This is a genomic window from Pseudomonas putida, assembly GCF_028682475.1.
Classification (GTDB): Bacteria; Pseudomonadota; Gammaproteobacteria; order Pseudomonadales; family Pseudomonadaceae; genus Aquipseudomonas; species Aquipseudomonas putida_AG.
In genome coordinates this window covers 1-56,410 of record NZ_JANHLE010000030.1, presented here as the reverse complement: position 1 = coordinate 56,410, position 56,410 = coordinate 1, and the positions used below count along the sequence as shown (strand labels likewise).

General features: G+C 62.9%; 49 protein-coding genes (1 of these 49 cut by a window edge). 20 read left to right on the top strand and 29 right to left on the bottom strand.

Annotated elements, in window-relative coordinates; all coding sequences use genetic code 11:
- A protein-coding gene (locus NPS47_RS21075) for an ABC transporter substrate-binding protein (RefSeq protein WP_274296704.1) crosses the window boundary here: on the bottom strand, positions 1 to 300 show its beginning. It extends 477 nt beyond the left edge of the window; 300 of the gene's 777 nt are visible here — the first part of the coding sequence; its start codon is at positions 298 to 300; its stop codon lies beyond the left edge, outside the window.
- Positions 301 to 460: 160 nt separating this feature from the next.
- Between NPS47_RS21075 and thpR the strand changes: the two genes are divergently transcribed.
- Positions 461 to 1,009: an RNA 2',3'-cyclic phosphodiesterase gene (gene thpR / locus NPS47_RS21070; protein WP_274296703.1), complete on the top strand. Its 549-nt coding sequence runs from the start codon at positions 461 to 463 to the stop codon at positions 1,007 to 1,009.
- A gap of 182 nt (positions 1,010 to 1,191) precedes the next feature.
- Here thpR and NPS47_RS21065 read toward each other — a convergent pair whose 3' ends face one another.
- From NPS47_RS21065 to NPS47_RS21050, 4 genes are all read right to left on the bottom strand, one after another.
- Positions 1,192 to 3,633, bottom strand: a complete 2,442-nt coding sequence (locus tag NPS47_RS21065; RefSeq protein ID WP_274296702.1) for a TonB-dependent siderophore receptor — start codon at positions 3,631 to 3,633, stop codon at positions 1,192 to 1,194.
- Between the two features lie 93 nt (positions 3,634 to 3,726).
- Positions 3,727 to 4,704 (bottom strand): FecR domain-containing protein, encoded by a 978-nt coding sequence (locus NPS47_RS21060; RefSeq protein WP_274296701.1) that lies wholly within the window; start codon positions 4,702 to 4,704, stop codon positions 3,727 to 3,729.
- Positions 4,701 to 5,207 carry a sigma-70 family RNA polymerase sigma factor gene (locus tag NPS47_RS21055; protein WP_274296700.1) on the bottom strand — a complete coding sequence of 169 codons (507 nt, stop codon included), beginning with the start codon at positions 5,205 to 5,207 and terminating at the stop codon, positions 4,701 to 4,703. The genes NPS47_RS21060 and NPS47_RS21055 overlap by 4 nt, the downstream gene beginning before the upstream one ends.
- A 122-nt stretch (positions 5,208 to 5,329) precedes the next feature.
- Complete coding sequence (locus NPS47_RS21050; protein ID WP_274296699.1) at positions 5,330 to 6,532, bottom strand: NAD(P)/FAD-dependent oxidoreductase; 1,203 nt, start codon at positions 6,530 to 6,532, stop codon at positions 5,330 to 5,332.
- A 299-nt stretch (positions 6,533 to 6,831) separates the two neighbouring features.
- On the opposite strand from NPS47_RS21050, the gene NPS47_RS21045 reads away from it, so the two are divergent.
- Complete coding sequence (locus NPS47_RS21045) at positions 6,832 to 7,377, top strand: RrF2 family transcriptional regulator (RefSeq protein ID WP_274296698.1); 546 nt, start codon at positions 6,832 to 6,834, stop codon at positions 7,375 to 7,377.
- A 61-nt stretch (positions 7,378 to 7,438) separates the two neighbouring features.
- Here NPS47_RS21045 and NPS47_RS21040 read toward each other — a convergent pair whose 3' ends face one another.
- The gene (locus tag NPS47_RS21040; RefSeq protein WP_425313537.1) at positions 7,439 to 8,053 is read right to left on the bottom strand and encodes a cell wall hydrolase; all 615 of its coding nucleotides are present in this window, start codon (positions 8,051 to 8,053) and stop codon (positions 7,439 to 7,441) included.
- Positions 8,054 to 8,186: 133 nt separating this feature from the next.
- On the opposite strand from NPS47_RS21040, the gene NPS47_RS21035 reads away from it, so the two are divergent.
- Positions 8,187 to 9,038: a CAP domain-containing protein gene (locus NPS47_RS21035; RefSeq protein ID WP_274296696.1), complete on the top strand. Its 852-nt coding sequence runs from the start codon at positions 8,187 to 8,189 to the stop codon at positions 9,036 to 9,038.
- A gap of 10 nt (positions 9,039 to 9,048) precedes the next feature.
- Here the strand turns inward: NPS47_RS21035 and NPS47_RS21030 are convergent, their stop codons facing one another.
- The gene (locus NPS47_RS21030; RefSeq protein WP_274296695.1) at positions 9,049 to 10,494 is read right to left on the bottom strand and encodes a SulP family inorganic anion transporter; all 1,446 of its coding nucleotides are present in this window, start codon (positions 10,492 to 10,494) and stop codon (positions 9,049 to 9,051) included.
- Positions 10,495 to 10,577: 83 nt separating this feature from the next.
- Here NPS47_RS21030 and NPS47_RS21025 point away from each other — a divergent pair, with 83 nt between their 5' ends.
- On the top strand, positions 10,578 to 10,931 hold the full coding sequence (locus tag NPS47_RS21025) for an SH3 domain-containing protein (RefSeq protein WP_274296694.1): 354 nt from the start codon (positions 10,578 to 10,580) through the stop codon (positions 10,929 to 10,931).
- A 113-nt stretch (positions 10,932 to 11,044) separates the two neighbouring features.
- Here NPS47_RS21025 and argC read toward each other — a convergent pair whose 3' ends face one another.
- Positions 11,045 to 11,977: an N-acetyl-gamma-glutamyl-phosphate reductase gene (gene argC / locus NPS47_RS21020; protein WP_274296693.1), complete on the bottom strand. Its 933-nt coding sequence runs from the start codon at positions 11,975 to 11,977 to the stop codon at positions 11,045 to 11,047.
- A 111-nt stretch (positions 11,978 to 12,088) separates the two neighbouring features.
- Between argC and NPS47_RS21015 the strand changes: the two genes are divergently transcribed.
- Positions 12,089 to 12,982 (top strand): LysR family transcriptional regulator, encoded by an 894-nt coding sequence (locus tag NPS47_RS21015; RefSeq protein ID WP_274296692.1) that lies wholly within the window; start codon positions 12,089 to 12,091, stop codon positions 12,980 to 12,982.
- Here the strand turns inward: NPS47_RS21015 and NPS47_RS21010 are convergent.
- Together NPS47_RS21010 and fusA are read right to left on the bottom strand one after the other, a co-directional pair.
- On the bottom strand, positions 12,979 to 13,701 hold the full coding sequence (locus NPS47_RS21010; RefSeq protein WP_274296691.1) for a GNAT family N-acetyltransferase: 723 nt from the start codon (positions 13,699 to 13,701) through the stop codon (positions 12,979 to 12,981). The genes NPS47_RS21015 and NPS47_RS21010 overlap by 4 nt on opposite strands.
- Positions 13,702 to 13,837: 136 nt before the next feature.
- Entirely contained in the window at positions 13,838 to 15,943 is a 2,106-nt protein-coding gene (gene fusA, locus NPS47_RS21005) for an elongation factor G (protein ID WP_274296690.1), read from the bottom strand.
- Between the two features lie 186 nt (positions 15,944 to 16,129).
- On the opposite strand from fusA, the gene dsdA reads away from it, so the two are divergent.
- Positions 16,130 to 17,482 (top strand): D-serine ammonia-lyase, encoded by a 1,353-nt coding sequence (gene dsdA, locus NPS47_RS21000; protein ID WP_274296689.1) that lies wholly within the window; start codon positions 16,130 to 16,132, stop codon positions 17,480 to 17,482.
- A gap of 2 nt (positions 17,483 to 17,484) precedes the next feature.
- Positions 17,485 to 18,417 (top strand): DNA-binding transcriptional regulator DsdC, encoded by a 933-nt coding sequence (dsdC, locus tag NPS47_RS20995; protein ID WP_274296688.1) that lies wholly within the window; start codon positions 17,485 to 17,487, stop codon positions 18,415 to 18,417.
- Positions 18,418 to 18,560: 143 nt separating this feature from the next.
- Here dsdC and NPS47_RS20990 read toward each other — a convergent pair whose 3' ends face one another.
- The 3 genes from NPS47_RS20990 to NPS47_RS20980 all read right to left on the bottom strand — a co-directional run bounded on the left by NPS47_RS20990 (position 18,561) and on the right by NPS47_RS20980 (position 22,014).
- Positions 18,561 to 19,253: a TIGR04211 family SH3 domain-containing protein gene (locus NPS47_RS20990; protein WP_274296687.1), complete on the bottom strand. Its 693-nt coding sequence runs from the start codon at positions 19,251 to 19,253 to the stop codon at positions 18,561 to 18,563.
- Positions 19,254 to 19,433: 180 nt separating this feature from the next.
- Positions 19,434 to 20,807 (bottom strand): nucleotide 5'-monophosphate nucleosidase PpnN, encoded by a 1,374-nt coding sequence (ppnN, locus tag NPS47_RS20985; protein WP_274296686.1) that lies wholly within the window; start codon positions 20,805 to 20,807, stop codon positions 19,434 to 19,436.
- A gap of 85 nt (positions 20,808 to 20,892) precedes the next feature.
- Positions 20,893 to 22,014, bottom strand: a complete 1,122-nt coding sequence (locus NPS47_RS20980) for a P1 family peptidase (protein ID WP_274296685.1) — start codon at positions 22,012 to 22,014, stop codon at positions 20,893 to 20,895.
- A 178-nt stretch (positions 22,015 to 22,192) separates the two neighbouring features.
- Between NPS47_RS20980 and NPS47_RS20975 the strand changes: the two genes are divergently transcribed.
- Entirely contained in the window at positions 22,193 to 22,987 is a 795-nt protein-coding gene (locus NPS47_RS20975) for a helix-turn-helix transcriptional regulator (RefSeq protein ID WP_274296684.1), read from the top strand.
- A 3-nt stretch (positions 22,988 to 22,990) separates the two neighbouring features.
- Positions 22,991 to 23,614 (top strand): glutathione S-transferase family protein, encoded by a 624-nt coding sequence (locus NPS47_RS20970; protein ID WP_274296683.1) that lies wholly within the window; start codon positions 22,991 to 22,993, stop codon positions 23,612 to 23,614.
- 4 nt (positions 23,615 to 23,618) lie between these two features.
- Here NPS47_RS20970 and ampC read toward each other — a convergent pair whose 3' ends face one another.
- Positions 23,619 to 24,785 carry a class C beta-lactamase gene (gene ampC / locus NPS47_RS20965; protein WP_274296714.1) on the bottom strand — a complete coding sequence of 389 codons (1,167 nt, stop codon included), beginning with the start codon at positions 24,783 to 24,785 and terminating at the stop codon, positions 23,619 to 23,621.
- A gap of 133 nt (positions 24,786 to 24,918) precedes the next feature.
- On the opposite strand from ampC, the gene NPS47_RS20960 reads away from it, so the two are divergent.
- Positions 24,919 to 25,842 carry a LysR family transcriptional regulator gene (locus NPS47_RS20960; protein WP_274296682.1) on the top strand — a complete coding sequence of 308 codons (924 nt, stop codon included), beginning with the start codon at positions 24,919 to 24,921 and terminating at the stop codon, positions 25,840 to 25,842.
- A 25-nt stretch (positions 25,843 to 25,867) separates the two neighbouring features.
- On the opposite strand, the gene NPS47_RS20955 is transcribed toward NPS47_RS20960, so the two are convergent.
- From NPS47_RS20955 to NPS47_RS20945, 3 genes are all read right to left on the bottom strand, one after another.
- Positions 25,868 to 28,480, bottom strand: coding sequence for a DUF4132 domain-containing protein (locus tag NPS47_RS20955; RefSeq protein WP_274296681.1), 2,613 nt, complete (start codon positions 28,478 to 28,480; stop codon positions 25,868 to 25,870).
- 3 nt (positions 28,481 to 28,483) lie between these two features.
- Positions 28,484 to 28,861, bottom strand: a complete 378-nt coding sequence (locus NPS47_RS20950; protein ID WP_274296680.1) for a hypothetical protein — start codon at positions 28,859 to 28,861, stop codon at positions 28,484 to 28,486.
- Positions 28,862 to 28,943: 82 nt separating this feature from the next.
- Positions 28,944 to 29,756, bottom strand: coding sequence for an AraC family transcriptional regulator (locus NPS47_RS20945; RefSeq protein ID WP_274296679.1), 813 nt, complete (start codon positions 29,754 to 29,756; stop codon positions 28,944 to 28,946).
- Between the two features lie 79 nt (positions 29,757 to 29,835).
- On the opposite strand from NPS47_RS20945, the gene NPS47_RS20940 reads away from it, so the two are divergent.
- Complete coding sequence (locus tag NPS47_RS20940; RefSeq protein WP_274296678.1) at positions 29,836 to 30,798, top strand: bile acid:sodium symporter family protein; 963 nt, start codon at positions 29,836 to 29,838, stop codon at positions 30,796 to 30,798.
- Here NPS47_RS20940 and NPS47_RS20935 read toward each other — a convergent pair.
- Both NPS47_RS20935 and NPS47_RS20930 read right to left on the bottom strand, forming a co-directional pair.
- A complete protein-coding gene (locus NPS47_RS20935; RefSeq protein WP_274296677.1) occupies positions 30,795 to 31,712 on the bottom strand; it encodes a bestrophin family protein in 918 nt (305 codons plus the stop codon). The genes NPS47_RS20940 and NPS47_RS20935 overlap by 4 nt on opposite strands.
- A gap of 126 nt (positions 31,713 to 31,838) precedes the next feature.
- Complete coding sequence (locus NPS47_RS20930) at positions 31,839 to 32,567, bottom strand: DUF899 domain-containing protein (RefSeq protein ID WP_274296676.1); 729 nt, start codon at positions 32,565 to 32,567, stop codon at positions 31,839 to 31,841.
- A 230-nt stretch (positions 32,568 to 32,797) separates the two neighbouring features.
- Here NPS47_RS20930 and NPS47_RS20925 point away from each other — a divergent pair, with 230 nt between their 5' ends.
- Positions 32,798 to 33,448, top strand: coding sequence for a c-type cytochrome (locus NPS47_RS20925; protein WP_274296675.1), 651 nt, complete (start codon positions 32,798 to 32,800; stop codon positions 33,446 to 33,448).
- The gene (locus tag NPS47_RS20920; RefSeq protein ID WP_274296674.1) at positions 33,445 to 34,356 is read left to right on the top strand and encodes a c-type cytochrome; all 912 of its coding nucleotides are present in this window, start codon (positions 33,445 to 33,447) and stop codon (positions 34,354 to 34,356) included. The genes NPS47_RS20925 and NPS47_RS20920 overlap by 4 nt, the downstream gene beginning before the upstream one ends.
- A gap of 49 nt (positions 34,357 to 34,405) precedes the next feature.
- Here the strand turns inward: NPS47_RS20920 and NPS47_RS20915 are convergent, their stop codons facing one another.
- Entirely contained in the window at positions 34,406 to 34,843 is a 438-nt protein-coding gene (locus tag NPS47_RS20915) for a hypothetical protein (RefSeq protein ID WP_425313536.1), read from the bottom strand.
- 149 nt (positions 34,844 to 34,992) lie between these two features.
- Between NPS47_RS20915 and NPS47_RS20910 the strand changes: the two genes are divergently transcribed.
- Positions 34,993 to 35,280 (top strand): hypothetical protein, encoded by a 288-nt coding sequence (locus NPS47_RS20910; protein WP_274296673.1) that lies wholly within the window; start codon positions 34,993 to 34,995, stop codon positions 35,278 to 35,280.
- Between the two features lie 60 nt (positions 35,281 to 35,340).
- On the opposite strand, the gene NPS47_RS20905 is transcribed toward NPS47_RS20910, so the two are convergent.
- Complete coding sequence (locus NPS47_RS20905) at positions 35,341 to 36,591, bottom strand: 2-aminoadipate transaminase (protein ID WP_274296672.1); 1,251 nt, start codon at positions 36,589 to 36,591, stop codon at positions 35,341 to 35,343.
- 200 nt (positions 36,592 to 36,791) lie between these two features.
- On the opposite strand from NPS47_RS20905, the gene NPS47_RS20900 reads away from it, so the two are divergent.
- Entirely contained in the window at positions 36,792 to 37,289 is a 498-nt protein-coding gene (locus NPS47_RS20900) for a PaaI family thioesterase (protein ID WP_274296671.1), read from the top strand.
- An 18-nt stretch (positions 37,290 to 37,307) separates the two neighbouring features.
- Here the strand turns inward: NPS47_RS20900 and NPS47_RS20895 are convergent, their stop codons facing one another.
- The 3 genes from NPS47_RS20895 to NPS47_RS20885 all read right to left on the bottom strand — a co-directional run bounded on the left by NPS47_RS20895 (position 37,308) and on the right by NPS47_RS20885 (position 39,796).
- Entirely contained in the window at positions 37,308 to 38,456 is a 1,149-nt protein-coding gene (locus NPS47_RS20895) for a M14 family metallopeptidase (RefSeq protein ID WP_274296670.1), read from the bottom strand.
- Between the two features lie 48 nt (positions 38,457 to 38,504).
- Positions 38,505 to 39,017 carry a DUF4880 domain-containing protein gene (locus NPS47_RS20890; protein WP_274296669.1) on the bottom strand — a complete coding sequence of 171 codons (513 nt, stop codon included), beginning with the start codon at positions 39,015 to 39,017 and terminating at the stop codon, positions 38,505 to 38,507.
- A gap of 446 nt (positions 39,018 to 39,463) precedes the next feature.
- Complete coding sequence (locus NPS47_RS20885) at positions 39,464 to 39,796, bottom strand: hypothetical protein (RefSeq protein WP_274296668.1); 333 nt, start codon at positions 39,794 to 39,796, stop codon at positions 39,464 to 39,466.
- Positions 39,797 to 39,960: 164 nt separating this feature from the next.
- On the opposite strand from NPS47_RS20885, the gene NPS47_RS20880 reads away from it, so the two are divergent.
- Positions 39,961 to 40,587 carry a LexA family protein gene (locus NPS47_RS20880; RefSeq protein ID WP_337993423.1) on the top strand — a complete coding sequence of 209 codons (627 nt, stop codon included), beginning with the start codon at positions 39,961 to 39,963 and terminating at the stop codon, positions 40,585 to 40,587.
- 130 nt (positions 40,588 to 40,717) lie between these two features.
- Here NPS47_RS20880 and NPS47_RS20875 read toward each other — a convergent pair whose 3' ends face one another.
- Genes NPS47_RS20875 through NPS47_RS20860 form a run of 4 tightly spaced genes read right to left on the bottom strand, consistent with a single transcriptional unit; the run spans position 40,718 to position 46,281 of the window.
- Positions 40,718 to 42,673 (bottom strand): acetyl/propionyl/methylcrotonyl-CoA carboxylase subunit alpha, encoded by a 1,956-nt coding sequence (locus tag NPS47_RS20875; RefSeq protein WP_274296666.1) that lies wholly within the window; start codon positions 42,671 to 42,673, stop codon positions 40,718 to 40,720.
- Positions 42,670 to 43,488: a gamma-carboxygeranoyl-CoA hydratase gene (locus NPS47_RS20870; RefSeq protein WP_274296665.1), complete on the bottom strand. Its 819-nt coding sequence runs from the start codon at positions 43,486 to 43,488 to the stop codon at positions 42,670 to 42,672. The genes NPS47_RS20875 and NPS47_RS20870 overlap by 4 nt, the downstream gene beginning before the upstream one ends.
- A 2-nt stretch (positions 43,489 to 43,490) precedes the next feature.
- Positions 43,491 to 45,098 carry a carboxyl transferase domain-containing protein gene (locus NPS47_RS20865; RefSeq protein ID WP_274296664.1) on the bottom strand — a complete coding sequence of 536 codons (1,608 nt, stop codon included), beginning with the start codon at positions 45,096 to 45,098 and terminating at the stop codon, positions 43,491 to 43,493.
- 19 nt (positions 45,099 to 45,117) lie between these two features.
- The gene (locus tag NPS47_RS20860; RefSeq protein WP_274296663.1) at positions 45,118 to 46,281 is read right to left on the bottom strand and encodes an isovaleryl-CoA dehydrogenase; all 1,164 of its coding nucleotides are present in this window, start codon (positions 46,279 to 46,281) and stop codon (positions 45,118 to 45,120) included.
- 206 nt (positions 46,282 to 46,487) lie between these two features.
- On the opposite strand from NPS47_RS20860, the gene NPS47_RS20855 reads away from it, so the two are divergent.
- A complete protein-coding gene (locus NPS47_RS20855) occupies positions 46,488 to 48,161 on the top strand; it encodes an AMP-binding protein (RefSeq protein ID WP_274296662.1) in 1,674 nt (557 codons plus the stop codon).
- Positions 48,162 to 48,278: 117 nt separating this feature from the next.
- Here the strand turns inward: NPS47_RS20855 and NPS47_RS20850 are convergent, their stop codons facing one another.
- Positions 48,279 to 48,440 carry a hypothetical protein gene (locus NPS47_RS20850; protein ID WP_274296661.1) on the bottom strand — a complete coding sequence of 54 codons (162 nt, stop codon included), beginning with the start codon at positions 48,438 to 48,440 and terminating at the stop codon, positions 48,279 to 48,281.
- Between the two features lie 143 nt (positions 48,441 to 48,583).
- Between NPS47_RS20850 and NPS47_RS20845 the strand changes: the two genes are divergently transcribed.
- The 3 genes from NPS47_RS20845 to glgB are packed head-to-tail and all read left to right on the top strand — an operon-like array spanning position 48,584 to position 56,144.
- Positions 48,584 to 50,608 carry an alpha-1,4-glucan--maltose-1-phosphate maltosyltransferase gene (locus tag NPS47_RS20845; protein ID WP_274296660.1) on the top strand — a complete coding sequence of 675 codons (2,025 nt, stop codon included), beginning with the start codon at positions 48,584 to 48,586 and terminating at the stop codon, positions 50,606 to 50,608.
- Positions 50,609 to 50,621: 13 nt separating this feature from the next.
- A complete protein-coding gene (gene treS, locus NPS47_RS20840) occupies positions 50,622 to 53,933 on the top strand; it encodes a maltose alpha-D-glucosyltransferase (protein WP_274296659.1) in 3,312 nt (1,103 codons plus the stop codon).
- A complete protein-coding gene (gene glgB, locus NPS47_RS20835; protein WP_274296658.1) occupies positions 53,934 to 56,144 on the top strand; it encodes a 1,4-alpha-glucan branching protein GlgB in 2,211 nt (736 codons plus the stop codon). It begins immediately after the preceding gene.
- The last annotated feature ends 266 nt before the right edge of the window (positions 56,145 to 56,410 follow it).

Sequence of the window (56,410 nt, the reverse complement as noted above, 5' to 3'; positions counted from 1 at the left end):
CGATTTCAACCGGTCCTCAGTGATCGACATCGACGACAGCACGGCGTCGATCTTGCGCACCTTCAATGACGGAATCATCCCGTCGAACTCCTGGATCACCCACTGACACTTGACCTGCATCTGCGCGCACAAGGCATTGCCGATGTCGTAGTCGAAGCCGGCAAGCTCGCCTTGCGGGGTGCGGTAGGAGAAGGGCGGGTAAGCGGCTTCGATGCCAATGCGCAGGCTGCCTTCGTCGGCCTGGGTCAATGCGCTGCAGGCACAGAGTGCCAGGGCGCCTAGAAGTCCGGTCTTGTTCATATTGTTGACTCCGGTGGGGTGGGGCTCAGGTGCAGATAGAAATGACACGTTTTATTTCACAAATCAAATTCATGAAAATAAAAATATCATCAAGGCGACTGACGGCTACCGGCACGGGGCGTTAGACTGGGTGAGACGACGAGCGAAAAGGGGACAAGGCATGAGCCAAGGCAATCGCGAAACGGGCGAGCCCTTCAAGCGGCTGTTCTTCGCTGTGGACTGCACACCGACGCAGCGCCGGGCCATTGCCCAGTGGCGTAGCGAACTCGGTATGGACATTGGCCGCCCGGTGCCATCGGAAAATTTCCATCTGACTCTGATGTTTCTTGGGACGGCAGGCACGGCACAATTGCCGGCCATTCTCGCGGCGGCAGAGGGGGTGAAAGTTTCTGGCGAGCCACTGACCGTGACGCTTGACCGTCTGCAAGTCTGGCGCCCGGCCAAGGCCCTGGTGCTGGCACCCAGCGACACGCCGATAGCCTTGCGGCAGCTGGTCTATGCCCTGCAACAGGCGCTATTGCCCCTCGGTTTTGCCGAAGCGCCGAGAGAGTACCGACCGCACCTGACCCTGTTTCGCGACTTTCACGGCCCGGTACCGGAAGCATTGGAGGCAGCGCAGTTCAGCATGAAAGTGCGGCATTTCACCTTGTTCGAATCGCGCCGGGGACGTTACTGGCCGTTGGCGCATTGGCCATTGCACAGGGATTAGCGGGTTGCGCAGGTAGGAGCGGGCGCGACCATCCACCTGGTGGGAACAGCTGTCTGTCACTTGCCAAACTGTGGGAGCTGGCGTTGCCAGCGATGCAGACACCGCGTAACACCTGACACCGCGGCGATCTTATCGCTGGCAACGCCAGCTCCCACAGGGATTCAACCACCTTCAGAAACTGTCTAGAACTGCGGTGTGTACTTCACGGTGAACATGAAGTTGCGCGGCTCGCCAAAGTTGTTGTTGCCACTGAGCTGGTTGTAAGCCGCTACGTAGTAGCGTTTGTCGAACAGGTTTTTGCCGTTCACCGCCAGGCTCACCTCAGGCGTCAGCTGATAGGCCAGGCGCGCATCCCACACGGCATAACCCGCCACGTCGTAGGTGGACTCGTAACCCAGGGTGTGGCTTTGCGCGGTAAAACCAAGACCTGCGCTGACCTTGCTCCAGTCACCCGGCAACTGGTAGTCGCTCCACACCCGCAGCATGTGCTTGGGCGTCCAGGTACTGAAGGTCTTGCCTTCGTTCTCCGGGTCGTCCAGGTACGTGGTGGTGTTGTAGGTGTAGCCGGCAAACAGTTGCAGGCCGCTGAGCACCTCGCCGCTTATTTCGGCTTCGATGCCCTGGCTGCGTACCTTGCCGGAGGCGGTGGAGCAGTACCAGTCGTCGCAGGCAAAGCCCGAGGCCAGGTCCTGGGTCGCGCGGTTCTCCTGGTCGAAGCGGAACACGGCCAGGGAGGTATTGACCCGCCCGTCGAACAGCTCACCCTTGATGCCCATTTCGTAGTTGCTGCCGATGATCGGCTTGAGCACCGAGCCACTGACGTCACGCTCGGACTGCGGGACAAAGACGTCGGTGTAGCTGGCATACACGGCCCACTCGCGGCTCAGGTCGTAGACGATGCCAGCGTATGGGGTGACTTCGCCGGATTCGGTCATGGTGCTGGGGGCATTGACCGTGGCCGCGTGGGTGATCGCAGCGTAGTCGGTCGACTCGTAGGTTTGCTCGAACCAGCTCACGCGGGTGCCAAGTATCAGGGTCAATGGCTCGGCAAGCTTGACCCGCCAGCTGCCATACAGACCTTTTTGACGTACGTCGTAGGCACTCCCGGTACCACGGCCGTTGGCTTTGGCCAGCAGGCTGTCGTAGTCGATGTCGGGGCGCTGATGGTCGATATCGAATACGGTGTCGGTGCTTGCATTGAACGTGCGGGCGAAGAGGTCATCGGTGGTCAGCCTGGAGTAGTTGCCGCCGAGGGTGACCTCTTGTTCCAGGCCGAAGCCCTCGAAGCGACCGACCACGTTCATGTCCACACCCACTTTGGTGGAGTCGAAATCCGTCACCCAGTCGGCATAGGTCAGACCGCTGCCATCGGGCTCCAGGCCGTCGCCGGTGGATTGCACGCGCTGGTGGGCAGAGGTGTTGGTTTCGCTCATGCGCACGCCGGCGATGCGCAACTTCCAGTCGTCGTTGAAGCGGTGTTCGAGGTCGGCGTACAGGGTGGTGACGTCGATCTCCGAGTGGTTCCAGCGCGAGCCGGTAAAGGTCGAGCGGGGAACGTTCAGGGGGCGGCCGTCGGTGTAGCGCGGCAAGCCGCGCAGCATCGGCCGCGACTCGGCATCGGAGCGGCTGACCGCCAGGCCCAGGGTGGTGTCTTCGCGCAGGTCGAAGTCGAGGGCGCCGTACAGCGAGTGGGTCTTGCTCCATTTGTAGTCGATGAACGAATCGCTCTGGTCTTCATCGGCGACAAAGCGCCCGCGCACCGTACCGCTGTCGTTCAACGGACCGCCGGCGTCCAGCTGCAGGCCGTAGTGATCCCAACTGCCGGCCTTGCCGGTGACGGTCACGGTCGGCGCGCTCTGGCCGCGTTTACGTACCAGGTTGACCGCGCCACCCGGGCTGCCGGTGCCTTGCAGCAGGCCCGAGGCACCGCGCAGGACTTCCATGCGGTCGAAGAAAATCAGGTCTTGGGTGGCCCAGTTGCCCAGTGAATAGGTGTTGCGCGGGATCGGTACGCCGTCGTACTGCCAGTCATCGATCTGAAAACCGCGCGAATAGATGATCAAGCCTGGGCCCACGCCCTGCAGGCCGACCAGGCCGGTGGTCCTGTTGACGGCGTCCTTGAGATCGACGATGTCCTGATCGTCCATCTGCTTGCGGGTCATGACCGAGACCGATTGCGGGATTTCCTTCAGCGTGTGGCTGCCCTTGCCGATGGTGATTGCCCGTGCGGCGTAGGAGCCCGAACCCTCGGTGGTGGCGTCCAGGTTGCTGTCATTGATGCTGGTGGCGCCCAGCTCCAGGGCATCGCCGGCATCGACGGCCGGGAACACACTGAAATTACCCTGATCAGTCACCAGCAACTGCAGGCCGCTGCCGGCCAAGGCCGTTTGCATCGCCTGCACGGCACTCATGTGACCGGTGACTGCCGGCGCCTGCTTGCCCTGCACCAGCGCTGGGTCCAGGGAGACGATATGCCCGCTCTGGCTGGCGATGGCATTGAGGGTGCTGGCCAGGCTGGCGGCGGGCAGGTTGAACGACAGGGTCTGTTCCTGGGCCGCTGCGCCAGCGGCAAGGCTGGCCATGGCGACGGCCACAGGAAGGGCGTGGGACCAAGGGTTGAGCACGGAATACTCCTGATGAAATAGGGGTGTCAGGAGATAGGTGCGACGAGAAATGAAAACCGGACACAAATACGATTGATTTTCATAAGTATTTTTTCAAGATGGATTTTTCGCCCGGATCAAGGTCAGCCACGGGCTGTAGTGCTCGACCCGTACCGGCAGGGTTTCGGCCAGGGCGGCGAAGGCGCGTTGCGGTTCGTCGAGGGGAAAAACCCCCTGCACCCGTAGCCCGCGGACCTCAGGTTCGACCCGGACAAAGCCGCGGTAGTAGGGGCGCAGCGCTTCGACCACCGCTTCCAGGGAATCATTCAGCACATTCAGGCGGCCGTTGAGCCAGTCGGCGCGGTGGCGCTGGTCATCGTTCAGCGCTTCGATGCGCTGCGGGTGGAGCAGGGCAGCACGGCCTTCCGGGATGTCCAGCTCGGCGCCATTGGCCAGTCGTGCCTGCACGGAATGTTCAAGCACCACCACGCGGGTGGCCTGCGCTTCCTGGCTGACCAGAAAGCGCGTGCCCAAGGCGCGCACGTCGCCCTGGGCACTGCGCACGCGCAACGGGCGCGCCGGATCGGCGGCGACCTGAATCAGCAAGCTGCCCTGACGCAGGATCAGCAAGCGTTGCTGCGCGTCGAATTGCAGGTCGACCGCGCTGCCGGCATCGAGGCTCAGGCGGCTGCCGTCGGCCAGGGTGAAGCTGCGCCGCTCGCCGCGTCCGGTGCGCATATCGGCCAGCAGTGCTTCGCCCATCTGGCTGCGCGCACCCAGCCACAGGCCGCCGCCGAGCACGCTGATGGCGGCAATGCTGCGCAACAGATCGCGGCGCGACGTCGTCGGTTGCAGCAACACCCGCCGCGCTTCCCCGGCCTGGCCCGGGGCCCGGCGATCGAGGCTGCGCACTGTCTGACAGGCACCGCCGAGGCGCTCTTGCAAGCGCTGCCAGGCCTGGGCGTGGCTGGGGTCGCTGGCAAGCCAGAGGTCGAACTGCGCCTGCAGCGCAGCATCGGTATTGCCGGCGCTCAAGCGCACCATCCAGTCGATGGCGCCTTCGGCGGCAGGGTCCAGGCGCGGCTGCTTCATGGCGCCAGCTCGCTCAGGTAGCACTGCTGCAAGGCCTGTTTCATGTAGCGACTGACCGTGCGCTCGGACAGCTCGAGCTTGCGCGCGATGTCCACATAGCTCAGCCCGTCCAGCTGGCTGTAGAGAAAGGTGGCCTTGACGATCAGCGGCAAACCGTCGAGTACCTGGTCGATGGTCACCAGCGCTTCGATCAGCAGCAGCTGTTCTTCCGGGGAGGGCGCCAGCGCTTCGGGCAGTGCCGACAGGCGTTCAAGGTACGCCAGCTCCAGTTGCCGGCGACGGTGGCGGTCGAAGATCAGGCGGCGGGCGATGGTCGAGAGGTAGGCGCGCGGCTGCTGGATGCTTTCCGGGTCGACCCGGGCCGCGAGCATCTGGCAGAAGGTTTCGGCGGCGGTGTCTTCGGCGTCGGCACGGTTGCGCAGGCGCTTGTGGATATGCTGCAGCAGCCAGCGGTGATGGTCGCTGAAAAAGAAGCCCAGTTTGCGGGTCGACGGGTTTTGCACCGGTGGCTGTCCAGACGTTAGTGAAAATCGTTCTCAATGCTACCTGTCTCTTGTCTGACAGCGCAATTGTTCGATTCACACAACGGCAAAGGGGCCGTAGTGGCGGCCCCTCGGGTGGTGCATCAGGCAATCGGGATCAGCGGGTCGGCTGCGGCCAGTGCAGTGGCGCGGTCGGCTGCTGGCGGGTAGATCCAGGTGGTGTTGATCTGAGTCTTGAGGTCTTTGGCTTCTTTGCGCAGCAGTTTGACCTGGCGATCCCAACCCTCGGTGTACACCGCACCCCAGGCACCGAGGTCCAGGCAGGTGACGTATTTGGGCTGGCGGTAAGGCGTAGGCTCGACGCCGAGCAGGTCCGCGGCGACGTTGTTGCCGCTGTGACGGCCGAGGACGATGGCGTGTTGGCAGGACATCACGGCGAAATTACCCAGCTCGTCGGTGGCGGCGTAGGCCACGTCACCGGTGGCATAGACGTGCTCCTGGCCTTTGACCTTGAGGTGGCGGTCGACGTGCAGGCGGCCTTGCCCATCACGTTCGCCTGGCACTTGTGCGGTCAGCGCGCTGGCTCGCACACCGACGGTCCAGATCACGGTTTTCGCCTCGATCCGTTCGCCATCGGCAAGGGTGACACCGTCGGCGTCGACACCTGCTACCGAGGCGTTGACCCGCCACTCCACACCCAAGGCCTCGGACGCTTCGATGATCGCCGGGCTGATGCCTTCACCCAGGGCAGCGCCGATTTTGGCGCCGCGGTCGACGATGATCACCCGCACCTTGGCGTCGGCACCGAGGATGGCGCGCAGACGTCCTGGCATTTCGGTCGCGGTTTCGATCCCGGTGAAGCCGCCACCGGCAACCACCACCGTATTGCGTGCAGCCGATTCCGGCAGCTCGGCCAGCGATTTGAGGTGCTGCTCAAGGCGCGCTGCCGATTCGATCTGGTCGACATCGAAGGCGTGCTCGTTGAGCCCGTCGATGTTGGGGCGCCATACACCGCTGCCGGCAGCCATCACCAGGCGGTCGTAGCTGATATCGCTGCGCTGGCCCTGGGCGTCGGTGTAGCTGACGCGTTTGCCGGCGACGTCGATCTGCTCGGCAGCGCCCTGGATGAAGGTCACGCCGACCGCTTTGAACAGGTCGCCCAAGGGCGCTTTCATCTGATGCACGTCAGGCTCGTAGAAGCGTGGACGAATGCGCAGTTCGGCTTGCGGCGCGAGGACGCTGATGGCGACATCGCTGCGGCCATGCTGGTCGAGCAGGCGGGCTGCGCTCAAGGCGCTCCAGACACCACCAAAACCTGCGCCGACAATCAGAATGTGCTGTTTCATGGGGTGCTCCACAGAAAGAGGTTGTTGTGTGAACGGGGGCGTTGAAGGCTGCCTTGGCTGCGCCGAACAACTACGACTGTATTGATCGTAGTTGTTCGGCGCAAGTGATTTTTCCTGTAGATCCGTGCAGCGATCCGGGTAACCTTGAACATTCACGGCTCTAATTCGGCCTTTCTTCATGGAATGTGGGCTTGTGGCGGATAGCCGAAAACCGACGTGCGGTAGCGGCGGGGGACGGCTGGGGCGTGGAAAGCACGTAAAGACTGTTAATATTGCGACAAAGTTAGTCGGAGATTGTCATGTCACTGTATAGCGCCGGGGTGGAGTACGGCATCCATTGCCTGGCCTTCCTGGTCGATGAGCTGGGCGATAGCCGCGAAGCCAGCGTGAGGGATCTGGCCGAGCTGCAAGGGGTGCCCCAGGAGTACCTGGCCAAGGTCTTTACCAAACTGGCCAAGGCCAAGCTGGTGGTCGCCACCGAAGGCGTGCGCGGCGGTTTCAAGCTGGCCCGGCCGGCGGATGAGATCAGCGTGCTGGACATCGTTACTGCCATCGACGGGCGCAAGATGATTTTCGAGTGCCGGGATGTGCGCGATCGTTGTGCCTTGTTTGAAGGTTCGCCGCCGAGCTGGGCGCAGGAGGGCACCTGTTCCATTCATGCGGTGATGCTCACCGCGCAAAAGCGTATGGAAGAGGCGCTGGCCCAGCAGACCATCCTCGATATTGCCCGGCGTGTGGGCCGCAAGGCACCGCCGGAGTTTTCAGCGCAGGTGGTCGACTGGATGAATGACCGCCGTGCGGGCAAGGCGGCCGGGGATATCCCGCTGATCGACGTCAGCGAATAGCCGTTTTTTGTGGGAGCTGGCTTTGCCGGCGATGGCCGCACAGCGGCCCCGATAGCAGCGCTTACCTCGCCGTGCCGTTACGCGGCTTGTAGAACAGAAAATCCCCGGTCTCGGTGGTCTTCACATAAGTCCGTGCCCAGTCTGGCGACACATGCCGGTCATGGAAGTACAAGGCACCACGCGTACGGTCATCCAGTTGGCGGTTCAGGGCTTTGCGTGCGATTTCCTTGGCGATGGCATAGCGGTTTTCTTCCTGGACCGAGTCCGAGCGCCCGTCACACCACCAGGAAAACTGGCAGTTACCGCTCTCCGAACCTTGCTTGACCACTCCACAGACCGTGTCGGGAAAGCCGTTATGCCCCAGGCGGTTCATCACCACGCTGGCCACTGCTTCCATGTCCGCCGGCTTGCCACCCTTGGACTCCCAATAGATGCTGCGCGCCATGCAGGTGATGGCGTCGTCCAGGGCTGCGGCGCCGGCCGGATCGACTGCCTGGACTTCGCTCTGGCTAATGGCTTTGCTCTTGGGCGCCGGTGGCGCATCGGGTTGCACGACAGCTTTGTGTTCCAGCACCTGGGCTTTTTCTTCGGCCACCTGGGCTTTGGGTTCTGCGGCCAGCGTCAGCGGGGCTGAGAAGGCCAGCAGCAGGCAGGTTACAATCATTGGCAGGCGCATACGGGACCTTTGGCAGGTGAGGGGAGTAAGACTTCCCGTTACAGGGTCGACCGCACGGCGCTCAAAACATTCCAGCTGTTCGACGACGGGCGACTTCGCGCATCATGGGCGCAGTCCGTTCAAGGAGAATTTCATGCGCGTCCTGTCATCCGTTTTGCGTCTGGCCAGCCTGCCGCTGGCCCTGGCGCTCGCCAGCGTAGCCCAGGCCGACGAGCCGGCGCAGCTGATCGATTCGATCAACAGCTACCGCAGTCAGCCGCAGAAATGCGATAAACAGGTGTCGCTGGAGCTGCCGCCACTGGCCAGCGATCCTCGTCTGGTGCTGCCCGCGACCGGTAGCGTGGATTTGCGCTCGGCGCTGGCACAGGCCAATTACCCGATGGTCAGTGTCCAGGCCATTACCCTCAATGGCCCGCAGGACGCTCAGGCCGCGATGAAAGCGGTGCGGGAAAGTTTTTGTCAGGTCGTGCTCGCACCGCAGTTCATTGATATCGGCGTCAGCCAGCAGGGCCGCGATTGGCGCATCGTTCTGGCGCGGCCGCTGCTGGCCGGGAAGCTGGGTGACTGGCAGGCCGAAGGCCAGCAGCTGCTGACGATGATTAACAGTGCCCGCAGCCAGCAGCGCCAGTGCGGCGGCCAGACTTTCGCAGCCACCACGCCGCTGGCCTGGAACGCGGTCCTGGCCGGGGTGGCAGAAAGTCATACACGGGCCATGGCCAACCAGAATTTTCTCGATCACGTCGATCGCGAAGGCCGTACCCCGGGTGACCGGGCGGAGCTGGCGGGCTATGCCGGCCAGGTCAACGGCGAGATCATCGCCGCCGGCCAGGACACCGCGCGCAAGGTGGTCGATGGCTGGCTGGCCAGCCCCGGCCATTGCGCCAACCTGATGAACCCGCAGTTCAGCGAGCTGGGCGCCGCTTATGCGGTCGATCCGAAGAGCGATGCCGGGATCTACTGGACCGCGATGTTCGGCGCGCCCTAAGCGCGAGCGTTCAGCCGTAGTGCAGGTCCGTGCGCTTGAGCAGTTGCTTGCAGCGCTCGGACAGGTGCACCACGCGCAGGTGCTTGCCGTTGTTGCTGTAGCGCTCGCGCAGGGTTTTGAGCGCGGCAATCGCCGAGTAGTCGACGAAGTTCAGGTGCTGGCAATCGAGGGTCACCTGCGCCGGGTCGTTGGCCGGGTCGAACTGGTTGAGAAAGGGCGTGGTCGAGGCGAAGAACAAGGTGCCGTGCACCCGGTAGCGTTTGCTGCCGTCACTCTCCAGGTGGCTGTCGGCGTACAGCTCACGGGCTTGCTGCCAGGCGAAGTTGAGCGCAGCAATGACAATGCCGAACAGCACCGCGGTGGCGAGGTCAGTGAATACCGTGACCAGGGTCACCGCAATGATCGCCAGCATGTCGTTGGCCGGCACCTTGTGCAGCACCCGCAGCGAGGCCCAGGAGAAGGTCTGTTGCGCCACCACGAACATCACCCCGACCAGCGCCGCCAGCGGAATGCGCTCGATCAGTGGCGAGAGGAACAGCACGAACATCAGGATCATCACCCCGGCGACCACCCCGGACAATCGCCCGCGGCCGCCGGAACTGAGGTTGATCGCCGTCTGGCCGATCATCGCGCAACCGCCCATGCCGCCGAACAGACCGGAGGTCATGTTGGCCACGCCCAGGGCTACGCATTCGCGGTTGGGGTAGCCGCGGCTTTCGGTGATTTCGTCGGTGAGGTTGAGGGTCAGCAGGGTTTCCAGCAAACCCACCAGCGCCATCAGGATCGCGTAGGGGGCGATGATCTTCAGCGTCTCGAGGTTCCACGCAATGTCGGGCCAGCTCAGCACCGGCAGACCGCCGGCGATATGGGCCAGATCGCCAAGGGTGCGGGTCGGCAGATCGAGCAGGTAGACCCCGGCGCCGACGCCGAGGATCGCGATCAGTGCCGGTGGCACGCTGCGGGTCAGGCGTGGCAACAGATAAACGATGGTCATGGTCAGCGCCACCAGGCCGGCCATCATGTAGAGAGGCGAACCGCTGAGCCAGGCGCCGTCCTGCTTGAAATGCTCAAGCTGGGCCAGGGCGATGATGATCGCCAGGCCGTTGACGAAACCGAGCATCACCGAATACGGCACCATGCGCACCAACTTGCCTAGGCGCAGCACGCCGAAGGCAATCATGATCAGCCCGCCGAGCAATACCGTCGCCAACAGGTACTGCACACCGTGTTGCACCACCAGGGCGACGATGACCACGGCCATTGAGCCTGCCGCACCGGAAATCATCCCGGGGCGGCCACCGAGCAGGGCGGTGAGGGTGCAGATGATGAAGGCGCCGTAGAGTCCCATCAATGGATTCAGATGCGCCACCAGCGCGAAGGCGATGCACTCGGGCACCAGGGCAAAGGACGTGGTGAGTCCGGCCAGCATGTCGGCGCGGATAGAGGTTGTTCTCATGGTGGGGGAAGCTGCCAGCGAAAAAGGCTAGGATGCTACGGAAGTTCGCGAAAGCGGGCCAGTGTTCAAATGGAGGTGAACCGATGAAATTCGTGGTTGTTGCGCAGCATAGAAGTGAGTACCCGGAGCCCATTACCTTTGCCAAGGGCGCGGCGCTGCTTGTTGGCGAATGCTATGCAGGCGAGGAAGGTTGGGAAAACTGGTACTTGTGCAGTACCCCCGGACAGCAGGATGGCTGGGTGCCGGGTCAGGTGATCGAGCGCCTGGACGGTAACCGGGGCAGGGCGCTGGAGGATTATTGCGCGCGGGAGCTGGATGTTGATCCGGGCGATAAACTGGTGGGCGGCCGGCAGTTGAATGGTTGGGTGTGGTGCAGCAAGGATGCCGATGGCAAGACGGGGTGGGTGCCGCTGGCTGCGGTACAACCGGCAATCTAGGCCGACCCCATCGCTGGCAAAGCCAGCTCCCACAAGATGCCAGTTGATCAGGGTGATCACCGAACGCTGTGGGAGCCGGCCTTGCCGGCGATGGGGCGCGTAGCGGCCCCGGATCAGGCCATCGCCGCCAGCATCAGCTCCAGGTTCTGCACCGCCGCCCCCGAAGCACCTTTGCCCAGGTTGTCGAACACCGCCGTCAGCAGCACCTGGCCGTGGGCCTCGTTGGCAAACACCGCCAGGCGCAGCTCGTTGCTGTCATTCACGGCCTGCGGATCGAGCATCGGCGCGACCTCGCCATGCTCCAGCGCCGCCACCTGCACATAGCGCGAACCATGGTAATGCTGACGCAGGCAGTCATGCAGGTGAGCAGCGCTCACTCCAGGCGGCAGCAGGCGCGTCTGCAAGGCAATGGTCAAGGCGATGCCCTGACGGTAACTGCCATAGCTGGGCACGAACACCGGGCGGTGTGACAAACCGGCATGCTGCTGGATCTCCGGCACATGCTTGTGATCCAGGTTCAGGCCATACACCAGCACCCCTTGCGGCGCTTGCACCCCCGGCGTTTCGTGGCGCTCGACCGCCGCACGGCCGCCACCGGAATAGCCCGAGACGGCAGTGACGGTCAGTGGGTAATCAGCCGGCAGCAACCCTGCAGCCACCAATGGCCGCAACAAGGCAATCGCGCCAGTGGGATAGCAACCTGGATTGCTGACCCGCTTGGCCTGGGCGATACGCTCGGCCTGCTGTTCGTCCAGTTCCGGCAAGCCATAGACCCAGCCCGGCGAGGTGCGGTGCGCGGAGCTGGCATCGATGACCCGCACCTGCGGGTTGCTGATCGCCGCCACTGCCTGGCGTGCCGCGTCGTCGGGCAGGCACAGAATCGCCACATCGGCACTGTTGATCGCCTCGGCACGGCGCTGTGGGTCTTTACGCTCGCTGTCGGGCAGGGTCAGCAAACGCAGGTCATCACGACCCTGCAAGCGAGCGTGGATCAGCAGACCGGTGGTGCCTTGGTCGCCATCGATAAAGACAAGAGGCTGGTGCATGGTGCTCTCAAACAATCAGTACAGGGAGTGCCTATGCTCGCGCCGATCTGGACGAAAGAAAATTTGAATATCATGATGCTGACATTCATAAATACTGAATGACACAAGCCCATGCGTGAAATCAGCCTCGACCGCTTGCGCACCCTGGTGGTGATTGCCGACCTCGGCTCCTTTGCCGAGGCCGCCCGCACCCTCAACCTGGCGCCGCCCACTGTCAGCCTGCACATTGCTGATCTGGAAGCGCGCATCGGTGCGCCGCTACTGACGCGCAAGCGCGGGCAGGTGCATCCGACGACCATTGGCGAGACGTTGCTGGAACGCGCGCGCCGGCTGTTGGCCGACGCCGAGCAGGCGCTGGATGAGGTGCAACGCCAGGTTCAGGGCCTGAGCGGCCGCGTGCGCCTGGGCGCGTCGACCGGCGCGATCGCCCATTTGCTGCCGCAAGCGCTGGATATTCTCGGCGTGCGCCACCCCGGCATCGATGTGCAGGTGCAGGTACTGACGTCACGTGAATCGGTGAGCCGCCTGCAGGACGGCACCCTGGACCTGGGCCTGGTGGCACTGCCGCAAGCGGCGGTCAAAGGCGTGCAGATCCAGCCCTGGCGCCGCGACCCGATCATGGCCTTCATCCCGAGCAGCTGGGCGCCACCGGCGCGCATCACTCCCGCCTGGCTGGCCAGTCGCGCGTTGATCCTCAATGACAGCACCACCCAGTTGTCACGGGTGACCGGCGAGTGGTTCGCCACGGCGGGCCTGCAACCGGATGCGCGCATCCAGCTCAACTACAACGATGCGATCAAGAGCCTGGTGGCGGCCGGTTACGGCGCCACCTTGCTGCCCCATGAAGCCCGCTCGCCGGAGCCCGACGCACGCTTGTGCATGCGTGCGCTGCGCCCGGGGTTGTGGCGCCATCTGGGAATTGCCAGCCGCCAGGGGCAAATCGAGCAGAGCAGCGCTTATGTGCTGCAGGTGTTGCTCGAGCTGGCGGCGCAGGACAGCCGCTAGACCAGACGAATGCGGGTGCCGCGCTGCTGCGTGGCGCGCTCACCCAGGCGTTCCTGGACAAAAGCCAGGGCCTTGCGCTCCAGTTGATCGAGGTGGCGGTCGCGTTGCTTCTCGGCATCGACCATGGCCCGTTTGCCATGCTGTTTGAGCAAGTAGCTATGGATCTGTTGCACTTCAACCGTGCGGTAGATCGGCGCCACGTCGAGCATCGCCACCACGCCATCGCTGGCCTGTTCGCGGGTGCTCATCAGCACCTGTGGCCCGCGTGCGGCGATCACTGCAAAGCCCATGGCCTCGAAGTACGCCACCTTGTTCACCGCGCACGCCAGTTCCGCATGGGGGTAGCGTTCGCTCATCTGCGCGAGCATGGCCCGGGCGATGCCCTGGCGGCGGTACGGGGTGCGCACGGCCAGGTAGGCCACGCTGCAGGCGTGCGGATCGTCCTGCACGGGCAGGTACAGGAGAAAACCGGTGACGGTGTGCGGATCGCGCGGGTCGGTGGCGACGATCAACTCGACGCGCAACTCGCCTGCGCCGCCTATGGCCTCCAGGTACTGGTGCACCTCAAAGCCGATGGCGTACTGGTAGAGGTTGTACAGCGGGTTGCTCGGGGGGAGGGCGACAGCACTGATGTCGGTCAGGTGGTCGACCACCATCTGCAGGATCTGGCTCTTGATCGACTCCTCAGGCGGGGCGACAAAGTGGGTGAGGGCGAACATGAAGGCAAACTCCAAACGAAAAAGCTTGGGGCAAGTCTACAGGTCTGGCGTTTCAGGTGCAGGTTATCGCGGGGCAAGCCCGCTCCCACCGGATTTGACTGATCCTGTGGGAGCGGGCTTGCCCCGCGAATTGTGGTTACCCCTGTTTCTTGATGATCGTATCGGCAATGCTCGCCGGCGCCTCGGCGTACTTGGTGAACTCCATGGTGTAGCTGGCCCGGCCCTGGGTCATCGAGCGCATCTGCGTGGAATAACCGAACATCTCGCCCAGCGGTACTTCGGCGCGTACCACCTTGCCGGCCGGGCTGTCTTCACCTTCCTGGATCAACCCGCGGCGGCGGCTCAGGTCACCGAGGATGTCGCCCTGAAACTCTTCAGGTGTCACCACCTCGACTTTCATCACCGGTTCCAGCAGCACTGCGCCGCCTTTTTGCGCCAGTTGCTTGGTGGCCATGGACGCGGCGACTTTGAAGGCCATTTCGTTGGAGTCGACATCGTGGTACGAGCCATCGAACACCGTGGCCTTCAGGCCGATCAGCGGATACCCGGCCAGGACCCCGTTCTTCATCTGTTCTTCGATGCCTTTCTGGATCGCCGGGATGTACTCGCGCGGCACCACGCCACCGACCACTTCGTTGACGAACTCCAGACCTTCCTTGCCTTCCTCGGCCGGTGCGAAGCGAATCCAGCAGTGGCCGTATTGGCCACGGCCACCGGACTGGCGGACGAACTTGCCTTCGATCTCGCAGGTGTTGCGGATTTTCTCGCGGTACGCCACCTGCGGCTTGCCGATATTGGCCTCGACCCCGAACTCGCGCTTCATGCGGTCGACGATGATGTCCAAGTGCAGCTCACCCATGCCGGAGATGATGGTTTGCGCGGTTTCCTCATCGGTACGCACGCGGAATGACGGGTCTTCCTGGGCCAGCTTGCTCAGGGCGACGCCCATTTTCTCCTGGTCGGCCTTGGTCTTGGGTTCTACCGCCACCGAGATCACCGGGTCCGGGAAGTCCATGCGTTCGAGGACGATCGGCTGGTTGATGTCGCACAGGGTGTCGCCGGTGGTGACATCCTTCATGCCGATCAGCGCGGCGATGTCGCCGGCGCACACATCCTTGATCTCGGCGCGCTGGTTGGCGTGCATCTGCACCATGCGGCCGATGCGTTCCTTCTTGCCCTTGACCGAGTTGAGCACGGCGTTGCCTGAGCTGAGTACGCCGGAGTAGACCCGGGCGAAGGTCAGGGTGCCGACGAAGGGGTCGGTGGCGATCTTGAACGCTAGCGCCGAGAACGGTTCGTTGTCGTCGGCATGGCGTTCCAGGTGTTTATCTTCGTGGTCCGGGTCGGTGCCTTTGATCGCCGGGATTTCCGAGGGCGCCGGCAAATAGTCGATCACTGCATCGAGCATCAGCGGCACGCCTTTGTTCTTGAACGACGAGCCGCAGATGGCCGGGACAATTTCATTGGCCAGGGTGCGCTGGCGCAGGCCGGCCTTGATCTGTTCATTCGTCAGTTCCTGGCCGTTGAGGTACAGCTCCATGAATTCATCATTGGCCTCGGCGGCGGCTTCGATCATGTGCGCGCGCCATTCATTGGCAAGCTCGAGCATGTCGGCGGGAATCTCTTCTTCGCGGTAGCTGGTGCCCTGATCGTCTTCGTTCCAGTAGATGGCCTTCATTTTCACCAGGTCGATCTGGCCTTTGAAGTTTTCCTCTGCACCAATGGACAACTGGATCGGCACCGGGTGATGGCCCAGGCGTTTGTCGATCTGCTTGACCACGCGCAGGAAGTCGGCGCCCTGGCGGTCCATCTTGTTGACGTAGGCCATGCGCGGCACATGGTACTTGTTGGCCTGACGCCAGACCGTCTCCGACTGCGGCTCGACGCCATCGGCGCCGCTGAACACCACCACTGCGCCATCGAGCACGCGCAACGAGCGCTCCACCTCGATGGTGAAGTCGACGTGGCCGGGGGTGTCGATGATGTTGAAGCGGTACTTGTCGGGAAACTGTTTGGTCGAACCCTGCCAGAACGCCGTGGTGGCAGCGGAGGTAATGGTGATTCCGCGCTCCTGTTCCTGGGCCATCCAGTCCATGGTCGCGGCACCGTCGTGCACCTCGCCCATCTTGTGGTTGACCCCGGTGTAGAACAGGATGCGTTCGGTGGTGGTGGTCTTGCCGGCGTCAACATGGGCGACGATGCCGATGTTGCGGTACAGCTCGATGGGGGTGGTGCGCGCCATGATGGGTCACCTGTGCGTGATGCGTCAGACAATAAAGAGGGTATTCCCAAGGTAGCAGAAGTGAGCCGGCTTGCACGGCGCTGCATGCTTGAACGGGCATCATCCATGGCCTGAGTAACCATCGGTTGTAATGCACCCCGCGCCTGACGCTTAATCGTTCTATCCGCTTGCCGATGGAGCATGACAATGTCGCCGCAACAACCTGTGAACGTCTGGTGCCAGACCCACCCGCTGATCGCCGACCTGGTGGCGTTGCGCCCGACCAGCTGGTTCAACCCGCAGCTTGCCCCGAGCGCGCAGGCCTTGGGCGATGTGCCGCTGAGCAGGCAGGACGTGCGTGAGGCCAGTGAGCGTTTGCAGCGTTTTGCGCCGTTCATTCAGTCGGCGTTTACTGAAACTGCCGCCAGCGCCGGCATTATCGAGTCGCCGTTGTTGCCGCTGCCGGCGTTACAGGGCGTGCTGCGCGCCGAGCATCAGTTGCCCGAAGGCGGTGCGCTGTGGCTCAAGGCTGACAACCTGCTGCCGATTTCCGGCTCGATCAAGGCCCGCGGTGGCATCTATGAAGTGCTCAAGCACGCCGAAGACCTGGCCCTGGCGGCCGGGCTGCTGCAGCCGGGCGATAATTACGCCAAGCTCGACAGTGACGCGGCGAGGGCCTTTTTTGGCCAGTACAGCATTGCCGTGGGCTCTACCGGCAACCTCGGTTTGTCGATCGGCATCATCAGTGCGCGCCTGGGCTTCAAGGCCACGGTGCACATGTCGGCAGACGCCCGCCAATGGAAGAAGGACCGCTTGCGCGCCCATGGTGTCGAGGTCCGTGAATACAGCGCCGACTACAGCGTGGCGGTGGAGCAGGGGCGGCGCGAGGCCGAGGCGGACCCGCATTGCCATTTCGTCGACGATGAGAACTCGCGCAACCTGTTCCTCGGTTATGCCGTGGCCGCCGAGCGCCTGCAGCGCCAGTTGGTTGAACAGGGCATTGCTGTGGATGCCGAGCATCCGTTGTTTGTCTATCTGCCTTGCGGTGTGGGCGGTGGCCCTGGTGGCGTGGCGTTCGGCCTGAAACTGGTGTTCGGCGATGCGGTGCATTGCCTGTTCGCCGAGCCGACCCATTCGCCTTGCATGTTCCTCGGTGTCTATACCGGGCTGCACGATGAGGTTTCGGTGTATGACTTCGGCATCGACAACCAGACGGCTGCCGACGGCCTGGCGGTGGGCCGGCCTTCGGGCTTTGTCGGGCGGGCGATGCAGCGCTTGATCGACGGTTACTACACCGTTGACGACGCCACCTTGTACCGCCAGCTGGCGCAGCTGCAGGCGTGCGAAGGCCATGAACTGGAGCCCTCGGCGCTGGCCGGTGTGTCGGGTATGGTGCGGGTGCAGCAGGAGCAACAGGGCTATCGCCAGCGCCTGGGCCTGAGCGAGGCGCGCATGGCGCGGGCGACCCATCTGGTCTGGGGCACAGGTGGCAGCATGGTGCCGCGTGAGGAAATGGACGCTTACCTGGCCAAGGGCCGTGTCGAACTGGCCGGACAATAACCATGCTCAACCTGCCGCCACGCCTTGGCGCCCGTCTGACCGGGGCGCAGTTTGCCAACCTGCACACCTTCGCCGTGGCCGCTCGGCACTTGAGCTTCACCTTGGCGGCTGAGGAACTGTGCCTGACCCCGAGCGCCGTCAGTCACCGCATTGCCCGGCTAGAACAGACGCTGGAGCAGCGTTTGTTCGAGCGCCTGACCCGGCGCATACGCCTGACCGCCGAAGGTGAGCGCTTGTACCGGCTGGTGCAGGGATTGGTCGAGGACCTGGAGCAAGCCCTGCAACCTGACTCGACGGCCACCATCAGCGGTGCGTTGACCCTCTACGCCCGGCCGTCCATCACCCAGTGCTGGCTGGTGCCGCGGCTGGCGGACTTTCAGCAGCGTTACCCGCAGGTCAGCCTGGACATTCGCACCGGTAACGAGGCGGTGGATTTTCGCGCCCGGCATATCGATCTGGCGTTGCTGTATGGCGATGGCGCGTTTCCCGGCCTTGCCAGCGAGCTATTGATGAGCGAACAGGTAGCGCCGGTGTGCAGTCGCCAGTATGCCGAGCGCCACGGCCTGATCGGTGCGCCGCAGCGCTTGCAGCAGTGCACGCTGTTGCATGATGCACTGGCCTGGGAGCATGCGGCATTCGATGCCGAGTGGCAGCGCTGGGCGCATCGGCATGATGCTCAGGCGTATCTGCCGAGTGGCGGGCTGACCTTCGATCGCGCTGATCTGTGTGCGCTGGCTGCAAGCAACCATGTGGGTGTCGCCATGGGCCGACGGCAGCTGGTGCAACCCTTGATTGATCAGGGGCAGTTGATCTTGCCGTTTGGCGAATTCGAGTCAGCGGCCGGGCAGGGTTATTACCTCGTGCATCCGCCGCGCGAACCGGTGCCGGTGCGGGTCCGGGTGATGATCGAGTGGTTGCGCGAATGCGCGCGGTGATGGGGGTGGGAGCCGGCCTTGCCGGCGATGGTATCAGCGCGGTGTCAGTTGATCAGCGGTGCCTGAATCGCTGGCAAGGCCAGCTCCCACAGAGGCCGGCTCCCACGGGGTAATCGCGTGGAAGACAGTTGCCCAGCTACATTTCAGAACCAGCGGTCGTTGCGCTTGCGCCCCCGGCTCAGGGCCGGAAGGATCAGGCCGGCGAGCAAGCCGGCACCGGCGATGCCACCGCCGTAGACCATATAGCGCATCAACACCTGTTTGTTCTCATCGCCCAGGCGCGCCTGAGTGCTGCGCAGTTCCGACTGGGTGTCGCTCAATTCGGCATTGAGTGCCTTGTTACGCGCTTCCAGCTCATCGATCAGGGCTTTGCGCGAGTCCAAGGTTTCCTGCATACCCTGCACACGGGTCTTCCAGCTGTCGTCAATGGTCTTGAGCTGCGCGCTCAATTGGCCAACCTGTTCGGTCAGCTGCGGTAGGCGTTCGGCCTGGCCGGGAACCGCCTGCAGGTCGCTGCTGGTAATCCAGACGATATCGCCGGATTCGCCACGCACCTGGCTGTAGTTGCCCTGGGTATCGAGCAGGGTGACTTTCTGTCCGGACTTGAGGTTGCCGACGATACGGTGGCCGTTGGTCGGCCCGCTGCGCACGAAGGTGGTCAGGCTGTCGCTGACCCAGCGCTCGTTGCTGGTGGGCGTGGGCGCTTCTTCGGCCTGCACAGTACCGCTCAGGGCAATCAGGGCGCCGACCAGGCCGATGGCAAGTCTGTTGCGCGGGCGCAGGAAAGAATTGAAAACAGGGGCATGCGCCGCAGGAACAGGACGAGAGATAGGCATGATGGTCTTCGCGTGAAATAAAAATAAAAGCCCGATGATTGGGCCGGTGAACACGGGCGTGCACGCAAGCCGCCAGCTGAAAGACCACGTTTCTGCAGGCAGGTTCACTGAAGGGGGTAGGAAAATGGCAGCAAATGTTGCGGGCACAGGCTGTGCCCGCAACTCAGGGGCGGGCAGGAATCAGCTCACGACGCGGTAGCAGGGCACGTATTCGGCGCCACCGGGCAGCTTCATGCGGTGCTGGGCGACGAAGGCTTCCAGCAGTTTGCCCAGCGGGTGCAAGACCGCCGAATCGCCATGAATTTCGTACGGGCCTTTTTCTTCGATCAGGCGGATACCCTTGTCCTTGACGTTGCCGGCGACAATCCCGGAGAACGCCCGGCGCAGGTTGGCGGCCAGTTCGTGGGCAGGCAGATTACGGCGCAATTGCAGGCCGGCCATGTTCTCGTGGGTCGGGTCGAAGGGGCGCTGGAAGCTTTCTTCGATCTTCAGCAGCCAGTTGAAATGGAAGGCGTCGTTGCGCTCGCGGCGGAACTGTTTGACCTCCTTGAGCCCCTCGACCATCTGTCGGGCCACTTCGGCCGGGTTGTCGATGATGATCTGGTAGTAGTTGCTGGCTTCCTCGCCAAGGGTGGCCTGGACGAAGGCATGCAGCTGCTGCAGGTACGGCTCGGCGCTTTTCGGCCCGGTGAGGATCACCGGGAACGGCAGGTCGCGGTTGTCCGGGTGCATGAGAATGCCGAGCAGGTAGAGGAACTCTTCGGCCGTCCCGGCGCCACCGGGGAAGATGATGATGCCATGGCCGACGCGCACGAACGCTTCCAGACGCTTTTCGATATCCGGGAGGATCACCAGCTCGTTGACGATCGGGTTGGGCGCTTCGGCGGCGATGATGCCCGGCTCGGTCAGGCCCAGGTAGCGGCTGCTGCTCATGCGCTGCTTGGCATGGGCAATGGTCGCACCCTTCATCGGGCCTTTCATTACGCCGGGGCCGCAGCCGGTGCAGACATCCAGCTTGCGCAGGCCGAGCTCGTGGCCGACCTTCTTGGTGTACTGGTATTCCTCGGTACTGATCGAGTGACCGCCCCAGCACACCACCATTTTCGGCTCCACACCCGGGCGCAGGGTGCGGGCGTTGCGCAGCAGGTGGAAGACGTAGTCGGTGATGCCCTGGGAGCTTTCCAGGTCGATACGCTGGCTGGCCAGTTCGCTTTCGGTGTAGACAATGTCGCGCAGGGCGCTGAAGAGCATTTCGCGGGTGCTGGCGATCATCTCGCCATCGACAAAGGCATCGGCCGGAGCATTGAGCAGCTCCAGGCGCACGCCGCGATCCTGTTGGTGAATGCGTACCTCGAAGTCCTTGTAGGCTTCGAGGATGGTCTTGGCGTTATCGACATGCGCGCCGGTGTTGAGGATTGCCAGCGCGCACTGGCGGAACAGGGTGTACAGGCTGCCGGAACCGGCTTCACTCAGTTGCTGTACTTCTCGTTGAGACAGTGTTTCCAGGCTGCCTTTTGGGCTGACAGATGCATTGATAACTTCACGTTGGGGCATTCTGGGTTTCCTGTGAGCGGGTAAACGTCCATCTTCTGAATAGCACCATACCGACAAATTGTCGCAGCAACGAGTGTCTTCTCAGTCAGGACCGCTCTGTGGCGCGCGGATCGGGTTTCCAGCCGACGGCGTGCAAGGCTTTTAGCAGTTGCTCGGGTTTCAGTGCCAGCGCTTGCTGGCCATTGGCTTGCAGGTCGGTAGCAGCCAGTATCGCGTTGAGAATGGCTTCCTCGACGGCATCGGCCGCGGCGCTGAACAGCGCCGAAATATGGTCGTTGTTGACCATCTGCACGGTGGTGGTCGGTACCCCCGGACGGCCGACATTGGTCACCGGCAGATCGCTGTTGCCCACCGAGAAGGCGACGAAGATATCGCCGCTGCTGTCTTCGGTGCCGCCTCCGACCCGCGCCAGGCCGACGCTGGCACGCTGGGCCAGACGGGTGCACTGGTGCGGCAGCAGCGGCGCGTCGGTGGCCAGAGTCACGACAATCGAGCCCATACCGGCTTCACCGACGTTTTCGCCGTCACGAAACGGCGAGGGCAGCTCACCCAGCACCTGGCCCACCGGATAACCGCCGACCCGCAGCGCTTCACGTACACCGTAGTTGGCCTGCACCAGGGCGCCGACGGTCCAGCCACCGGCCTCAGCGCTCAGTACTCGCGAAGAGGTCCCGATGCCGCCCTTGAACTCGTGGCAGATCATCCCAGTGCCGCCGCCCACGCAGCCTTCGGCCACCGCTCCGCTGCGGGCATCGGCCAGCGCGGCATGGACGTGTTCGGCAGTGACATGCTGGCCCCAGATGTCATTGAGCACGCCGTCGTAGGTTTCCAGCACCGTCGGCATGCACCAGTAGGTGCGTTGCTTGCCCTGCTCGCGTTCGGCCGCCACCAGCGCGTCGCGGACCACGCCGACGCTGTGGGTATTGGTGTAGGCGATAGGCGTCGTCAGCAGGCCGGCCTCGCGAATCCATTCAAGGCCGGTGGCATCGCCGTTGCCGTTGAGCACATGCACACCGGCAAAGCACGGTTGCAGATGTGCCGACTGCGGCCGTGGCTCGATCACGGTGACACCGGTGTGTACCGATTGTTCGCCGTTTTCGCGGTGGATCGTGTGATGGCCGACGCGCACGCCAGGGACATCGGTGATGGCGTTGAAAATGCCAGGTTTGCCCATGCCGATACGCATGCCCAGGTCACGAATACGCATTGTTTCACTGCTCCATCGGGAAGGTTCGAAGGCCGCTCGCTGCGCTGGTTGCTCCGCGAGCATGACGTGCATGACAAACGGGGCGGACCACCGCAATACTGCGTGCCGGTGTGCAGAGTCTAGGAACTCGGCCCACCGTTGGCGATTACCCCCAATCGTTACCCCCCAGGAGTTATCGGTGCAGAGCCTATTCGAAGCAGCCGCCCATCATCATGGGTTGGCCAAGGTAATCGAGCAGTTGGGACGGCCGGGCTTCTGGCAACAGACGCTCATGCTGCTGAACCAGATGCTGCCGTTCGACAACGGCCTGGTGATCTTTGCCGAGAACGACTGCGCGCCGGTGGTACTGGCCGAATTCGACCGCGGCTTCAGTGATACACCGTCGCCCATGCCCTTGTACCTCAGTGGCCTGTACCTGCTCGACCCGTTCAACCAGGCCATGCAGGACGGCCTGGCCGACGGCGTCTACCGCATGGAAGAGGTGGCGCCGGACGAATTTCGCCAGAGCGACTACTTCCAGAACTATTTCCGTTCGGCCATCGGCGAGGACGAGCTACAGTTGATCGTTAATCTGGCGCCGGGGCAGCGCCTGGCGATTTCCCTCGGCGCCAGCCAGCGTTTTGAAACCGCCCACCTGGGGCAGATGACCCTGTACGCGGCCTGGCTGATGGCGCTCTTGCGCCAGCACTGGAAGCTGCAGAATCCGACCCAGGAGCATGACGTTCAAGTGACCCCGGTGGAGCGCGCGCTGGAGCATTTCGGCAGCGATACCCTGTCGGCCCGTGAGCTGGAAATTGCCCGTCTGGTGCTGCGTGGCAACTCCAGCAAAGCGATAGCCAAGCGTCTGGCCATTTCCCAGGAAACAGTGAAAGTGCACCGCCGCAATCTGTACGCCAAGCTGGGTGTTTCATCCCAATCGGAACTGTTCAGCCTGTTTCTGCAACGGCTGACGCAACCGCAACCACAGGAGTGAATGATGCTGCGAATACTCGGTAAGGCTTCATCGATCAACGTGCGCAAGGTGTTGTGGACCTGTGCCGAGCTGGGGCTGGCATTCAAGCGCGAGGATTGGGGCTCGGGCTTTCAGTCGACCCATAGCGAGGCCTTCCTGGCGCTCAATCCCAACGCCATGGTGCCGGTGATCGAAGACGGCGATTTCGTCTTGTGGGAGTCCAACAGCATCATCCGTTACCTGGTCAACCAGTATGGCGGCGAGCAGCTGTATCCGACGGCGGCGCGATTGCGCGCGCGGGTCGACCAGTGGATGGACTGGCAGGCGACCGACCTCAACGGCGCCTGGAGCTATGCCTTTATGTCGCTGGTGCGCAAGTCACCTGCGCACCAGGACCCCGAGGCGCTGGCAGCGGCGTGTCGCAACTGGGCGCGCAACATGACAATCCTTGAACAGCAGTTGCAGCGCACCGGCGCCTACGTCAGCGGCGAGGCGTTTTCCCTGGCGGACATTCCCATTGGCCTGTCGGTCAACCGCTGGTTCCAGACCCCGCTGGAGCGTCCTGCGCTGCCAGCGGTGCAGGCCTATTACGAGCGCCTGAATGAGCGTGAGGGCTACCGCCTGTATGGGCGTAACGGCACGCCTTGAGTGGTTATTGGTCCAGTGCGGTGAGAATCGCATGGGCCACTTTGACCCGCTCGGCATTCGGGTAGTTCTTGTTCGCCAGCAGCACGATGCCGATGTGTTTCGACGGCACGAACAGCACGTAGGCGCCAAAGCCGTTGGTTGAACCGGTCTTGTTCAGCAGCGTGTTGTCTTGCAGCGGCTGGGCCGGTTTCAGCCACGTTAGCCGGTGCGCCTCGAGGGTCATCGCCGTGGAGTTGCCCGCCAGCAACTGATCCACGCTGAGCGGGTAGCGGTACAGCTCCCAGCCCAGGCCCTGGGTCATTTCGCCTACGCGGTAATAGCCGCGCTGGGTGGTGGCAATGGCCCGTTGCAACGGCGCGCTGAGGTTTTGCGGCTGCAGGTTCGCCTCGACAAAACGCAGTAAATCGGCGGACGTGGTTTTCAGCCCGTAGGCTTCGGCATCCAAGGGTCCCGGACCGACCCGTACGGGTTGATCATTTTTGTCGTATCCCTGGGCGTAGTGGCCCATTTGTGGCGCTGGCACCTGAACAAAGGTGTGCTGCAGGCCCAGTTGCGGCAGCAGCTGCTTTTGCATCAACTCCACGAACGGGGTGTCCATGCTTTTTGCTGCCAGGTAACCGAACAGGCCCAGACTCGGGTTGGAGTACAACCGGTGCGTGCCGGGGGCATAGTCGGCTTTCCAGTGGCGGTAGTAGGCGAGCAGCGAAGCCTGGTCCTTGACCTGCTCGGGGAACTGCAACGGCAAGCCGCCAGCGCTGTAGGTGCCGAGGTTGAGCAGGGTGATGCCATCGAAGGCGCTGCCCTTCAGCTCAGGCCAGTGCTTGCTGGCCGGATCGCCCAGCGACAGCTTGCCGTTGGCCTCGGCGTAGGCTGCGAGGGTGGCGGTGAAGGTTTTGCTCAGCGAGCCGATCTCGAACAGCGTCTCGGCACTGACGGGCTGGCCGCTGTGTTTTGACGCTTCCCCGTAGTTAAAGTAATGCTGCTTGCCGTCGACGCTGATGGCGACAGCCATGCCCGGGATGGCCTGTTGCTGCATCAGCGGCTGGATTGCAGCGTTTACCGTCGACGCCAGCTGTGCTTCGGAAAGGGGGCTTGCGCTACTCTGGCCGGTAGCGAGACAAAGTGTTACAGCTAACAGAATCCCTGGCTTGGCCCTGGTTTTGTAATGCATCATCGGACACGCTTCCATGTGGGTTGAGAGAGGATGGCCCGGCTGCAGCAGGGATCGCCAATCTAGGCGCTTTGTGCTTGTGCGACAAACAATGATATTTCGCAGCAGGTATTAGAAAAACTAAGGGGAGCAAGTGATTCGGCCGCATTTACCTCTCAATGCGTTACGTGCCTTCGAGGCCTCGGCGCGGCATTTGAGCTTTACCCGCGCAGCGATCGAGCTGTGCGTGACCCAGGCGGCCGTCAGCCATCAGGTCAAAAGCCTCGAAGCCCAGCTCAAGGTCACGCTGTTCAAGCGCCTGCCCCGTGGCCTGATGCTCACCAGCGAAGGGGAAACCCTGTTGCCGGTGTTACGCGAAAGTTTTGACCGCATCGCCCAGGTCCTCGACCGTTTCGAAGGGGGACACTACCGTGAGGTGCTGACGGTGGGAGCGGTGGGTACCTTCGCTGTGGGTTGGCTGTTGCCGCGCCTGGCTGACTTTCAAGCGCGCTACCCCTACATCGATCTGCGCCTGTCCACCCACAACAATCGCGTGGATGTCGCCGCCGAAGGGCTTGACTATGCCATCCGATACGGCAGTGGGGCCTGGCACGGCATCGAGGCGATCCCCCTGTTCGATGCGCCGTTGTCGGCGCTGTGTACGCCGCAGATCGCGGCGCAGTTGCGCTCGCCGGCGGACCTGCTGCAACAGACGTTACTGCGCTCCTACCGTGCCGAGGAGTGGAATGAATGGTTCCTGGCTGCCGGAATGCCCAGTACCACCCGCCCTCCGCGCACCGTGGTCTTCGACTCTTCAGTGGGCATGATGGAGGCAGCACAACAAGGTGTGGGTGTGGCCCTGGCACCGCCCTCGATGTTTGAACGGCTATTGGCCAGCGGCGTAATCCAGCAGCCATTCGCCGCGAGTATCAACACCGGCAGCTACTGGTTGACGCGCTTGCAGTCACGCGCCGAGACCGTGGCGATGCTAGCGTTCAAAGCCTGGTTAGCCAGCACCGCGATGGCCGGGCAGCGTGCTCGGCAACAGGGCCCTGGCAGCGCTGGCGCAGGTCAGTAGTTGAGCGCTGATGGGTACTCCCGAGTCAGTCAAGCGCCAGCTGGCGGGTGATGGCCGGGGCACTGATCTTGTCATCATCGATCAGCAGCAGGGCCTTGGACAGGATAATCGACAGCATGGCATCGCCCTCGAAGGGCACGTACTGTGGCGTGGACTGAGTGCGCGCTTTGGCATCGGGGACGATGCACAGGTACTGATCGGTTGGCAGCATTAGAATGTTGCTTGAACCCAGGTGGATCTTGTAGCTGCGCAGTTTGCCGGTGACTTCGAGGAAACGCCCGTGCAGGGTCCATTTGCCCTTGAGGCGGGTCATGCGCGGCAGCAGTTTTTCCAGAAGCTGCTTGCGGGTCTGGGCGGTGGCACCCAGTTCACCGAACGAATGCTGCTGCCAGTAATCACGCAAGCGGACATCAGGCCCGCTGTCGACCCATTGCGGATCGTTGGCCAGCGAAGCGACACCGACAAACAGGTCGATGTCGCGCATGACCTCACTCAACACCAGCGGCGGCACCTGGTCCAGCGCCAGCGCGGTATCTTCGCCTTCGCGGGCGTAGAACCGCACCTGGTCTGTGCCCAGGTGCAGGAAGGTGCCGGACTCATTGGTGTCGACGCCAAAGTTGTCGCCCACACCATCGACCTGGAACTCGGCGCGCAGGCCATGGGCAGGCAGCTCGCGAGTGGCCGGCGGGTAGCAGTCGTCGACCAGCAGGCGCAGGGCGTTGCGCCAGCCGCGGCCAGTGGCCAGGGCATGGAACTGGTGCTGACGCAGAATGTGCGCGGCGAAGCGGTTGGAGTAGGTCGCAGTGCGGCGCTCGGCCTCGGTCAGCAGGTAGACCTCCCGGTGCGCCTGCTTGAACGGTTGGGTGATCTGCAGGGCTTCGATGCGCTCGCGCCAGGCGAGGACCTCTTCCAGCGTTCGCTCGATGGGGTGCCAGAGACGCACTTCAGCCGCGCTGGAAAAACTGACGTTGCGGCCATCCAGGGTCTGCAGGAAGCCATCGGCGAACAACACCGCAAGGCACTGGCCGTCTTCGCGGAGCTCCCAGATCAGTCGCCGGGCCAGGGTGCCGACCAGCGGGTGATCGAGGTAGCGCTGCTGCCATTGTTCGAGCGGCCAGCGCTTTTCCAGCAGGAACAGGGTGTCCAGGCGCACTGCCTGGGCGGTGAGCATGAGCGCGATGTCTTTGGCTGCGGATTGCAGTTCCTTGAGTGCTTCTGGGCATTCGGCCTTGACCTTGGCCGGCACCGATTTCTGTGGCGTACCGTCAGCCTGGAACCAGTTCAGGCTCACCGTCTTGCCGTCGACGCGCAGCTCGGCCAGGTAGGCGCCGTCGGCCAGCTGTTCGCGGCGTAGGCCCACCTGCTCCAGACCGTAGCTGGGTACGCTGAGCTCTTCGATCTGGTCACGTGGCAGGGCGAGCGCCTGAGCGGCGCTGGTGAAGGCTTTTTCCAGCTCTTTCTGGGCGCTGTTGAGCCTGACCCGGGCCTTGAGCAGGGCCAGCTGGCCAACGGCCTCGGTCGTCGCAATCGACGCCAAGGCATACACCGCAGTGTTGCCGACCTTCGGTGCCCGGGCACCGATGCCACGGACTTTGCGGTAGGCGCTCAAGGCCACCCGGGTGAGTGCCCGGGTCAGCTCGCTGTCGGCCAGCAGCGGTGTCATCCACAGCAGGCCACGCAGGATCGTGGCGTTGCCTTCGCTCATGCGCGCGCGATCATCGATCTCGTTCCAGCGGTCGTACAGCAGCGCCCCGGTGCGTCCGCTATCGATGCGTGCGAACCAGCGCAACAGGGCAGCGCGCAGCGTCGCTTGATCGACGTCTGCCAACAGCGTGCGTGCGTGCTTGAGCCACTTTGCCGAAGGTCGCGCGGTGGTGGCGGTGCTGGTGTGATGGAGCAAAGCCAGCCAGGGCTCGCTGCGATCGGCAGGCAATGCTTCGAGTTCATTGACGGCCAGCTGCGTCCAGTGTTCGCAGGGCACCAGCAGCTGCCAGACGCCGTTGCCCAGCAGTGGGTCGAGCTTTGCCTGTAGATGTTCGGCGATGTTGCCGTACCTGACCGCGTTGCCGTAATGGTCGCCGTCGGTGCATTGGCTGCGCAACAGCCTGAGCAGCTGGCGTAGCGCGTCGGGCATTGGCAGGTGCTGCCTGGCAACGGCCCAGTTGACCACCGTGAGCATCGGCACGACGTGGTCATAGGCGAAACGGTAGCCGGTAATCCATTGCAATACTGGCACGGCCACCTGCTCAAGCACCTCGTCGGTTTGCATCAACAGGCTGACCAGCGCCGGCATGATCCCCTTGTCGAAACTATGGGTGAACTCATAGTTGAGCGCAGCGCTGCTCAGGCCGCCATCGTAGGCCACAATCCGTTCGATCAGCGCCAGCACCAGACGCACGCGTTGCTGCGGCTGCGCCAGGCTTTGCACGGCAGGCAGTTTACCCAGCGCCTGGACTATCGCCTCGGGACGGCCTTCAATGTTCTGCAGTTGCGGCAGCAGTGTGCTGATCAACTGGTGTTCGTGGCGCAGCTCGCTGCTGGCCAGCAACGGATAGCCGTCCGGAGCGAGGTGCTCGACAGCGCCAAGGTCGGTTTGCGGGAAATCGTCGACAAAGGCCTGGAGTTGTTCGAGTGCCATGGATCAGCCACCTACCAAGGGGGTCAGTTTGATGAAGCTGGCCACGCTGTCATGGCGCAGGGTCAGGATATCGTCCAGGTGCTCGGCCTGTTGTTCATCGAGGAGGATGACGAAGCCGTTGCGTTCAAAGGCCTGACAGGCAATCTCGACCTGTTTGCGCCAGTCCACCGGCGGCTGTTCGCTGACCTGGCGTGCACCGTTGAGGCTGGCCTCCAGTGCCGTGGGAACGACCAGGCGCTGCCGGGTATGCAGCAGGACTTCCTGGTGGACCCGTTCGCGGATTAACTGGCCTACGGTGAGGGTGGCGTTGGGGAAGTGCAGGGCGAAAGTTTCAAAGACTTCCCCCGAGACGGTTTCGTCGCGCACGGTGAGCGTTGCCATGGAAACTCCTTTTTCTGGCATGAGGCTTGGCAGGCGGGCTGAAGGGTAGCAGGCCGGCTCAGCAAATTCGAAAATTCTGTGGCTACAACGCTGAGTCCGCTCGTGTTCGAAAGAACGCGCCCGGCGGTGCACCGAACTGTTTGCCGAACGCGGCGATGAACGCCGACAGCGAATCGTAGCCGCAGGCCAGGGCGACATCGGTGACCCGCTCACCGCGTTCCAGCGCCGGCAGTGCGTTCAACAGGCGCATACGCTGGCGCCAGAGCCTGAAGCTCATTCCGGTTTCGCGCTGGAACAGCCGGCTCAGGGTCTTTTCCGACACCGTCGCCTGTGCTGCCCATTCAGCCAGGCTGGTGGCGGCGTCCGGTTGTGCCTGCAGGTGGCTGCACAATGCACGCAGGCGGCGGTCCTGGGGCAGCGGCAACATCAACTGTTGTTCAGCCGCGGTTGTCAGCTGATCGAGCAGCACCTGTACCAGGCGGCCATCGGCACCCTGCGGATCATAGTGCACCGGTAGCTCGCTGAAGGTACGGATCAGCTCGCGCAACAACGGATTGATCGCGATCACCCGGCATTGGCTGGCCGACCAGTCGGCGGGCGCATGCTCCAGGTAGAGACTGCGCAGGCAGGTGTCACCCTGGCAGCTGACCCGGTGCTGGACCTGCGCCGGGACCCATACCGCGCGTTGTGGTGGCACCAGGTAGAAACCGCGGTCGGTGTGCACTTGTAGCACGCCGCCAATGGCGTAGGACAACTGTCCCCAGGGATGCGCATGGCGGTAGCCGAGGACGATGTTGGGCAATGCCTGAACGTGGCCGTAGACCGGGCGTGGCAGCCGGGTCAGGTGTTCGAGTAGCTGCGGTTCAGGCTGGGCGGATTGTCCGTTTGGCGACACTGCTGGGGTTCTGGCGTTAGTGAGGAAGGTGCAAAGACCTTATCGTCTGGCGCGCCACAATAACAAGTCAGGATCGACCATGAAGTACCTGCGGATGCTGTTCGACAATTTCACCCTGGCCCTGCTCGGGGTGATTGTGCTGGCCACATTGTTGCCCTGTGAAGGCGATGGGGCGTTGGTGTTTGGCTGGCTGACCAACCTGGCCATCGGCCTGCTGTTCTTCCTGCATGGGGCCAAACTGTCGCGTGAGGCGGTGGCGGCCGGTGCCGGGCACTGGCGCCTGCACCTGCTGGTGTTTGCCTGCACCTTCGTGATGTTTCCGCTGCTGGGCATGGCGCTCAAGCCGCTGTTACTGCCATTGGTGGGCGATGAGCTGTACCTGGGCGTGCTCTATCTGTGCGCGTTGCCGGCGACGGTGCAGTCGGCGATTGCGTTCACCTCGCTGGCCCGTGGCAACGTTCCGGCGGCGATCTGCAGCGCCGCAGCGTCGAGTTTGCTTGGCATCGCCCTGACGCCTGTGCTGGTGGTGTTGCTGATGGGCGTGGAAGGCGACAGCGGTTCGGGCCTGGATGCCGTGCTGAAAATCGTCCTGCAACTGCTGGTGCCCTTTGTTGCCGGGCAACTGGCGCGGCGCTGGATCGGCCAGTGGGTGGCACGCAATGCGCGCTGGCTGAAGAGCGTTGATCAGGGATCGATCCTGCTGGTGGTTTACACCGCCTTCAGTGATGCGGTGGTCAGCGGACTCTGGCATTCGGTGGCGCCGCCGCGTTTGGCCGCGCTGGTGCTGGTCTGTTGCTTGTTGCTGGCACTGGTGCTGTGGTGCACCAGCGCCCTGGGACGCTGGTTGGGCTTTAACCTGGAAGACCGCATCACCATTCTGTTCGCCGGCTCGAAAAAGAGCATGGCCACCGGCGTGCCGATGGCCCAGGTGCTGTTTGTCGGTGGCGGCATCGGCGCGATGATTTTACCGTTGATGATCTTCCACCAGATCCAGCTGATGGTCTGTGCGGTGCTGGCGCAGCGCTACGCCGCGCGCGGCTAAAGCAAAACGCCTTTGACCGGTTGCAACTGCGCCGGCGCGGTTTCACCCGCCAGCTCGCGCACGGCGATTTCCAGGTTACGGCACATCGCGTCCAGGGCCAGGTCATTGGGCTGGGTGTCGAAGGGATCGGCGATCTGATCGCCCAACGCGTCCAGGCCAAAGAAGGTGTAGGCCAGCACACAGACGGCAAACGGGGTGAACCAGCCGATGCTGTCGACCAGGCAGAACGGCAGCAGGAAGCAGTAGACGTGGACGATGCGGTGCAGCATCAGAATGTAGGGGTAGGGGATCGGCGTGTTCTTGATCCGCTCGCAGCCGCCCAGCACGTAGGACAAGCGGCTCAGCTGCTGGTCAAGGTTGGCCTGCAGCACCTCGCCGCCACCGGCATCCCGGGCGCTGCCCATGAAGCTCTGGCCGAGTACGCCGAGCAGGCGACTGGCCGGGGCATCGCTGCTGGCCAGCAGAGCGCGGGTCGGGCTGTCGAGCAGGCGTTGCAAGTCGGCACTGGCAGGCGTGCCGCGTAACTGGTCGCGCAACACGTAGGCGAATGCGATCAGGCTATCGTGCAGGGCCTGGCGCTGGCCGGGGGCCAGGTTGGGCAGCAGGCTCAAGGTCTGGCGGGTCAGGTTGCGGCTGACGATCAACAGCTCGCCCCACAGCGTGCGCGCCTCCCAGAAACGCTGGTAGGCCACGGTGTTGCGAAAACCGAGGAAGATCGCCAGGGTCAGGCCCCAGAGGGTAAAGGGCGTGGCGGTGAGGATGACTTTGTATTCGAACAGCGTGCCGTGGGTGGCAACTACTGCCGAGCTGATCAGCACGGTGTACAGGACTTTGCGCCAGATCGCCGGAATGATCGAACCTTTGAGCGAGAACAGCAGGACGCGAATGGAGGGCTTTTGCGGCTGGATGATCATCAAGGCAAACCTTGTACAGTGGCGCGAGAAATTGCGCGCAATACTGTAGGGCAAAGCCCGGCAAGGATACAGCTCGACGACAATTGCGCAGTGCATTGGCCCTCCAGCCACGCCCGTCTGCTGTGCTCACTCGTGGCAGCAGTGGGGGTTGTCGGCCGCGGCGCCCTCATAGCGGTCGTGATGGCGCACCCAGTCCATGGTGCCTTCTTCGTTGCGGCCCTTGGGCATCAGGTCGAGGAAGTTGTAGGCGCCGACGAGGATATCCAGGCCTCGGGCATAGCTTGAGTAGGTGTGGAAGATCGTGCCGTCGGCGTCGCGATAGAACACGCTCAGGCCCGGCAGTTCGGTTTCATTGCCCGAGTAGGGTTCGTAGTTGTACTGGCTGTTGCCGTCGTCGTTGACGCTGACGCCAAACTCCCGGTTGAACGGGCTGCCGTGCGACGACACCCAGGGAAATTTCCAGCCCATGCGTTGCTTGAACGCCTGGAACTGGGCTAACGGCGCCCGTGATACCGCCACCAGCGAGACATCGTGATGGGCCAGGTGCAAGTTGGCGCCATCGAAGTGGTCGGCCAGGAACGAGCAGCCACCACAGCCTTCGCTCCAGCCCTCGTCAAACATGAAGTGATAGACCAGCAACTGACTGCGGCCAGCGAACAGGTCGGCCAGGCTCAGGTGTCCCTGTGCGCCTTCGAAGCTGTAGTTGTGCTCGATCCGTACCCAGGGCAGGGCGCGGCGGGCTCGGCTGAGTTCGTCGCGCTGATGGGTCAGGGCCTTTTCATGCAGCAGCAACTGTCGGCGGGCACTGAGCCATTCGCTGCGGGAAACCACTTGCGGATTGCGGTAGTTGTCCATGGTCACGCTCCTGCGGGGGAATGTACTCATGGTCGTCCGGGCGTGGGCGGATTCGACAGGGTTGGCGCAATCGATGTGCCTGACTGATGAGCGGTCTGCGCTAATCGATTCAGCTGGCGATTTGCCAGTTTCTCCTCGCGTTCAACGTTGTCGCTGACGGCGGATGGGCCTACTATCCTTAGGCTTATGAAAAATAAGCCTAAGCTTATAACAAAAGAATGGAGTCCGTGATGATCCCACTGGATCGAATCCTGATGAGTAGCCTGCTGCTGTTTTCAGTTACCGCCGTCAACGCTGCAGACGGTCAGAAAATCTTCAACCAGGGTGGCCAGAACCCTGCCGCAATGGCCTGTATGGGCTGTCATGGTGTCGACGGCAAAGGCATGGCCGCTGCCGGCTTTCCGCGTCTGGCCGGGTTGCCGGCGGCTTACCTGAGCAAGCAACTGCACGATTTTCGCAGTGGCAGTCGCAAGAACCCGATCATGGAGCCCCTGGCCAAAGCCCTCAGCGATGAGGAAATCCAGGCCGTGACCAGCACCCTGGCAGCCATGCCAAGCGAGCCGGTGGCCGACACCCGCAGGCAGCAGATGGCTGCCGACAGCACGCAGAAACTGGCGTTGTACGGTGACTGGAGCCGCCAGATCCCTGGCTGTGTGCAATGCCATGGACCTGGCGGCGCCGGGGTGGGTGAGCATTTTCCGCCGTTGGCGCATCAGCCTGCCGCTTACCTGGTGGCGCAACTCAATGCCTGGCGCGATGGCAGCCGCAGCAACGACCCTAACCAGCTGATGGTGGGTGTCGCCAAGGCCATGAACGATGAGGAAATCAAGGCCGTGGCCAATTACTTTGCCAGCCCCGCCAGCCAGGAGGTCAAGCCATGAAGCCCGTTATGTTCGCAGCCCTGGCCTTGGCCCTGGGGAGCGCCCACGCCGCACCGATTGCCATGGAAGACCAGTCGCAGCTCAAGGTGCCTGCAGCTGGCAGCGCCTCCGGTTTTGTCCCGCCGGCGGAAAGCGAATTGCCTGACAACGCTTTCGGCAAGATGGTCCGTGAGGGCCATGCGCTGTTCGTCGACACCAAGCGCTTGATGCCGGACAAGGTCGGCAATGGCCTCAATTGCAGCAACTGTCACCTGGATCAGGGGCGACTGGGCAATTCGGCGCCGCTGTGGGGCGCGTATCCCATGTACCCGGCGTATCGCAAGAAAAACGACAAGGTCAACACCTTTGCCGAGCGCATCCAGGGCTGCTTCCAGTTCAGCATGAACGGCACCCCGCCGGCGGCGGACAGCCCGCAAATGACGGCGTTGTCGGTGTATGCCTACTGGCTGGCGAGCAAGGCGCCGCTTGGCGTGGAAGCCCCGGGGCGTGGCTATCCCGAGGTGGCGCAACCGGCCCAGGGTTATGACTTCAAACGTGGAGAGCAGGTTTATCAGCAGCAATGCGCGATCTGTCATGGTGCCGAAGGCCAAGGGCAGAAAGTCGCGCAGGACTACGTGATGCCACCGCTCTGGGGCAAGGACTCGTACAACTGGGGTGCGGGCATGCACCGGATCAACACCGCGGCGTCCTTTATCAAATACAACATGCCGCTGGGCAAGCCGGGCAGCCTCAGCGATCAGCAGGCCTGGGATGTCGCCGCGTTCATCAACCGTCATGAACGGCCGCAGGACCCGCGGTTGGTGGAGGGTTCGATCGAGAAGACGCGGGTCAAATACCACGCCAATGATGGCGTCAACCTGTATGGGCAGAAGGTTGAGGGTGTGTTGATCGGTAAAGGCGTGTTGTAGCGGTGTTGACGGTGGCGCGGTCTGCAGGGCCGCGCCACCGCCATGGCGATCAATCGCCTGCTTGCGGCTGCATTACCAATTGACCGTCAACGTCTCTGGCCAGGCCGCTGGCCAGCAGCAACGGCACCAGACGCTTGTGCAGCTGCGGCTCGACGAAGGCGCGCAAGGTATCGAGGTCAAGATTGCCCAGCGCCGGCAGCTCAGCCTTGGTGTACGACAGCCAGGCTTTTTTCAGCACCATCAGCACGTCGCTGCCCGAGGTGGTGGCAAAGCGCCGATGCAGCTGTTGCCCGGCCAGTTCGAAACTGTGCGCGTGCTCGTAGCCCGACTCATCGCCGGCAGTGGCCAGGCAGCGGCTGCAACGGCAGGGACCGTCGCCGAAGGCCTTTTCCAGGTAAGTGTTGAAATCCACCACGGGCTTGAGGCCCAGGCGCTTGTCGACTTCGAACAGGTCCGAGGTCAGGTGTTGTTCAGCGGTCAATGTCATTTCCCTGAATAATCTTGGCGGGGGCGCACAATACCAGCCTTTGCCGCTGCCGGATGTCGAAGTGAGGGGGATTTTTCCGTGACACTCCATTACCCTAGGCGCCCACGTGCGTCAGCAGACGCCGATCTACCCGTCGTTGGAGTTCAAGCATGTACAACTACACAGCCACCGTGACCGTCAGCGACGATCTGCACGAAGACGTCGAAGCGGTGGAGAACGTCGCGATCCGGGTCGGTCTCGAGGCGGTGACTGAAACCCTGAAGAAAGTGCATTTTGTCGGCACCCTCGCAGCGCCTCAACCGGCCACGCACATCTGCGTGACCCTGGACAGCGGCCTGAGCTACTACGGCCCGATCGTCAACGGTCACGCTGAACTGGAAGGTGGCTGGATCGCCTTCGAATGCGACATGCTCACCCCGCAGGAACTGGGCCTGTAACACGCCGCGTTAGTTGTCCGCAGGCCGGCAGTGCAGACCACAGTCTGCACATTGCCACGGTCAACGCAGCCCGGCCAGACAACGCTCGAGAATATCCAGGCCTTCATTGAGCACTTGCGGCTCGATGGTCAGCGGTGCAAGCAGGCGGATGATGTGCCGTGCCTTGCCGCTAGGCATCAGTAACAGCCCGGCGCTTCTGGCCGACTCAAGCAGTTGTGCCAGCTGTACCGGGGCCGGTGCGCCGTTGGCATCGACCAGTTCAATCCCGCGCATTGCTCCGGTACCGGTCAGGCGCCCCAGGTAAGGCGAAAGCTGTTGCGCCTGCCAACGTTGATAGCGGCTGACAATTGCGCTTGCCTGCAGCTCGCCCCAAGTGGCCAGGTTGCTATCGGTCATTGCCTCCAGGGTCGCCAGGGCCGCAGCGCAGGCAATGGGATTGCCTGAGTAGGTGCCGCCCAGGCCGCCTTTAGGCAGGCTGTCGACCAGGTCCTTGCGCCCGACCACCGCGCCCAAGGGCATGCCGCCGGCGATGCTCTTGGCCAGGAGCAACAGGTCCGGCTCGATACCCAGACGCGGGAAGGCAAAGCGCTGGCCGGTGCGGCCGAAGCCGGACTGGATTTCGTCGGCAATGAGCACAATCCCATGGCGATCGCAGATGCTGCGCAGCGCCTGGGCAAAGGCCGGCTCCATGGCCAGGAAACCGCCTTCGCCCTGGACCGGTTCGAAGATCACGGCAGCCACTTCATTGACATCGATCTCGACGCTGAACAGGCGCTCCAGGGCTTGCAGACCCTGCTCGCTGCTGACCCCGGTGTCAGCACTGGGGAAGGGCAGGTGGTAGACCGGCCCCGGCAACACCCCGACCCGTTGCTTGTAGGGCGCCACCTTGCCGTTGAGGTTCAACGTTGCCAGGGTGCGGCCGTGAAAGCCGCCGTCAAAGGCAATGATCGCTGTTCGGCCGGTAGCGGCGCGGGCGATCTTCAGGGCGTTTTCCGCCGCTTCCGCACCACTGTTGGTGAGCATGCCGCTCAGTGGGTAGGAGACCGGCACGAAGTCGGCCAGACGCTGCATCAAATCGAGGTAGGGCGGGTGCCCGGCGGCATTGAAGGCGTAGTGCGTCAGGCGTGTCGCCTGGTGCTGGATGGCCGCGACGATGCCGGGGTGGCAATGGCCCAGGTTCAACACGCCGATACCGCCGACAAAATCGATATAGCGTTTGCCCTCGGTGTCCCAGACTTCAGCATTTTTGCCGTGGGACAGGGTTATCGGGTGAACGACGGAAAGGGATTGACTGATATGTTCGTGGCTCATGTGTACGCGGCCTCTGGCAAGTGATGGCGGTATCTAAGCGAGACAGCCGAGTTGAGCGCAAACGAATTAAATGATTGCAATGATTCCTGTAATTCTGGAAGTTTTTCGCCAGTGCACCGATGACCTGTTCATGGGCTTTTGCGTGTCACGGCGCTACTATCGGCAACGCTTTCCCTCCAAAACAGACAACCAGGAAGCTTATGAACAATCCTTTGTTATCCGTTCAGGAACTGGCCGCGCCCGAGGGCGTTTGCTATGGCTGTGGCTGTTCCCACCCAAGCGGGCTGCACCTGAAAAGCCATTGGGATGCGGACGGCATTCACCTGATCTGCCGGCATTCGCCCGACAGTACCTTTCTCGGCTGGCCCGGCCTGGTGTATGGCGGCTTGCTGGCCATGCTGGTCGATTGCCACTCCAACTGGGCCGCCATGGCGTATCACTACCGCGCCGAAGGCCGTGAACCGGGCAGCCTGCCGCGTATCGACTGCGTCACCGGGCAGCTCAATCTGACCTACCTCAAGCCCACGCCCATGGGCGTCGAGCTACTGCTCAAGGCGCGGGTCGAAGGCGAGGTGGGGCGCAAGAGCCGGGTGATCTGCGAAGTCTGGGCTGACGATGTGCTGACCGTGAGCGCCGACTCGGTGTTCGTCCGGGTCGACACCGAGAAGCTCAAGCACAAGGCTCACGGTCAGGTCTGAGGCCGTGTTCGGTGTACCTCAGCGCAGGGTGCCGACCATTTGCCCCAGTACGTCCAGCACGGCGTTGGCCAGCGTCTTTGAACGTTGGCCGTTCCAGCCGGTTTGCGCATTCGGCGCATCGTCGTGGTCCTTGAATGGCATCTCCAGGGTCAGCGACAGGCAATCATAAGCCTGGCCGACGGCGTTGGCGCCCAGTGTCAGGTTGGCCTGGCCCGGTGCCGAGCGCGGGTAACCGTGAACCTGCTGGAAGTCGGCCGTGCGCTTGCACAGGCTGTCGCGGAAGGCTTTTTCCAGCGCTTCGAGACGCGGGGTAAAACCGGGGTTGCCCTCGCAGCCGGCGGTGAAGACATGCGGGATTTCCTCATCGCCATGCACGTCGAGGAACATGTCGACGCCATGCTGCTTCATCTGCGCCTGGGCGAACAGCACTTCCGGGCTCTTGTCGATGCTTGCGCTCTGCCAGGCGCGGTTGAGGTCCTGGCCGGCGGCATTGGTGCGCAGATGACCGCGCAGTGCGCCGTCCGGGTTCATGTTGGGGATCAGGTACAGGTCGGCTTGCTGCAGCAGGGCCTGCAGGGGCGGGTCGTTGTGTTGCAGGCGGTCGATCACCCCTTCCATGAACCACTCGGCCATGTGTTCGCCCGGGTGCTGCTGGGCAATGATCCAGACCTTGCGCTTGCCACTGGCGCCGTCGCCAGCGCGCAGCAACTGAATATCGCGACCTTCAACGCTACGGCCGGTGGCCAGCAGTTCAACGCCTGGCAGGCGGGTAGCGCGTTCGATCAATTGATTGTGGCGGGCGCGGGGATAGGGTTCGAAATAGGCGAACCAGGCCTGTGGCTGCTCGGCGTCGAGCGTGAAGCTCAGGGCTTTGCCGTCGAACTGGCTAGGCACCCGGAACCAGTTCTGCTGATCGTAGGACGCTACCGCCTGATAACCCGTCCAGGCCTCGTTATAGGAGGACTGGCCAGCGTTCTCCAGCACAAAGCTGTGCGCCTGGCCTGGCGTCAGGCCACTGGCCTTGAAGTGGAACCACTGAAAATGATCGCTGCGGGTGTCAGGACGAATCGCCAGGCGCGTGCGGCGCGGGTCACTGGCATCGTTGATCAGGATATTGCCGGAGTCGAAATCGCAGTCGATGTGCAGAGGGGGCAGCGTCACAGTCATCACCAGGCTCCAGTAGCGTTGTTGTGATGCCCACTTTACACGCCTGGATCAGGACCAGAAACCAATCGCTGCCAATGCCGCCAGGGCCAGGCCGATGGCCACCGAGCAGCCGCCGAGGGACAGCGCCGCGCGCGGTTGGCGATACCAGGCGTCATGCCCCAGTTGCCGCGCCGGAGCCAGCAGGGTGCGCCAGCGCAGTTCGGTAGCGTGGAAGGCGTCGCGATGTGCCGGGGCGGCATCCAGCCAGCGGCGAAAATCAATGCGCTCGCTGGCGGTGACCTGCGGGCTTTGCAGGCGTACGTACCACTGGCCGGCCATGCTCGCTAGCGCGTCACGCTCTGGGCGCACGCTCTGCAGCGCCTGGTTCATGTGGCGCTCTACGGTGAGGGCAGGCAGGTCGAGGCGCTCGGCGATGGCGGCAAAGCTCAGCTGGTCGAGGCGGCTGAGGAGAAATACCTGCTGGACGCGGCGCGGCAGCTTTTTCAGCTGCAGCAGCAGGGTATCGTCAGCCAGGTCGTGGGAATGGGGGTGATGCTCAAGGGGCAGCAACAGACGGGTCATGTACAAGCTCCTTGCTGAGTAAAGGGGAGGGGGCGTCCTCCGTGACGCGATAACAGCTTAGTAGTAACGAGATTGATTCTCAAGTGCTAATTCTGCAAAGCGCTGTTACACGCTTCACCCTGAGATATTCATTTGCTATCATCGCGGCCATTCAAGCAACACCCGCCTTCATTAGCCTGAAGAGCCAAAAAAAAGACCCGGCAAAAAGCCGGGTCAAAAACCGTGATTAGCCTGATGAGGAGATAATCTGAGAGTCCGACCTAAGGGCTTTCAGTTATCCAACCAGTCTCGCGACCAGTTGCGAGCAATAATAATCGTTATCATTTGCAAGTCAAATGAATTTTCCGTCATTCCGTAAAAAACTTTTACCGAATGCGCTCCCTCTTCAATGAACGGCGCTAGTGCCGTTATCGCAGCGACTCCCCACGTTTACTTCTTCCTCTCGTTCAAGACCTCTGTTGCGTGATCGCCAGGTGTTCGAACACTGTCCTGGCCGTATTGACCATGTGTACCACCGCCAGCATCTGGTCCCGCTGTGTGCCCTGCTGGCCATTGGCCGACTCGTGGGCCGTGGCCGCCGCCCAGCGCAGTAGCTGGGTTGCATGTTCGGCGGTCTGGGTTTGATCGAGGCCCTCGCGCGGCACCAGCCAGCTGGATTGTGCCGGCGCGGCGGGTGGGCTTGGGTTCAGGTAGAAATCCAGTGCACGCCGGGCGGCATCGCTGTTGCTCAGGGACTCGTTGTCCAGGGGGAGATCCTTTTCAGAAAGTGTCTGTTTCATGCGGCAGCCTGCCTTGTGAATGAACAATGATCGGACACGGCAAAGATTAATACGTTTTGTAGTTGCTACTAATCTTTAAATACTACAATTTGTGTATTGAGCGCCATGGGGCAGTCCGTATCGTGCCAACGATGGATAATTGGACTGAACTGGTTAAAGCCAGGATGCGTGACATAAACCTCACGCAGGAAAAACTCGCCGAGCGCATCGGCTACACCCAAGGCGCCGTCGGCCATTGGCTGTGCGAGAGACGCCAGCCAACACTGCGGATGATCAACCAGATTCTGGTGGAGGTAGGGTTCCCGCCGCTGCAGATGGTGTATCCCCACCAGTTGCGGGAAAACAGCGGCGTTTATGAAGCAAACGCGTTCCCGCTGGCCGTAACCGGTGCCGATGGCCAACGGCACGAATTGTATTTTCGCTATCCGCTGCTGAGTTGGGACACTGTGGACCAGGCCGAGGTGCCGGAAGATGCTGAACGCCAGGCCAGTGACTATGCGGCGCAGGGGCGAGGGTTCTGGTTACGTGTCGAAAGCGATGCGATGACCGCGCCGATGGGCTTGAGTGTGCCGCAAGGGATGTTGATCCTGGTCGACAGCGGCTTGACCGCCGAGCCCGGAAAACTGCTGATCGCACGCTCGCCGGACAGCACGGCGACGGTGTTTCGCCAGTTGATCGAGGAGGGTGGCCAGCGCTACCTGAAGCCGCTCAACCCGACCTATCCCAAGGCACTGTTTACCGAGCAGACTCAGGTGTTGGGTGTGGTGGTGCAGGCGTTGGTGAAGTTCTGACCTTTCGCCTGATTGATTGTGAGGCCCGGCTGCGCCGGGCATCGCCAGCTAGGCTGGCTCCCACAGGGATGGTAGACACCTGGCCTGTGGGAGCTGGCCTTGCCAGCGATGAGGCCCTGACAGACAGCAGCTAGGCTTCTTCCAGCTCCACCAGCACCGCCCCTTCACTGACCATCTCGCCTTCCTGGCAAAACAGCGCTTTGACCGTCCCGGCCTGGGGCGCACGGATGCTGTGCTCCATCTTCATCGCTTCGAGCACCACCAACTGAGTACCGGCCTCTACCGCCTGACCGACCTCCACCAGCACCCGCACGATACTGCCGTTCATGGGCGCGCTGAGGCCGCCCTGGTGGCTGTGGCTGGCATCGGCTTCGGCAATCGGATCGAACGGCGTTACCGCGTGCAGCTCACCGTCCCACTGCAGGTACAGGGTGTCGCCACGGCGGATCGCCAGGTGCTGGCGGCGCAAGCCGTCGTGCTCGATCAGCAAGTGCTCGCCTTCCAGCTTGAACGCCGGCGCGCTGGCATGGCTGAGGCTCAGGGCCTGGTTCTGGCCATTGCTGTTCAGGTGCAGGCTGATCTGCGCCGGTACCCCGGCCCGGAAACCGCTGTTGGCCGCCCACGGTGAATGACGATCATCCAGGCGTGGTGCCAATGGTTGGCTCTGGATGTACGCTTCGCCCGCCGCTTGCCAGAACAGTGCCGGCAAGGGCTGTGGCGCTGGCAGCAGTTGCTCCTGATAGCGCGGGATGAAGCCGGTATCCAGTTCGGCGTCGGCGAACGCCGGGTGGGCGAGGATGCGCCGCAGGAAGGCAATGTTGGTCTTCAGACCGCCGATGGCAAACTCGTCGAGCATCGCCAGCAAGCGCAGGCGCGCCTGTTCGCGGGTCTGGCCCCAGGCAATCAGCTTGCCCAGCATCGGGTCGTAGAACGGCGAAATGCTGTCGCCTTCACTGACGCCACTGTCAACCCGGCGGCCTTCGCCGGGCGCCGACTCGCGGTACAGCGCCAGGTGTCCGGTGGCCGGCAGGAAGTCGTTGGCCGGGTCTTCGGCGTACAGCCGTACTTCGATGGCATGGCCGTTGAGCGGCACCTGATCCTGGGTGATCGGCAGCGGCTCGCCGCACGCCACACGAATCTGCCAGGCGACCAGGTCGAGACCGGTAATGGCTTCGGTGACCGGGTGCTCGACCTGCAGGCGGGTGTTCATCTCCATGAAGAAGAATTCGCCACGGGCATCGAGCAGAAACTCCACGGTGCCTGCGCCGACATAGCCGATGGCCTGCGCGGCCTTGACCGCGGCCTCGCCCATGGCCTGGCGCTGGCTGCTGCTCAAGCCCGGGGCCGGGGCTTCTTCGACGACTTTCTGGTGACGGCGCTGGATCGAGCAGTCGCGTTCGTTAAGGTACAGGCAGTTACCGTGCTGGTCGGCGAATACCTGAATCTCGACGTGACGCGGCTTGAGCACATATTTTTCCACCAGCATGCGCGCGTCGCCGAATGAGGACTGCGCTTCACGCTGGGCCGAGGCCAGGGCTTCGCCGAGCTGGCTTTCGCTCTCGACCACTTTCATGCCTTTGCCGCCACCGCCGGCGGTGGCCTTGAGCAGCACCGGGTAGCCGATTTTCTCGGCCGCGGCACGGAAGGTTTCCAGGTCCTGGGCTTCGCCGTGGTAGCCCGGCACCAGCGGCACACCGGCTTGCTCCATCAGGGCCTTGGCCGCCGACTTGCTGCCCATGGCGTCGATGGCGCTGGCCGGTGGGCCGAGGAAGATCAGCCCGGCCTGTTCGATGGCGCGGGCAAAGCCTGCGTTCTCGGAGAGAAAACCGTAGCCCGGGTGAATCGCCTGGGCGCCGCTGGCTTTGGCGGCGGCCAGCAGTTTGTCGATGTCCAGGTAGCTTTCAGCAGCTTTGGCGCCGCCCAGGTCAACGCGGATATCGGCTTCGCGGCTGTGTCGGGCCTCGCGGTCGATGGCGCTGTGCACAGCGACAGTGGTCAGGCCCAGGGCCTTGGCGGTGCGCATCACCCGGCAGGCGATTTCGCCACGGTTGGCAACCAGCAGGGTGGTCAACGGCGTACGGCTCATGGGCGCGGCTCCTTGTTCGACGGTTCGGCCTGCCAGGCCGGGCTGCGTTTTTCCAGAAAGGCGCGCAGGCCTTCCTGCCCTTCGGGGCTGACCCGGATGCGGGCAATGGCGTTCTCGCAGTAGCGGCGCAGGGCCGGGGTCAGTTCGCCGTGGCCGACTTCACGCAGCAGCTCTTTACTGGCGCGCATGGCTTGCGGGCTGTTGAGCAGCAGGTTGTCGATCCACTGTTCAACGTGCTGCTCCAGCTCCGCGGCCGGGTACGCTTCGGCCAGCAAGCCCAGTTCGCGGGCGCGTTCACCGCTGAAACGCTCGGCGGTCAGGGCATAACGGCGCGCGGCACGCTCGCCCATGGCTTGCACCACGAACGGGCTGATCACCGCAGGGGCCAGGCCGATACGCACTTCCGACAGGCACAGTTGCGCGTCAACGGCGCCGATGGCCATGTCGCAGCAACTGATCAGGCCCAGCGCACCGCCGAAGGCGGCACCCTGGACTACCGCCAGGGTTGGCACCTTGAGCCGGGCCAGGTTGTACATCAGCTCGGCCAGTTCGCGGGCATCGTCGAGGTTGGTGTTGTAGTCCAGCGCCGCCGAATGCTGCATCCAGGCCAGGTCGGCACCGGCACTGAAGTGTCGGCCACGGCCGCGCAGCAGGACGAAGCGCAGGCTGGCGTCGGTGCCGAGCTGGTCGATGGCCAGGATCAGTTCGCGGATCATCTGCGCGTTGAAGGCGTTGTTCTTGTCTTCCCGGCTCAGCCACAGGGTGGCGAAACCACGGGGGTCCTTGACCAATTCAAGGGTAGTGAAGTCGCTCATGGTCACATCCGGAAAATGCCGAAACGGCTCTGTTCAATCGGTGCGTTGAGGGCGGCAGACAACGCCAGGCCAAGAATCTCGCGGGTTTGCGCCGGGTCAATGACACCGTCGTCCCACAAGCGGGCACTGGAGTAGTAGGGGTGGCCCTGGTGCTCGTACTGGTCGAGGATCGGCTGCTTGAGCCGTGCTTCGTCCTCGGCGCTGAACGGATGGCCACTGCGCTCGCTCTGTTCGCGCTTGACCTGGGCCAGCACGCCGGCGGCCTGTTCGGCGCCCATCACACCGATACGCGCGTTTGGCCACATCCACAGGAAGCGCGGATCGTAGGCGCGGCCACACATGCCGTAGTTGCCCGCACCGAAACTGCCGCCGATGATCACGGTGAACTTCGGCACCTGGGCGCAGGCCACGGCGGTCACCAGCTTGGCGCCATGCTTGGCGATGCCGCCGGCTTCGTATTTCTGCCCGACCATGAAGCCGGTGATGTTCTGCAGGAACAGCAGCGGAATGCCGCGCTGGCAGGCCAGCTCAATGAAGTGCGCGCCTTTTTGCGCAGCTTCGGCAAACAGAATGCCGTTGTTGGCCAGGATCGCCACCGGATAGCCGTGCAGGTGGGCAAAGCCACACACCAGGGTGGTGCCGAACAGGGCCTTGAACTCATCGAACACCGAACCGTCGACCAGGCGCGCGATCACTTCACGCACATCGAACGGTTGCTTGGCGTCGGCCGGTACCACGCCGTACAGCTCTTGCGCGTCGTACAACGGAGCAATCGGCGCCTGGTGGGTCAGTTTGCCGAGCTTGTGCCAGTTGAGGTTGGCCACGCAGCGCCGGGCGATGGCCAGGGCATGCTCGTCGTTGTCGGCATAGTGGTCGGCAACACCGCTGGTCTTGCAGTGCACATCGGCACCACCGAGGTCTTCGGCGCTGACCACTTCACCGGTCGCCGCTTTGACCAGCGGAGGGCCAGCAAGAAAGATCGTCGCCTGCTGACGGACCATGATCGCCTCGTCGGCCATGGCCGGCACATAGGCGCCGCCCGCGGTGCACGAGCCCATGACCACAGCGATCTGCGGAATCCCCAGGGCACTCATATTGGCCTGGTTGAAGAAGATCCGCCCGAAGTGTTCGCGGTCCGGGAACACCTCATCCTGGCGTGGCAGGTTGGCGCCGCCGGAGTCCACCAGATACAGGCAGGGCAGGCGGTTCTGCAGGGCGATGGCCTGGGCGCGCAGGTGTTTTTTCACCGTCAGCGGGTAGTAGGAGCCGCCTTTGACCGTGGCGTCGTTGGCCACGATCATGCATTCGACACCTTCGACCCGGCCGATCCCGGCGATCACGCCGGCGGCCGGTACGTCTTCGCCGTACACTTCATGCGCCGCCAGCTGGCCGATCTCGAGGAAGGGTGAACCGGGGTCGAGCAGGCGGTCGATGCGCTCGCGCGGCAGCAGTTTGCCGCGCGAAGTGTGACGCTCCTGGGCCTTGTGGCCGCCGCCCTGATGGACCTTGGCCAGCAAGGTACGCAGGGCCTGGACCTGTTCGAGCATGGCCGCGCTGTTGCCGGCGAATTCGGCCGAGCGCGGGTTGATCTGGGTGTGCAGGGTAGCCATGGGCGCGTTGTCCTTGTGCTCAGCGGGTTTCGTTGAACAGTTCGCGCCCGATCAGCATCCGGCGGATTTCGCTGGTGCCGGCGCCGATCTCGTAGAGCTTGGCGTCGCGCAGCAGGCGACCGGCCGGGAACTCATTGATGTAGCCGTTGCCGCCGAGAATCTGGATCGCTTCGAGGGCCATCTGCGTTGCGCGTTCGGCGGTGTAGAGAATCACCCCGGCAGCGTCCTTGCGCGTGGTTTCGGCGCGATCGCAAGCCTGGGCCACGGCATACAGGTAAGCGCGGCTGGCGTTGAGCTGGGTGTACATGTCGGCGATCTTGCCCTGGATCAGCTGGAACTCGCCGATGCTCTGGCCGAACTGCTTGCGGTCGTGGATGTACGGCACCACCAGGTCCATACAGGCCTGCATGATCCCGGTTGGTCCGCCGGAGAGCACCACGCGCTCGTAGTCCAGGCCGCTCATCAGCACCTTCACGCCGCCGTTGAGCACACCGAGGATGTTTTCCTTGGGCACTTCGACGTTGTCGAAGAACAGCTCGCAGGTGTTGGAGCCGCGCATGCCCAGCTTGTCGAACTTGTTGCTGCGGCTGAAGCCTTTCCAGTCACGCTCGACGATAAACGCGGTAATGCCGTGCGGGCCTTTGTCCAGGTCGGTCTTGGCGTAGATCACATAGGTGTTGGCGTCGGGGCCGTTGGTAATCCAGGTCTTGCTGCCGTTGAGGACGAAATGGTCGCCGCGCGCTTCGGCGCGCAGCTTCATCGACACCACGTCGGAGCCGGCATTCGGTTCGCTCATGGCCAGGGCGCCGATGTGCTCGCCGCTGATCAGCTTGGGCAGGTACTTGGCTTTCTGCTCGGCGTTGCCGTTGCGGTTGATCTGGTTGACGCAGAGGTTGGAGTGGGCGCCGTAGGAGAGGGCGACCGAGGCCGAGCCGCGGCTGATTTCTTCCATGGCCACCACGTGGGCCAGGTAGCCCAGGCCGGCGCCGCCGTATTCTTCGCTGACGGTGATGCCGAGCAGGCCCATGTCGCCGAACTTGCGCCACATATCGGCGGGGAACAGGTTGTCCTGGTCGATCTGCGCAGCGCGTGGCGCCAGCTCGGAAGCAACGAAGGACTGCACCTGGTCGCGCAGCATGTCGATGGTTTCGCCCAGGGCGAAGTTCAGGGTCGGGTAATGCATGCGGGCACCTTCTGTTGTTTATTGTTGGAGTTCGTCGCGGGGCTGTGGGAGCGGGCTTGCCCCGCGATCAGCAATCACCTTTACGTTAACGTAAACCTGAGCCGTGTGACTGTCAATCTCGCCATGACCTTTACGTTAACGTAAATATGCGCCAGAGTAAGACCCGCTTGAATCAGCTCCCAGAACAACCACAACAAGGGATCGCCATGAATCAACCGAGCTATACCCAGGGGCGTCAGGACAAGCCCTTGCTGGCCATGACTATCGGCCAGGCGTTTGACAATACCGTGTCACGTTTCGCCGAGCGCGAAGCCCTGGTGGTACGCCACCAGCAGCTGCGCTACAGCTGGCAGCAACTGGCTGACAGCGTTGACCTGCATGCCCGGGCGCTGATGGCCCTGGGTCTGAAGACCGGCGATCGCTTGGGCGTCTGGGCACCGAACTGCGCGCAGTGGTGCATTGCCCAGTTCGCCAGCGCGAAGATCGGCGTGATCCTGGTCAACATCAACCCGGCCTATCGCACCAGTGAACTTGAGTATGTGCTCAAGCAGTCAGGTTGCCAGTGGCTGATCTGCGCCGGGGCGTTCAAAACCTCCGATTATCACGCCATGCTCGCTGAACTGCTGCCCGACCTTGGCGGGCAACAGCCTGGGCACCTGAGCTGCGAGCGGTTGCCGGAGCTGCGCGGGCTGATCAGCCTAGATGCCACGCCGCCTGCAGGCTTCCTGCCCTGGGCGCAGCTGTCGGCGCTGGCCGCGCAGACCACCGCGGCCGACTACCAGGCCCGTCAGCACAGCCTGCAGTTCGACCAGCCGGTGAACATCCAGTACACCTCCGGCACCACCGGCTTCCCCAAAGGCGCGACCCTCAGCCATTACAACATCCTCAACAATGGCTACATGGTCGGCGAAAGCCTGGGCCTGACCGAGCAGGACCGCATGGTGATCCCGGTGCCGCTGTATCACTGCTTCGGCATGGTCATGGGCAACCTGGGCTGCGTTACCCATGGCAGCACCATGATCTATCCCAATGACGCCTTCGACCCCTTGCTCACCCTCGGCACGGTGGCTGAAGAACAGGCCACCGCGCTGTATGGCGTGCCGACCATGTTCATCGCCATGCTCGACCATCCCCAGCGCGGCGACTTCGACCTGTCGAGCTTGCGCACCGGCATCATGGCCGGCGCCACCTGCCCGATCGAAGTGATGCGCCGGGTCATCGAGCAGATGCACATGAGTGAGGTGCAGATTGCCTATGGCATGACCGAGACCAGCCCGGTGTCCCTGCAAACCGGCGCCGATGACGGGCTGGAACTGCGGGTGACCACGGTAGGACGCACCCAGCCGCAGCTGGAGAGCAAGATCGTCGACGAACACGGCTGCATCGTCCCGCGCGGGCAGATGGGTGAACTGTGCACCCGCGGTTACAGCGTGATGCTTGGCTATTGGGGCAACCCGGAGGCCACCCATGAGTCCATCGATCCGGCTGGCTGGATGCACACCGGTGACCTGGCGACCATGGATGAGGCGGGGTACGTGTGCATCGCCGGGCGCAACAAGGACATGATCATTCGCGGCGGCGAGAACATCTATCCGCGTGAACTGGAGGAGTTTTTCTTCACTCACCCGGCCGTGGCGGATGTGCAGGTGATCGGTATACCGGATGACCGCTATGGCGAGGAGATTGTTGCCTGGATCAAGTTTCACCCCGGCCACAGCGCCAGCGAAATCGAGCTGCAACAGTGGTGCAAGAGCCGCATTGCCCACTTCAAGACCCCGCGTCACTTCCGCTTTGTCGATGAGTTTCCGATGACGGTGACCGGCAAGGTGCAGAAGTTCAGGATGCGCGAGATCAGTATCGAAGAACTCGCCAGCCGCTAGACCGCGGCGTCTGCATCGCCGGCAAGGCCGGCTCCCACGCGGTGCTGTGCATGCAGGTCCACTGTGGGAGCTGGCCTTGCCAGCGATGGGGGCCAACTTAAATGTAAAAATTATCTTCTACGCTTTCACCGGCGGCTCGTCACTCGGCGGGTCGCCCACGGTGGGCGGCATCGTCGGCTTGACCGGCAATTCATCGGGTTCTTCATCCGGCACTGCAGGCGGCAATGTCGGGTCGTCTATATTCGGATCGGGCGTTTCCGCCGGAATGGGAATGTTCATGGCTTGACCTCGCAACGGGGCTGGGGACGATCGGGTTCAGTTGTTTTCGACTACAGGCAGACGCAATCGCTCATTTTTTTTGAACCCCACGCTCCCCATCGGCTCTGAACTCTTACCGCCACCTCGTAACGGAGCAACGATCGATGACCCGCGATGAGCCCTTCGAAACCGACCGCGTAACCCCGGCAAACGATCATCCCGAGCAGGCCATCAGCCTGTCCCAGGCGCTGCTGGAACCACGCATCGTGATCGAAAACACCTTGCCGGTGCTCGATAACGGTCTGTTTGCGGTCAAGGCGGTGGTCGGCGAAACGATTGAGGTCAGCAGCAAGGTCTATGCCGATGGTCATGACGTGCTGGCGGTCAGGCTCAATTGGCGCCAGGCCCGCAGCCGGCGCTGGCATTGCGTTGCCATGCGCTTTGTGGTCAATGACCTGTGGCAAGCGCGGTTCAGCGTGACCGAACAGGGGCGGCACCTGTTCAGCATCGAGGCCTGGATCGATCCGTTCGCCACCTATTGCCACGATCTGGAAAAGAAATTCAACGCCGGCTTGGCCGTGCCGCTGGAGTTGCAGGAAGGCTTGCTGCTGCTCGAACAGAATATTCAGCGCAGTGAGGGCCTGCTGCGTGAGCAGTTGCAGAAACTGCGCCAGACGCTGCCAGGCCTGTCCCCCGAGGAGCAGGTGGCGCAATTGCTGCACGCCGATACCGCGGTGTTGATGGCCGAGGCCGATCACCGGACCTATTTGAGCCGCAGCCCCGAATACCCTGTGGATGTAGAACGCCGACAAGCCCTGTTTGCCAGCTGGTATGAGCTGTTTCCCCGCTCGATCACTGACGATCCCGAACGCCATGGCACCTTCAACGATGTCCACGAACGCTTGCCGATGCTGCGCGACATGGGTTTTGACGTGCTGTATTTTCCGCCGATCCATCCAATCGGCATGCGTTATCGCAAGGGCCGCAACAACGCCCTGGAGGCTGAGCCGGATGATCCGGGCAGTCCCTACGCGATCGGCAGTGAAGAGGGTGGGCATGAGGCGATCCATCCGCAGCTGGGCAGCCGCGAGGATTTTCGCCGCCTGGTTGCCGCTGCCGCCGAACACGGCCTGGAAATAGCCTTGGACTTTGCCATCCAGTGTTCCCAGGACCACCCCTGGCTCAAAGAGCATCCCGGCTGGTTCTCCTGGCGCCCGGACGGCAGCATCCGCTATGCGGAAAACCCGCCGAAAAAGTACCAGGACATCGTCAATGTCGACTTCTATGCCGCAGAAGCCGTGCCATCGTTATGGCTGGCCCTGCGCGATGTGGTGCTGGCCTGGGTGCAGGAAGGGGTGAAAATGTTTCGGGTCGACAACCCGCACACCAAGCCGCTGCCGTTCTGGCACTGGATGATCGCCAACATCCGCAGCCAGCACCCTGAGGTGATCTTCCTCGCTGAGGCCTTTACCAAACCTGCGATGATGGCGCGCCTGGGCAAGGTCGGTTACTCCCAGAGCTACAGCTATTTCACCTGGCGCAACACCAAGGCCGAACTGCAAAGCTACTTCGAAGAACTCAACCAGCCGCCGTGGTGCTACTGCTACCGGCCGAATTTCTTCGTCAATACGCCGGACATCAATCCGTTTTTTCTCCACGAATCAGGCCGCGCCGGGTTTCTCATCCGCGCTGCCCTGGCGACCATGGGCTCGGGGTTGTGGGGTATGTATTCGGGCTTCGAGCTGTGTGAGGCCACGCCGATCCCAGGCAAAGAGGAATACCTGGACTCGGAGAAGTACCAGATCCGCCCGCGCGACTTCAGCCAGCCCGGCAACATCATCGCCGAGATCGCCCAGCTCAACCGCATCCGCCGCCAGAACCCGGCGCTGCAGACGCACCTGGGCGTGGCCTTCTACAACGCCTGGAACGACAACATCCTGTACTTCGGCAAGCGCACCGCCGAGCGCGACAACTTCATCCTGATTGCCGTCAGCCTCGACCCGCACAACGCCCAGGAGGCGAGTTTCGAATTGCCGCTGTGGGAGCTGGGCCTGGATGACCACGCCGACACCTTCGGTGAAGACCTGATGACCGGCCACCGCTGGACCTGGCACGGCAAGCGCCAATGGATGCGCATCGAGCCCTGGCACCTGCCGTTTGCAATCTGGCGTATCGAAAAAGCCCTCTAGAAAGGAGTCGAACATGGCCAAGCGAAACCGCCCGGCAGCCTTCATCGACGACCCGCTGTGGTACAAGGACGCGATCATCTACCAGGTGCACGTCAAATCCTTCTTCGATTCGAACAACGACGGCATCGGTGATTTTCCCGGCCTGATCGCCAAGCTCGACTACATCGCCGAACTTGGGGTCAACACCCTCTGGCTGTTGCCGTTCTACCCCTCGCCACGGCGTGACGATGGCTACGACATCGCCGAGTACAAGGCCGTGCACCCGGACTACGGCACCCTGGCCGACGTCAAGCGTTTTATCGCCGAAGCGCACAAACGTGGCCTGCGGGTGATCACCGAACTGGTCATCAACCATACCTCCGACCAGCATCCCTGGTTCCAGAAGGCCCGGCGCGCCAAGCCCGGCAGCAAGGCCCGGGATTTTTACGTGTGGTCCGACAGTGATCAGAAATACGACGGCACGCGAATCATTTTTCTCGACACGGAAAAATCCAACTGGACCTGGGACCCGGTGGCCGGCCAGTACTTCTGGCACCGGTTCTATTCGCACCAGCCAGACCTCAATTTCGACAACCCGCAGGTGCTCAAGGCGGTGATCGAGGTGATGCGCTACTGGCTCGACCTGGGGATCGACGGCTTGCGCCTGGACGCCATCCCGTACCTGATCGAACGCGACGGCACCAACAACGAAAACCTGCCCGAGACCCATCAGGTGCTCAAGCAGATTCGCGCCGAGATCGACGCCAACTACCCCGACCGCATGCTCCTCGCTGAAGCCAACCAGTGGCCGGAAGACACCCAGCTGTATTTTGGCGAAGGGCAGGGCGACGAGTGCCATATGGCCTTTCACTTCCCGCTGATGCCGCGCATGTACATGGCCGTGGCCCAGGAAGACCGCTTCCCGATCACCGACATCCTGCGCCAGACCCCGGAAATCCCGGCCAATTGCCAATGGGCGATCTTCCTGCGCAACCACGATGAACTGACCCTGGAGATGGTCACCGACCGCGAACGCGACTACCTGTGGAATTATTACGCCGAAGACCGTCGGGCACGCATCAACCTGGGCATTCGTCGGCGCCTGGCGCCGCTGTTGCAACGCGACCGGCGGCGGGTGGAATTACTGAGCAGCCTGCTGCTGTCGATGCCCGGCACGCCGACCCTGTACTACGGCGACGAGATCGGCATGGGCGACAACATCTACCTGGGCGACCGCGATGGCGTGCGCACGCCGATGCAGTGGTCGGTGGACCGTAACGGCGGCTTCTCCCGTGCCGACCCGGCGCGTCTGGTGCTGCCGCCGATCATGGACCCGCTGTACGGCTTTGCCTCGGTCAATGTCGAAGCCCAGGCGCACGACCCGCATTCGCTGTTGAACTGGAACCGCCGTCTGCTGGCGGTGCGCAAACAGCAGAAGGCCTTTGGTCGCGGCACGCTGACCATGCTTTCGCCGAGCAATCGGCGGATTCTGGCGTACATTCGCGAGTACACCGGCACCGATGGCAAGCGCGAAATCATCCTCTGCGTGGCCAATGTCTCGCGGGCCGCGCAAGCCGCCGAACTCGACCTGTCGCCGTACGCCGACAGTGTCCCGGTGGAAATGCTCGGCGGCAGTGCCTTCCCGCCGATTGGCCAGTTGCCGTTTCTGCTGACCCTGGCGCCCTACGGGTTTTACTGGTTCCTGCTCGCCGCCAAGGACCAGATGCCCAGCTGGCACGTGGAACCGGCGCAGAGCCTGCCGGAGTTCACCACCCTGGTACTGAAAAAACGCATGGAAGAGCTGCTCGAAGCGCCTGCGCGCAGTACCTTGCAGGACAGCATCCTGCCCCAGTACCTGCCCAAACGCCGCTGGTTCGCGGGCAAGGAGGCGGGTATCGATCAGGTGCGGATCGCTTACGGTGTGCGCTTTGGTACCGCCACCTATCCCGTATTACTGAGTGAGATTGAAGTCACCGGCGCCGGCCAGAGCAGCCGTTACCTGTTGCCCTTCGGCTTTGTCGGTGAGGAGCAGCTCACCAGCGCACCGCCGCAGCAACTGGCTTTGGCACGGGTGCGGCGCGGACGCCAGGTGGGCTTGATCACCGACGGCTTCGTCCTCGAAAGCTTTATTCGTGCCGTGCTGGTTGCCTGCCGCGAAGGTACCCGCCTGCCGTGCGCTGAAGGCGAACTGCGCTTTGATGCCAGCGAGCAACTGGCGGCCCTGAACCTGGCCGACGATGCCCCGGTGCGCTACCTCTCTGCCGAGCAGTCCAACAGCTCGGTGGTGGTCGGCGGCAGCCTGGTGCTCAAGCTGATTCGCCGGGTCAATCCCGGGGTGCACCCGGAACTGGAGATGAGCGCCTACCTGACCGCGGCCGGGTTCAGCAATATCTCGCCGTTGCTCGGTTGGGTGAGCCGGGTGGACAGCCAACAGCAACCGCAGTTGCTGATGATCGCCCAAGGCTACCTGAGCAACCAGGGCGACGCCTGGGACTGGACCCAGAACAACCTCGAGCGGGCCATTCGCGACGAACTCGAACCTGGAAACTCGGTGCAGGAAGGCCACACCAATGCCCTGCAGGACCTGGCCGGTTTCGCCGCCATGCTCGGCCAGCGCCTGGGTGAAATGCACCTGTTGCTGGCAGCGCCGAGCAAAGACCCGGCGTTCCGCCCGCGCCCCAGCAGCGCGCGCGACTGCCAGGCCTGGAGCAAGCACATCGGCGCGCAACTGAACCGCGCGCTGGATCTGCTGCAGGCACACCGGGCGGCGCTGGACAGCGACAGCCAGGTGTTGGTCGACGAACTGCAGCAGCAGCGCCAGGACCTGCTGGCCACCGTCGCCACCTTGAGTACCCAGGTCCAGGGCGGGCTGTTGATGCGCGTGCACGGTGACCTGCACCTGGGGCAGGTGCTGGTGGTGCAGGGCGATGCCTACCTGATCGACTTCGAAGGTGAACCGGCCCGGCCGCTGGAAGAGCGGCGTGCCAAACACAGTCCTTACAAGGATGTCAGCGGCGTGTTGCGATCCTTCGACTATGCTGCTGCCATGGTGCTGCGCAGTGCCTCCAGTGTCGACCTCTCGGACAGTGCCCGCCAGGCCCGTCAGCGCGTCGCCAGGCGTTATCTGCACCAGGCCCGGCATGCCTTTGTCGAGGCCTATGGGCTGGCCACTGCGGCCATGCCTCATGCCTGGGAACATGCCGACGGCGAGCGTGCGGCACTGGAACTGTTCAGCCTGGAAAAGGCCGCCTACGAAATCCTGTATGAAGCCGAAAACCGCCCAAGTTGGTTGGCCGTGCCTTTGCATGGCCTGTATGGCCTGACAAGTACCTGGGGAGAAAGCTGAATGAAACAACGCAAGCGCGAGGAAGGCGGGCTGGATCAACGTGACATCGATGCCCTGGTCAGGGCCGAGCATGCTGATCCGTTCGCTGTGCTTGGCCCGCACCCGGATGGTGCGGGCGGCCAGTTTGTCCGCGCCTATCTGCCCAACGCCCTGAGCGTGCATGCCCTGGCCCGTGACGACGGGCGGCTGCTGGGGGAACTGGAGCCGCAACCGGTGCCGGGCCTGTTCATTGCCCATCTGCCCGAGCAGCAACCCTATGTGCTGCGGATTCAGTGGGCCAGCGGTGAGCAGATAACCGAAGACACCTATAGCTTCGGTCCGTTGCTGGGGGACATGGACCTGTACCTGTTTGCCGAGGGCAATCACCGCGATCTGTCTGCCAGCATGGGCGCGCAGCCGGTGCAGATCGATGCTATCGAGGGGGTGCGTTTTTCCGTGTGGGCACCCAACGCCCGGCGGGTGTCGGTGGTCGGTGACTTCAACAACTGGGACGGCCGTCGCCACCCTATGCGTCTGCGTCACGCTTCAGGCGTCTGGGAGCTGTTCGTGCCGCGCCTGCAGGCCGGTGAAGCCTACAAATACGAAGTGCTCGGGCGCGAAGGCATCCTGCCACTCAAGGCCGACCCCCTGGCGCGGGCCACCGAGTTGCCGCCGAGCACCGCATCCAGGGTCGCCGGCCCACTGGCGCATGACTGGCAAGACCAGCAGTGGATGCGGGAACGTGTGGAGCGCCAGGCCACCAGCGCGCCGCTGTCGATCTACGAGCTGCACGCCGGCTCCTGGCAATGCGAGCTGGACGACACCGGCGAAGTGGCACGCTTCTACAACTGGCGCGAACTGGCCGATCGCCTGGTGCCCTACATTCAGGAAATGGGCTTCACCCATATCGAGCTGATGCCGATCATGGAGCACCCCTTCGGTGGTTCCTGGGGTTATCAGCCGTTGTCTTTGTTCGCGCCCACCGCGCGCTACGGCTCGGCCGAAGACTTCGCCGCCTTTATCGATGCCTGCCACCAGGCGCAGATCGGGGTGATCCTCGATTGGGTGCCGGCGCATTTCCCCACCGACAGCCATGGCCTGGCGCGTTTCGACGGCACCGCGCTGTATGAATACGAAAACCCGCTTGAAGGCTTTCACCAGGACTGGGACACCCTGATCTACAACCTCGGGCGTACCGAAGTGCACGGCTTCATGCTGGCCTCGGCGCTGCACTGGTTAAAGCACTTTCATATCGACGGCCTGCGTGTCGATGCCGTGGCCTCGATGCTTTACCGCGATTACTCGCGCAAGGCGGGGGAGTGGGTGCCCAACCGCCATGGTGGGCGCGAGAACCTCGAAGCCATCGATTTTCTCCGTCACCTCAACGACGTCGTCGCCCTTGAAGCACCGGGTGCACTGATGATCGCGGAAGAGTCCACGGCCTGGCCCGGGGTCAGCCAGCCGACCCAGCAGGGCGGCCTGGGTTTTGCCTACAAATGGAACATGGGCTGGATGCACGACACCCTGCACTACATCCAGAACGACCCGATCCACCGCACCTACCACCACAACGAAATGAGCTTCGGCCTGATCTATGCCTACTCCGAACATTTCATCCTGCCGATCTCCCACGATGAAGTGGTGCACGGCAAGCATTCGCTGATCGACAAAATGCCTGGCGACCGCTGGCAGAAGTTCGCCAACCTGCGCGCGTACCTGACCTTCATGTGGGCGCATCCGGGCAAGAAGCTGCTGTTCATGGGCTGCGAGTTTGGCCAGTGGCGGGAGTGGAACCACGACAGCGAACTGGACTGGTACCTGCTCAAGTATCCCGAGCACCTGGGGATTCAGCGCCTGGTGGGTGATCTGAACCGGCTGTACCGCGAAGAGCGTGCGTTGCATGAACAGGACTGCCTGCCCCAAGGCTTCCAGTGGCTGATCGGCGATGATGCGCACAACAGCGTGTATGCCTGGCTGCGCTGGAGTGCCAGTGGCGAACCCTTGCTGGTGGTGGCCAACTTCACCCCGGTGCCGCGGGAGGGGTACCGCATTGGCGTGCCATTCGGGGAGCGCTGGGTTGAAGTGCTCAACAGCGATGCCGAGGGGTATGCCGGGTCCAACTACGGCAACCTCGGGGAGGTCGCAAGCGAGGCCGTGGCCAGTCATGGCCAGCCGTTGTCGCTGAGGTTGAATCTGCCGCCGTTGGGAGTGTTGATCTTGCGGCCGCAGTGAGCGGCCGGCATGTTTCGCGCTTGATCGAGTGCGCAACTTCTTGCGCACTCGAATTTGCATAATTCCCCCGTTTTACCCCGTTTTTATCGCTACAGGCCACGGCCCGCGTGGCTTGCAGCCGAGTGCGCAACTTCTTGCACAGTACTGCGCAAGAAGTTGCGCACTTTTTATCGGGTTTTCCGCTGGAAAACCGCTCCAGTCACCCCAGGAACGCCTGCAAGCCCCGGTTTACAAGGCTTGCGCAATTTATGGCATGCCTCTTGTAT

Bases quoted from the DNA above. Each gene is read 5' to 3' on its own strand.
- thpR (WP_274296703.1), top strand. From the start codon at position 461: ATGAGCCAAGGCAATCGCGAAACGGGCGAGCCCTTCAAGCGGCTGTTC.
- NPS47_RS21060 (WP_274296701.1), bottom strand. From the start codon at position 4,704: ATGAAGCAGCCGCGCCTGGACCCTGCCGCCGAAGGCGCCATCGACTGG.
- NPS47_RS21050 (WP_274296699.1), bottom strand. From the start codon at position 6,532: ATGAAACAGCACATTCTGATTGTCGGCGCAGGTTTTGGTGGTGTCTGG.
- NPS47_RS21045 (WP_274296698.1), top strand. From the start codon at position 6,832: ATGTCACTGTATAGCGCCGGGGTGGAGTACGGCATCCATTGCCTGGCC.
- NPS47_RS21040 (WP_425313537.1), bottom strand. From the start codon at position 8,053: ATGCGCCTGCCAATGATTGTAACCTGCCTGCTGCTGGCCTTCTCAGCC.
- NPS47_RS21035 (WP_274296696.1), top strand. From the start codon at position 8,187: ATGCGCGTCCTGTCATCCGTTTTGCGTCTGGCCAGCCTGCCGCTGGCC.
- NPS47_RS21030 (WP_274296695.1), bottom strand. From the start codon at position 10,494: ATGAGAACAACCTCTATCCGCGCCGACATGCTGGCCGGACTCACCACG.
- NPS47_RS21025 (WP_274296694.1), top strand. From the start codon at position 10,578: ATGAAATTCGTGGTTGTTGCGCAGCATAGAAGTGAGTACCCGGAGCCC.
- argC (WP_274296693.1), bottom strand. From the start codon at position 11,977: ATGCACCAGCCTCTTGTCTTTATCGATGGCGACCAAGGCACCACCGGT.
- NPS47_RS21015 (WP_274296692.1), top strand. From the start codon at position 12,089: ATGCGTGAAATCAGCCTCGACCGCTTGCGCACCCTGGTGGTGATTGCC.
- NPS47_RS21010 (WP_274296691.1), bottom strand. From the start codon at position 13,701: ATGTTCGCCCTCACCCACTTTGTCGCCCCGCCTGAGGAGTCGATCAAG.
- fusA (WP_274296690.1), bottom strand. From the start codon at position 15,943: ATGGCGCGCACCACCCCCATCGAGCTGTACCGCAACATCGGCATCGTC.
- dsdA (WP_274296689.1), top strand. From the start codon at position 16,130: ATGTCGCCGCAACAACCTGTGAACGTCTGGTGCCAGACCCACCCGCTG.
- dsdC (WP_274296688.1), top strand. From the start codon at position 17,485: ATGCTCAACCTGCCGCCACGCCTTGGCGCCCGTCTGACCGGGGCGCAG.
- NPS47_RS20990 (WP_274296687.1), bottom strand. From the start codon at position 19,253: ATGCCTATCTCTCGTCCTGTTCCTGCGGCGCATGCCCCTGTTTTCAAT.
- ppnN (WP_274296686.1), bottom strand. From the start codon at position 20,807: ATGCCCCAACGTGAAGTTATCAATGCATCTGTCAGCCCAAAAGGCAGC.
- NPS47_RS20980 (WP_274296685.1), bottom strand. From the start codon at position 22,014: ATGCGTATTCGTGACCTGGGCATGCGTATCGGCATGGGCAAACCTGGC.
- NPS47_RS20970 (WP_274296683.1), top strand. From the start codon at position 22,991: ATGCTGCGAATACTCGGTAAGGCTTCATCGATCAACGTGCGCAAGGTG.
- ampC (WP_274296714.1), bottom strand. From the start codon at position 24,785: ATGCATTACAAAACCAGGGCCAAGCCAGGGATTCTGTTAGCTGTAACA.
- NPS47_RS20955 (WP_274296681.1), bottom strand. From the start codon at position 28,480: ATGGCACTCGAACAACTCCAGGCCTTTGTCGACGATTTCCCGCAAACC.
- NPS47_RS20950 (WP_274296680.1), bottom strand. From the start codon at position 28,861: ATGGCAACGCTCACCGTGCGCGACGAAACCGTCTCGGGGGAAGTCTTT.
- NPS47_RS20940 (WP_274296678.1), top strand. From the start codon at position 29,836: ATGAAGTACCTGCGGATGCTGTTCGACAATTTCACCCTGGCCCTGCTC.
- NPS47_RS20935 (WP_274296677.1), bottom strand. From the start codon at position 31,712: ATGATCATCCAGCCGCAAAAGCCCTCCATTCGCGTCCTGCTGTTCTCG.
- NPS47_RS20930 (WP_274296676.1), bottom strand. From the start codon at position 32,567: ATGGACAACTACCGCAATCCGCAAGTGGTTTCCCGCAGCGAATGGCTC.
- NPS47_RS20925 (WP_274296675.1), top strand. From the start codon at position 32,798: ATGATCCCACTGGATCGAATCCTGATGAGTAGCCTGCTGCTGTTTTCA.
- NPS47_RS20920 (WP_274296674.1), top strand. From the start codon at position 33,445: ATGAAGCCCGTTATGTTCGCAGCCCTGGCCTTGGCCCTGGGGAGCGCC.
- NPS47_RS20915 (WP_425313536.1), bottom strand. From the start codon at position 34,843: ATGACATTGACCGCTGAACAACACCTGACCTCGGACCTGTTCGAAGTC.
- NPS47_RS20910 (WP_274296673.1), top strand. From the start codon at position 34,993: ATGTACAACTACACAGCCACCGTGACCGTCAGCGACGATCTGCACGAA.
- NPS47_RS20905 (WP_274296672.1), bottom strand. From the start codon at position 36,591: ATGAGCCACGAACATATCAGTCAATCCCTTTCCGTCGTTCACCCGATA.
- NPS47_RS20900 (WP_274296671.1), top strand. From the start codon at position 36,792: ATGAACAATCCTTTGTTATCCGTTCAGGAACTGGCCGCGCCCGAGGGC.
- NPS47_RS20895 (WP_274296670.1), bottom strand. From the start codon at position 38,456: ATGACTGTGACGCTGCCCCCTCTGCACATCGACTGCGATTTCGACTCC.
- NPS47_RS20890 (WP_274296669.1), bottom strand. From the start codon at position 39,017: ATGACCCGTCTGTTGCTGCCCCTTGAGCATCACCCCCATTCCCACGAC.
- NPS47_RS20885 (WP_274296668.1), bottom strand. From the start codon at position 39,796: ATGAAACAGACACTTTCTGAAAAGGATCTCCCCCTGGACAACGAGTCC.
- NPS47_RS20880 (WP_337993423.1), top strand. From the start codon at position 39,961: ATGCGTGACATAAACCTCACGCAGGAAAAACTCGCCGAGCGCATCGGC.
- NPS47_RS20875 (WP_274296666.1), bottom strand. From the start codon at position 42,673: ATGAGCCGTACGCCGTTGACCACCCTGCTGGTTGCCAACCGTGGCGAA.
- NPS47_RS20870 (WP_274296665.1), bottom strand. From the start codon at position 43,488: ATGAGCGACTTCACTACCCTTGAATTGGTCAAGGACCCCCGTGGTTTC.
- NPS47_RS20865 (WP_274296664.1), bottom strand. From the start codon at position 45,098: ATGGCTACCCTGCACACCCAGATCAACCCGCGCTCGGCCGAATTCGCC.
- NPS47_RS20860 (WP_274296663.1), bottom strand. From the start codon at position 46,281: ATGCATTACCCGACCCTGAACTTCGCCCTGGGCGAAACCATCGACATG.
- NPS47_RS20855 (WP_274296662.1), top strand. From the start codon at position 46,488: ATGAATCAACCGAGCTATACCCAGGGGCGTCAGGACAAGCCCTTGCTG.
- NPS47_RS20850 (WP_274296661.1), bottom strand. From the start codon at position 48,440: ATGAACATTCCCATTCCGGCGGAAACGCCCGATCCGAATATAGACGAC.
- NPS47_RS20845 (WP_274296660.1), top strand. From the start codon at position 48,584: ATGACCCGCGATGAGCCCTTCGAAACCGACCGCGTAACCCCGGCAAAC.
- treS (WP_274296659.1), top strand. From the start codon at position 50,622: ATGGCCAAGCGAAACCGCCCGGCAGCCTTCATCGACGACCCGCTGTGG.
- glgB (WP_274296658.1), top strand. From the start codon at position 53,934: ATGAAACAACGCAAGCGCGAGGAAGGCGGGCTGGATCAACGTGACATC.